46 protein-coding genes and 2 pseudogenes are annotated in these 52089 nt (G+C 65.4%); 21 read left to right on the top strand and 27 right to left on the bottom strand.

The annotated features are described in order from the left end of the window. Positions 1 to 956 (top strand): DNA polymerase IV (locus ACRDU5_RS18635; RefSeq protein ID WP_526616200.1); only part of this gene is annotated, 956 nt, incomplete at its 5' end. On the opposite strand, the gene ACRDU5_RS18630 is transcribed toward ACRDU5_RS18635, so the two are convergent. Continuing rightward, on the bottom strand, positions 950 to 1816 hold the full coding sequence (locus ACRDU5_RS18630) for an SDR family oxidoreductase (RefSeq protein ID WP_526616199.1): 867 nt from the start codon (positions 1814 to 1816) through the stop codon (positions 950 to 952). The genes ACRDU5_RS18635 and ACRDU5_RS18630 overlap by 7 nt on opposite strands. Positions 1817 to 1826: 10 nt before the next feature. Then, positions 1827 to 2456, bottom strand: coding sequence for a TetR/AcrR family transcriptional regulator (locus ACRDU5_RS18625; protein WP_526616198.1), 630 nt, complete (start codon positions 2454 to 2456; stop codon positions 1827 to 1829). A 117-nt stretch (positions 2457 to 2573) separates the two neighbouring features. On the opposite strand from ACRDU5_RS18625, the gene ACRDU5_RS18620 reads away from it, so the two are divergent. Beyond that, positions 2574 to 4055 (top strand): cytochrome P450, encoded by a 1482-nt coding sequence (locus ACRDU5_RS18620; protein WP_526616197.1) that lies wholly within the window; start codon positions 2574 to 2576, stop codon positions 4053 to 4055. Between the two features lie 7 nt (positions 4056 to 4062). Here the strand turns inward: ACRDU5_RS18620 and ACRDU5_RS18615 are convergent, their stop codons facing one another. Next, positions 4063 to 5130: a phosphotransferase family protein gene (locus ACRDU5_RS18615; protein ID WP_526616196.1), complete on the bottom strand. Its 1068-nt coding sequence runs from the start codon at positions 5128 to 5130 to the stop codon at positions 4063 to 4065. A 12-nt stretch (positions 5131 to 5142) separates the two neighbouring features. Then, complete coding sequence (locus ACRDU5_RS18610; protein ID WP_526616205.1) at positions 5143 to 5913, bottom strand: methyltransferase domain-containing protein; 771 nt, start codon at positions 5911 to 5913, stop codon at positions 5143 to 5145. 185 nt (positions 5914 to 6098) lie between these two features. Between ACRDU5_RS18610 and ACRDU5_RS18605 the strand changes: the two genes are divergently transcribed. Together ACRDU5_RS18605 and ACRDU5_RS18600 are read left to right on the top strand one after the other, a co-directional pair. Beyond that, positions 6099 to 6773 carry a winged helix-turn-helix transcriptional regulator gene (locus ACRDU5_RS18605; RefSeq protein WP_526616195.1) on the top strand — a complete coding sequence of 225 codons (675 nt, stop codon included), beginning with the start codon at positions 6099 to 6101 and terminating at the stop codon, positions 6771 to 6773. A gap of 28 nt (positions 6774 to 6801) precedes the next feature. Further along, positions 6802 to 8187, top strand: coding sequence for an MFS transporter (locus ACRDU5_RS18600; protein ID WP_526616193.1), 1386 nt, complete (start codon positions 6802 to 6804; stop codon positions 8185 to 8187). Positions 8188 to 8212: 25 nt separating this feature from the next. Here the strand turns inward: ACRDU5_RS18600 and ACRDU5_RS18595 are convergent, their stop codons facing one another. Continuing rightward, the gene (locus tag ACRDU5_RS18595; RefSeq protein ID WP_526616192.1) at positions 8213 to 8980 is read right to left on the bottom strand and encodes an SDR family NAD(P)-dependent oxidoreductase; all 768 of its coding nucleotides are present in this window, start codon (positions 8978 to 8980) and stop codon (positions 8213 to 8215) included. Positions 8981 to 9079: 99 nt separating this feature from the next. Between ACRDU5_RS18595 and ACRDU5_RS18590 the strand changes: the two genes are divergently transcribed. Continuing rightward, positions 9080 to 10600, top strand: a complete 1521-nt coding sequence (locus ACRDU5_RS18590) for a molybdopterin-dependent oxidoreductase (RefSeq protein WP_526616190.1) — start codon at positions 9080 to 9082, stop codon at positions 10598 to 10600. A gap of 5 nt (positions 10601 to 10605) precedes the next feature. Here ACRDU5_RS18590 and ACRDU5_RS18585 read toward each other — a convergent pair whose 3' ends face one another. Then, a complete protein-coding gene (locus ACRDU5_RS18585) occupies positions 10606 to 10836 on the bottom strand; it encodes a hypothetical protein (protein WP_526616189.1) in 231 nt (76 codons plus the stop codon). A 49-nt stretch (positions 10837 to 10885) separates the two neighbouring features. Between ACRDU5_RS18585 and ACRDU5_RS18580 the strand changes: the two genes are divergently transcribed. After that, positions 10886 to 12421: an ATP-dependent DNA ligase gene (locus tag ACRDU5_RS18580; RefSeq protein ID WP_526616188.1), complete on the top strand. Its 1536-nt coding sequence runs from the start codon at positions 10886 to 10888 to the stop codon at positions 12419 to 12421. A gap of 3 nt (positions 12422 to 12424) precedes the next feature. Here the strand turns inward: ACRDU5_RS18580 and ACRDU5_RS18575 are convergent, their stop codons facing one another. The 6 genes from ACRDU5_RS18575 to ACRDU5_RS18550 all read right to left on the bottom strand — a co-directional run bounded on the left by ACRDU5_RS18575 (position 12425) and on the right by ACRDU5_RS18550 (position 19060). After that, positions 12425 to 13315, bottom strand: coding sequence for a carbohydrate ABC transporter permease (locus ACRDU5_RS18575; RefSeq protein ID WP_526616187.1), 891 nt, complete (start codon positions 13313 to 13315; stop codon positions 12425 to 12427). Beyond that, positions 13312 to 14202, bottom strand: a complete 891-nt coding sequence (locus ACRDU5_RS18570; RefSeq protein WP_526616185.1) for a carbohydrate ABC transporter permease — start codon at positions 14200 to 14202, stop codon at positions 13312 to 13314. The genes ACRDU5_RS18575 and ACRDU5_RS18570 overlap by 4 nt, the downstream gene beginning before the upstream one ends. 2 nt (positions 14203 to 14204) lie before the next feature. Continuing rightward, positions 14205 to 15245: an ABC transporter ATP-binding protein gene (locus tag ACRDU5_RS18565; RefSeq protein ID WP_526616184.1), complete on the bottom strand. Its 1041-nt coding sequence runs from the start codon at positions 15243 to 15245 to the stop codon at positions 14205 to 14207. Between the two features lie 9 nt (positions 15246 to 15254). Continuing rightward, a complete protein-coding gene (locus ACRDU5_RS18560; protein WP_526616183.1) occupies positions 15255 to 16667 on the bottom strand; it encodes an ABC transporter substrate-binding protein in 1413 nt (470 codons plus the stop codon). Between the two features lie 105 nt (positions 16668 to 16772). Further along, positions 16773 to 18011, bottom strand: a complete 1239-nt coding sequence (locus tag ACRDU5_RS18555) for a cytochrome P450 (protein WP_526616181.1) — start codon at positions 18009 to 18011, stop codon at positions 16773 to 16775. Beyond that, the gene (locus ACRDU5_RS18550) at positions 18008 to 19060 is read right to left on the bottom strand and encodes an LLM class F420-dependent oxidoreductase (protein ID WP_526616180.1); all 1053 of its coding nucleotides are present in this window, start codon (positions 19058 to 19060) and stop codon (positions 18008 to 18010) included. Before ACRDU5_RS18550 ends, ACRDU5_RS18555 begins: the two co-directional genes overlap by 4 nt. 84 nt (positions 19061 to 19144) lie before the next feature. Between ACRDU5_RS18550 and ACRDU5_RS18545 the strand changes: the two genes are divergently transcribed. Further along, entirely contained in the window at positions 19145 to 20641 is a 1497-nt protein-coding gene (locus ACRDU5_RS18545; RefSeq protein ID WP_526616179.1) for an acyl-CoA carboxylase subunit beta, read from the top strand. Positions 20642 to 20643: 2 nt separating this feature from the next. Here the strand turns inward: ACRDU5_RS18545 and ACRDU5_RS18540 are convergent. The 3 genes and pseudogenes from ACRDU5_RS18540 to ACRDU5_RS18530 form a co-directional block, all read right to left on the bottom strand. After that, positions 20644 to 21568 (bottom strand): annotated as a pseudogene (locus ACRDU5_RS18540) (alpha/beta hydrolase). Beyond that, the gene (locus ACRDU5_RS18535; protein WP_526616204.1) at positions 21565 to 23187 is read right to left on the bottom strand and encodes a flavin-containing monooxygenase; all 1623 of its coding nucleotides are present in this window, start codon (positions 23185 to 23187) and stop codon (positions 21565 to 21567) included. Before ACRDU5_RS18535 ends, ACRDU5_RS18540 begins: the two are co-directional and overlap by 4 nt. A 109-nt stretch (positions 23188 to 23296) precedes the next feature. Beyond that, complete coding sequence (locus tag ACRDU5_RS18530; protein WP_526616177.1) at positions 23297 to 24229, bottom strand: acyl-ACP desaturase; 933 nt, start codon at positions 24227 to 24229, stop codon at positions 23297 to 23299. Positions 24230 to 24563: 334 nt separating this feature from the next. On the opposite strand from ACRDU5_RS18530, the gene ACRDU5_RS18525 reads away from it, so the two are divergent. From ACRDU5_RS18525 to mig, 3 genes are read left to right on the top strand one after another with little or no spacing between them, the layout of a single operon-like run. Continuing rightward, entirely contained in the window at positions 24564 to 25232 is a 669-nt protein-coding gene (locus tag ACRDU5_RS18525) for a hypothetical protein (protein WP_526616176.1), read from the top strand. Further along, complete coding sequence (locus tag ACRDU5_RS18520) at positions 25229 to 25849, top strand: cysteine hydrolase family protein (RefSeq protein WP_526616175.1); 621 nt, start codon at positions 25229 to 25231, stop codon at positions 25847 to 25849. Before ACRDU5_RS18525 ends, ACRDU5_RS18520 begins: the two co-directional genes overlap by 4 nt. Positions 25850 to 25857: 8 nt before the next feature. Then, positions 25858 to 27516 carry a medium-chain acyl-CoA ligase Mig gene (gene mig, locus ACRDU5_RS18515; protein WP_526616174.1) on the top strand — a complete coding sequence of 553 codons (1659 nt, stop codon included), beginning with the start codon at positions 25858 to 25860 and terminating at the stop codon, positions 27514 to 27516. On the opposite strand, the gene ACRDU5_RS18510 is transcribed toward mig, so the two are convergent. Further along, a complete protein-coding gene (locus ACRDU5_RS18510; protein ID WP_526616173.1) occupies positions 27500 to 28963 on the bottom strand; it encodes a coniferyl aldehyde dehydrogenase in 1464 nt (487 codons plus the stop codon). The genes mig and ACRDU5_RS18510 overlap by 17 nt on opposite strands. An 81-nt stretch (positions 28964 to 29044) precedes the next feature. On the opposite strand from ACRDU5_RS18510, the gene ACRDU5_RS18505 reads away from it, so the two are divergent. Genes ACRDU5_RS18505 through ACRDU5_RS18480 form a run of 6 tightly spaced genes read left to right on the top strand, consistent with a single transcriptional unit; the run spans position 29045 to position 36519 of the window. Then, entirely contained in the window at positions 29045 to 30259 is a 1215-nt protein-coding gene (locus tag ACRDU5_RS18505) for a cytochrome P450 (RefSeq protein WP_526616172.1), read from the top strand. Positions 30260 to 30265: 6 nt separating this feature from the next. After that, complete coding sequence (locus ACRDU5_RS18500; RefSeq protein ID WP_526616171.1) at positions 30266 to 30967, top strand: TetR/AcrR family transcriptional regulator; 702 nt, start codon at positions 30266 to 30268, stop codon at positions 30965 to 30967. Between the two features lie 13 nt (positions 30968 to 30980). Next, entirely contained in the window at positions 30981 to 32195 is a 1215-nt protein-coding gene (locus ACRDU5_RS18495; protein ID WP_526616203.1) for a CaiB/BaiF CoA transferase family protein, read from the top strand. A 28-nt stretch (positions 32196 to 32223) separates the two neighbouring features. Next, the gene (locus ACRDU5_RS18490; protein ID WP_526616170.1) at positions 32224 to 33369 is read left to right on the top strand and encodes a thiolase family protein; all 1146 of its coding nucleotides are present in this window, start codon (positions 32224 to 32226) and stop codon (positions 33367 to 33369) included. A 40-nt stretch (positions 33370 to 33409) separates the two neighbouring features. Further along, a complete protein-coding gene (locus tag ACRDU5_RS18485) occupies positions 33410 to 34156 on the top strand; it encodes a beta-phosphoglucomutase family hydrolase (RefSeq protein ID WP_526616168.1) in 747 nt (248 codons plus the stop codon). Next, the gene (locus tag ACRDU5_RS18480; RefSeq protein WP_526616167.1) at positions 34153 to 36519 is read left to right on the top strand and encodes a glycosyl hydrolase family 65 domain-containing protein; all 2367 of its coding nucleotides are present in this window, start codon (positions 34153 to 34155) and stop codon (positions 36517 to 36519) included. Before ACRDU5_RS18485 ends, ACRDU5_RS18480 begins: the two co-directional genes overlap by 4 nt. Before the next feature lie 4 nt (positions 36520 to 36523). Here ACRDU5_RS18480 and ACRDU5_RS18475 read toward each other — a convergent pair whose 3' ends face one another. From ACRDU5_RS18475 to ACRDU5_RS18440, 8 genes are all read right to left on the bottom strand, one after another. Then, positions 36524 to 37720 (bottom strand): acyl-CoA dehydrogenase family protein, encoded by a 1197-nt coding sequence (locus ACRDU5_RS18475; RefSeq protein WP_526616166.1) that lies wholly within the window; start codon positions 37718 to 37720, stop codon positions 36524 to 36526. Continuing rightward, positions 37720 to 38775, bottom strand: coding sequence for an acyl-CoA dehydrogenase family protein (locus ACRDU5_RS18470; RefSeq protein WP_526616165.1), 1056 nt, complete (start codon positions 38773 to 38775; stop codon positions 37720 to 37722). The genes ACRDU5_RS18475 and ACRDU5_RS18470 overlap by 1 nt, the downstream gene beginning before the upstream one ends. Positions 38776 to 38777: 2 nt before the next feature. Beyond that, the gene (locus ACRDU5_RS18465) at positions 38778 to 39617 is read right to left on the bottom strand and encodes an amidohydrolase family protein (RefSeq protein WP_526616164.1); all 840 of its coding nucleotides are present in this window, start codon (positions 39615 to 39617) and stop codon (positions 38778 to 38780) included. Continuing rightward, entirely contained in the window at positions 39614 to 41230 is a 1617-nt protein-coding gene (locus ACRDU5_RS18460) for an AMP-binding protein (RefSeq protein WP_526616163.1), read from the bottom strand. Before ACRDU5_RS18460 ends, ACRDU5_RS18465 begins: the two co-directional genes overlap by 4 nt. 12 nt (positions 41231 to 41242) lie before the next feature. After that, on the bottom strand, positions 41243 to 42442 hold the full coding sequence (locus ACRDU5_RS18455; protein WP_526616162.1) for an amidohydrolase family protein: 1200 nt from the start codon (positions 42440 to 42442) through the stop codon (positions 41243 to 41245). Between the two features lie 30 nt (positions 42443 to 42472). Further along, positions 42473 to 43300, bottom strand: a complete 828-nt coding sequence (locus ACRDU5_RS18450; protein WP_526616160.1) for an enoyl-CoA hydratase — start codon at positions 43298 to 43300, stop codon at positions 42473 to 42475. Between the two features lie 68 nt (positions 43301 to 43368). Continuing rightward, on the bottom strand, positions 43369 to 44334 hold the full coding sequence (locus ACRDU5_RS18445; RefSeq protein WP_526616201.1) for a dihydrodipicolinate synthase family protein: 966 nt from the start codon (positions 44332 to 44334) through the stop codon (positions 43369 to 43371). A gap of 62 nt (positions 44335 to 44396) precedes the next feature. Further along, positions 44397 to 45194, bottom strand: a complete 798-nt coding sequence (locus ACRDU5_RS18440) for an SDR family NAD(P)-dependent oxidoreductase (protein ID WP_526616159.1) — start codon at positions 45192 to 45194, stop codon at positions 44397 to 44399. Between the two features lie 78 nt (positions 45195 to 45272). Between ACRDU5_RS18440 and ACRDU5_RS18435 the strand changes: the two genes are divergently transcribed. Beyond that, positions 45273 to 46016: a TetR/AcrR family transcriptional regulator gene (locus ACRDU5_RS18435; RefSeq protein ID WP_526616158.1), complete on the top strand. Its 744-nt coding sequence runs from the start codon at positions 45273 to 45275 to the stop codon at positions 46014 to 46016. On the opposite strand, the gene ACRDU5_RS18430 is transcribed toward ACRDU5_RS18435, so the two are convergent. From ACRDU5_RS18430 to ACRDU5_RS18420, 3 genes are all read right to left on the bottom strand, one after another. Then, a complete protein-coding gene (locus tag ACRDU5_RS18430; protein WP_526616157.1) occupies positions 46013 to 47188 on the bottom strand; it encodes a thiolase family protein in 1176 nt (391 codons plus the stop codon). The genes ACRDU5_RS18435 and ACRDU5_RS18430 overlap by 4 nt on opposite strands. 79 nt (positions 47189 to 47267) lie before the next feature. Next, positions 47268 to 48140, bottom strand: coding sequence for an enoyl-CoA hydratase/isomerase family protein (locus ACRDU5_RS18425; RefSeq protein ID WP_526616155.1), 873 nt, complete (start codon positions 48138 to 48140; stop codon positions 47268 to 47270). Beyond that, complete coding sequence (locus tag ACRDU5_RS18420) at positions 48137 to 48790, bottom strand: hotdog family protein (protein ID WP_526616154.1); 654 nt, start codon at positions 48788 to 48790, stop codon at positions 48137 to 48139. Before ACRDU5_RS18420 ends, ACRDU5_RS18425 begins: the two co-directional genes overlap by 4 nt. Before the next feature lie 76 nt (positions 48791 to 48866). Here ACRDU5_RS18420 and ACRDU5_RS18415 point away from each other — a divergent pair. The 4 genes and pseudogenes from ACRDU5_RS18415 to ACRDU5_RS18400 all read left to right on the top strand — a co-directional run. After that, positions 48867 to 49127, top strand: a pseudogene (locus ACRDU5_RS18415) (Clp protease/crotonase-like domain-containing protein); the annotation flags it as partial. 81 nt (positions 49128 to 49208) lie between these two features. Then, positions 49209 to 50021, top strand: a complete 813-nt coding sequence (locus ACRDU5_RS18410; RefSeq protein ID WP_526616153.1) for an enoyl-CoA hydratase/isomerase family protein — start codon at positions 49209 to 49211, stop codon at positions 50019 to 50021. After that, positions 50018 to 50800, top strand: coding sequence for an enoyl-CoA hydratase/isomerase family protein (locus tag ACRDU5_RS18405; protein WP_526616151.1), 783 nt, complete (start codon positions 50018 to 50020; stop codon positions 50798 to 50800). Before ACRDU5_RS18410 ends, ACRDU5_RS18405 begins: the two co-directional genes overlap by 4 nt. After that, positions 50800 to 52089: class I adenylate-forming enzyme family protein (locus ACRDU5_RS18400; RefSeq protein ID WP_526616150.1), on the top strand; the 1290-nt coding region annotated here is incomplete at its 3' end. The genes ACRDU5_RS18405 and ACRDU5_RS18400, both read left to right, overlap by 1 nt.

Here is a 52089-nt window from a genome sequence, read left to right as displayed (position 1 = left end):
TCGGCGGCAACGGCGATCCCATGGAGCCGCGCAAGGTCGTCACGTGCGCGTCATATCCGGCACGCGAGTTCGGTGTGCACGCCGGCATGCCGCTGCGGACCGCGGCGCGCAAGTGCCCGGACGCGACCTTCCTGCCGTTGGATACGGCCGCCTACGACGTGGCCTCCGACGAGGTGATGAGCCTGCTGCGCGATCTCGGCCACCTAGTGGAGGTGTGGGGCTGGGATGAGGCGTACGTCGGCGCTGACCTCGAGGATTCCGACAACCCGATCCGCCTGGCCGAACGGATCAGGGAAGTCATCGACGCGGAAACAAACCTTTCGTGTTCGGTCGGCATCAGCGACAACAAGCAGCGCGCCAAGGTGGCCACCGGGTTCGGCAAGCCGGCCGGCATCTATCAGCTGACCGACGCCAATTGGATGGCGGTGATGGGCGACCGCGACGTCAACGCGTTGTGGGGAGTGGGCCCGAAGACCGCCAAAAAGCTTGCCGGACTGGGCATTACCACGGTCGCCGACCTCGCCGCGACCGATGCCACGCTGCTCACCTCGACGTTCGGGCCGACCACCGGTTTGTGGATCCTGCTGCTGGCCAAGGGCGGTGGCGATACCAACGTCAGCGCCGAGCCGTGGGTGCCGCGCTCGCGCAGTCACGTCGTCACCTTCCCCCGCGACCTGACCGATCGTGCCGAAATCGACTCGGCCGTGGTCGAACTCGCCCGCCAGACGCTTGCCGAGATCGTGGACCAGGGTCGAGTGGTAACCCGGGTGGCCGTAACGGTGCGCACCAAGACGTTCTTCACCCGAACCAAGATCCGCAAGCTCCCGTCGGTGACCACTGATTCCGATGTCATCACCCAGACGGCCTTGGACCTCCTCCATCTCTTCGAACTCGACCGGCCGATCCGGCTGCTCGGCGTGCGACTGGAATTGGCGCCACCAGAAGGCGGCTACTGATCGATGCTCTTCGCCGGCCGCAGCGCACGGGAGAACAACACGTTGACCTGTCGCATCGCGAGGCTGTAGGGCCACCAGGCAACCCGTTTGAACGCATAGAGCGCGCGGATGTCCGGCGACGTGTAGATCAGGAACCGGTTGCGGCGCACACCGCGCAGGATCTTGTCGGCGACGTGCTCCGGCGACACCGCGTGACCGCTGAACCGGTCGGTCCATCGCTGCACGTTGGGGTCCTCGCGGTCCACCCCGGCAATCTGAACCGTTTGCACCAGCGGGGTTTTCACCGGCCCAGGTACCACAACCGACACTCCGATGCCGTACCGGGCCAAGTCGAAGCGCAGCACCTCCGAGAGTCCGCGCAGACCGTACTTGCTTGCGCTGTAAGCGGCATGCCACGGTAGCGCCACCAAGCCGGCGGCCGATGACACGTTGACCAGGTGGCCACCGCTGCGGGCGGCGAGCATGGGCGGCACGAACGTCTCGATCACGTGGATCGGTCCCATCAGGTTGATGGCGATCATCGACTTCCAGTGATCGTGGGTGAGCTGGTCGACCGTCCCCCAAGCGGACACCCCGGCGATGTTCATCACCACATCCATTGCCGGATGGTTGGCGTGGATGTGCTCGGCGAAGGCGGCCACCTCGTCGTAGTCAGAAATGTCGAGAACGCGATGCTCGGCTACCTGCGCGCCGAGGGCGCGCGCATCGGCGACTGCCTTCTCCAGCCCCTCGGCGTCCCGGTCGGTCAGGTACAACTCGGCGCCCTGGGCGGCCAGCTTCAGCGCGGTCGCGCGTCCGATGCCGCTGGCGGCCCCGGTGAGAAAGCAACGCTTACCGCTAAAGCCGCTCGTCTGCGCCATGGCGGTGACCTTACCGTCGGGTATCGCCGCCCCAGAGCGCGCATAGCCACAACCGCTCGACGATCTCGACGGCCCGCGCCGGATCTTCACCCCGGCCCACGAACGCGCTGTCGTGGGTCAGCGTCATCGCCGTGGTCGCCGCCAGCGTGCGCACCAACCCGCGCAGGTCCTTGGAGATCGGTTGCGCATCGGCGTCCTGCTCGAGCAGCGTCACGATCTTCTCCTCGACGCTGTCGTAGAAGTCGTCCATCATCTCGCGGATCTGCGTGTCGGTATTGCGCGCGACCGCGCAGGCCGTCATCACCGGGTCGTTGCTGGCGTACACGGCAGCGGCGCTGCCCACCATTCGCTTCGCGAAGTCCGACGGCGTCTCGCCGGGCTCGCGCGGCGCGAAGTGGTGCGTCAGCTTGTCGAGCTCTTCGCTCGCGTCGCCGAGGATCACCGCCAGCACGGCGTACTTGGAGTCGAAGTAGAAGTAGAAGCCGGACCGGGCGACGCCGGCCCGCTCGCTGATGGTGCTGACGGACAGATCGGCGAAGGACCTCTCTTCGAGGAGCTCGCGGACCGCGGCGACGATCGCGTCTCGCTGCCGATCACCTCGGCTGCGACGAATCTCTGGTGACGCGGATTCGGCGGCCATGGCGGTAGACCTTTTCATCACGAGTCGTCGGGACAAAACTTGACAGGCGTCAAGTGAGACTATCAGGATAGAGGCCCGAGTGACGTCAAACACAGCCTCATCAGCTCAGGAGCATTGATGGCGACCATCAGCACCAAGGACTATCTGCTCGACCGGGCAAAGCGCCGGTTCACGCCGTCGGTCACCAACTTTCCCGGCATGGGCCTAGTCGAGAAGCGTCTGCTCAATACGGCCTTCCCCGAGATCACCCTGGACGGTCCCCCGCCGGGCAGCGACCTCAAGGCAGTGATCGGCGACAAGGGCCTGCCGATCATCGGACACCTGATCGAGCTGTTCCGCGGCGGACCCGACTATCTGCTGCACATGTACCGCAAGCGCGGGCCCGTCCAGTACTCGTACTCGCCGGCGCTGCAGGCGGTCGCGGCCCTCGGCCCCGACGCCGCCCAGGTGGTCTACTCCAACCGCAACAAGGACTTCTCGCAGCAGGGCTGGGTGCCGGTGATCGGGCCGTTCTTCCATCGCGGTCTGATGCTGCTCGATTTCGACGAGCACATGTTCCACCGGCGGATCATGCAGGAGGCGTTTGTCCGCTCCCGGCTGGCCGGCTACACCGAGCAGGTCGACAAGGTCGTCTCGCAGGTGATCGCCAACGACTGGGTGGCCAACGACGCCCGCTTCCTGCTCTATCCAGCGATGAAGGAGCTCACCCTCGACATCGCCTCGATGGTGTTCATGGGCCACGAGCCCGGCAGCGACCACGAACTGGTGACCAAGGTGAATAAGGCGTTCACCACGACGACCCGCGCGGGCAATGCGGTCATCCGTACCAGCGTTCCGCCGTTCACCTGGTGGCGCGGCCTGCAGGCGCGCAAGCTACTCGAGAATTACTTCGCCGAGCGGGTCAAGGAGCGCCGCGGCAAGGATGGCTCCGACCTGCTGACCGTGTTGTGCCAGACCGAGGACGAGGACGGCAACAGTTTCTCCGATGACGACATCGTCAACCACATGATCTTCCTGATGATGGCCGCCCACGACACGTCGACATCGACCGCGACCACGATGTCCTACTACCTGGCCGCCAACCCGGAGTGGCAGAACCGGTGCCGCGACGAGTCCGACCGGCTCGGCGACGGCCCGCTGGACATCGACTCGCTGGAGAAGCTGGAAACGCTCGATCTTGTGATGAACGAGTCGATCCGGATGGTCACGCCCGTGCAGTGGGCGATGCGGCAGACGGTGCGGGATACCGACCTGCTGGGTTACTACCTACCCAAGGGCACCAACGTGATCGCCTACCCCGGCATGAACCACCGGCTGCCGGAGATCTGGACCGACCCGGAGAAGTTCGATCCGGACCGGTTCGACGAACCGCGTAGCGAGCACAAGCGGCACCGGTACGCCTACACCCCGTTCGGCGGCGGCGCGCACAAGTGCATCGGCATGGTTTTCGGCCAGCTCGAGGTGAAGACGATCATGCACCGGCTGCTCCGCAAGTACCGGCTCAAGCTACCCCGGCCGGGTTATCAAGCAAAGTGGGACTACGGCGGCATGCCGGTGCCGATGGACGGCATGCCGATCGTGCTGCGGCCCCTGCGCTAACCTACGGTTAGGTCAGCTCAAATGGGCTGTCGCCCTTGGCGACCCGAGTCCCCATATCGATCAGATTCTGGGCGTTCGCATGTAGGCGCTCGCCGGCGTCTCTGCTCGCCTGCCCGATCAGGTAGCGAGACCAGGTGCCCTCGATGACGATGCCGAGCTTGAAGCACGCCATCGCGATATACCAATCCAGCCTCGATGTCTTGCGACCCCCGGCGGCCCAGTAAGCCTCAAGCAGTTCACTCCGGCTTGCCAGTCCGCCGAGCGCAGCCAGCTCCGCCCCCGCCGTGATCGCATCGGTTTCCAGCGGCCAACAGATCAACATCCAACCGAGATCGAGTAGCGGGTCGCCGACGGTGCACATCTCCCAGTCGACGAACGCCGCCAACTCCGGCCTGTCCCGGCGAAGCAGAACATTGCTCAGATGCGGATCGCCGTGCAGGATTCCCGGCTCGCCGTCCGGCGGGCGGGTGGACTGCAACCACTCCGCGAGGTCGGTGACTGCCAGCGATTCGGGCTCATATTTGTCGTGCCGATAGCTTTCCAGCAGCCGGAGAAACTGCGGAACCTGGCGCTCCAGAAAGGATCCCGGCCGCTTGAGCGCCGCGAGCGGTTTGCCCTCCCATGCGACGTTGCCCAGCAGCGCGAGGCTCGCGGCGTAGGACAGACCGACCTGGTGTCGCATGCCGGCGTCGCGGACATACGCCTCGGAGATCTCGCTGCCCGGGTTGAAGCCGTCGACCTCTTCCATCAGGTAGAACACCACTCCGAGCACGTCGAGGTCGTCGCAACCGGCGATGAAGCCGGGGTGCGGCACCGTGGTGCCGGCGAGTGTGCGCAGCGCCGCGATCTCCCGCAGCATCGTCTTGTCACTGGTCGGCCGCGGGTGCAGGGGTGGGCGCCTGAGCACCATGGGACGCCCGTCGACATGCAACCGCACCACGATGTTCTGGGTACCGCCGGTCAGCGGCTCGACATCGGTGACGGTCGACCCGATGCCCTCTTGTCGCACCCAGCGCTGCACGGCAGCCTGGTCGGCGTCGCTCAGTGTCGGCAGCTGCTGCGCGTCGTCGGGCATACCGACATGGTGTCAGGCCTTGCGCGCCGTCAACAGCAGGTACTCCCACTGCATGGTGTCCGAGTCGCTCAGGAAGCCGTCGCCGATCCGCTCGATGTCGGCGTCCAGCGCGGCGATCCGGTCGGCATCGGCCTCGATATTGCGGTACGCCGCGATCGTCGGCCCGTAGACGTTCTTGAAGTAGTCCCGAAACTCCGCGCCGGTGCCGAAGTGGTCGACAGTCAGCGTGCGGCGCTCGGTTTCCACATCGGTGACTCGATCGCCGAGCAGTGAGCGAACGTGGTCCTCCCGACCCCACAGCGGTGGCGGCTGCGCACCCGGCGGCGGGGGCGGCATGTACGGCTTCATGGTCATGAAAAGCTGACCGATATGACCCTCCGGTGTCCAGCTGAGCAGACCAATCCGGCCGCCCGGTTTGCACACCCGGATCAGCTCGCCCGAGGAACGCTCGTGAAACGGTGCGAACATCACGCCGATGCACGACATCACGACGTCGAATTCATTGTCGCCGAACGGTAATGCGTGGGCGTCGGCTTCACGCCATTCGAGTTCGACACCTCGTTCCGCGGCAGTGGCAGCGCCGGCCTGCAACAGCTCGGGGCACAGGTCGCTGGCGACGACGGTGGCCCCGGCCTGCGCGGCCGGGATGGCGGCGTTGCCGGTCCCGGCGGCCACATCCAGCACCCGGTCGCCGGGGCCGACGCGGCTGGCTTCCACCAACACCGGACCGAGTGGGGCCACCAGTTCGCTGGCGAGTTTGGGGTAGTCGCCGGTCGCCCACATGGCGCGATGTTTAGCGATCACCGCCTGATCGACGGTTGTTGATTCAGCTGTCACGTTGTTCTCCTCCGTTGGTGCCGCGTTGCGAAAATCGTCCGCCCTGCCGTCTCCGCTATCTAGTAGCAAATCTGTACCAGTACTGGTTCTATATCTGTACTGGAATGGGCCGACAGACGGAGGTGCTGAGGATGTCCGGATACGGCCAGTTCTGCCCGGTGGCCAAGGCCATGGAGCTACTCGACGAGCGGTGGACCATGCTGGTCGTGCGCGAACTGCTGCTCGGCAGTTCACACTTCAACGAACTGCGTCGAGGCGTGCCGAAGATGTCGCCGGCGCTGCTGTCGAAGCGACTGAAGTCGTTGACCCGGGCCGGCGTGGTGGAACGCGCCGAGATCGATGGCCGGACAACGTATTCGTTGACCCCATGCGGCAAGGAACTTGCCGATGTCGTCGACGCCCTGGGCGCCTGGGGCGTGCGGTGGATCGGCGAGCTGGGTGACGACGACCTGGATCCGCACCTGCTGATGTGGGATATGCGCCGGACCGTCCCGGTCGAGGCGTGGCCGCGGGGACGCACCACGGTGGCGTTTCAGCTCAGCGACGTGGCGCCGAAGGCGTCACGCTGGTGGATGGTGGTGGCCGACGGCGAGGCCGACGTGTGCGACTTCGATCCGGGCTACCAAGTGGCGGGCACGGTCGAAACCAGTCTGCGCACGCTCACCCGCATCTGGCGCGGCGACCTGGGGTGGTCGCACGCGCTGCTCGACGGCAGCGTCGCGGTGTCGGGGCCGTCCGACGTCCGTCGCGCCATCCCGTCGTGGATCGGTCAGAGTTCGGCGGCGGCGGTGCCGCGGCCGGCCTGAGCCGCGTCCACCGGAGGAGAGAACATCCATGAGCACGACAGAGGCCGACCTGGTCGACGGCGTTCCGCGTAGACGCATCGTCGTGGCGTCGATGGTCGGCACCACGATCGAGTTCTACGATTTCTACATCTATGCGACCGCCGCCGTGGCGGTGTTCCCGCACCTCTTCTTTCCCAAAGGGAATCCAACGGCTGCGTTGTTGGCGTCGCTGGCCACTTTCGGGTTGGCGTTCGTGGCCCGACCGCTGGGGTCGATCCTGTTCGGTCACTTCGGCGATCGAATCGGCCGCAAGACCACCCTGATCGGCTCGCTGCTGACGATGGGCATCGCGACATTCGTGATCGGCCTGCTGCCCACCTACCATCAGGTCGGCGTGCTGGCGCCGGCGCTGCTGGCGCTCCTGCGGTTCAGCCAGGGCCTCGCGCTCGGTGGCGAGTGGAGCGGCGCGGCGCTGTTGGCCACCGAAACCGCCAAACCCGGCAAGCGTGGGTGGGCCGCAATGTGGCCACAGTTGGGCGCGCCGTTCGGATTCTTGCTTGCCAACGGGATGTTCTTAGCGTTGGTCTTCTGGCTCGGCCACAACAACACCGACCCCGACCTGGACGGTGCGTTTCTCATCTGGGGTTGGCGAGTACCGTTCCTGCTGAGCGTAGTCATGGTGGCGATCGGACTGTATGTACGGCTGCGGCTGACCGAAACGCCGGTGTTCGTTCGAGCGCTGGAGCGCGGAGAACGCGTCCGCGCACCGCTGGCAGAAGTGTTCCGGACGAATTGGCGTCAGCTGATCACCGGCGCATTCGTGATGCTTGCGACCTACACACTCTTCTACATCGTGACGACATGGGCGCTGAGTTATGGCACCGGCAAGCGCCCGCCGAACGGTACGGGCCTGGGCTTCCGCTACGTCGACTTCCTGCAATTGCAGCTGATAACGATTTTGTTCTTCGCGGCGACGATACCCGTGGCCGGCATTCTGGCCGACCGGTTCGGCCGCCGACGAACGCTGCTGGTGATCACCGCGGTGATCATGGCCTACGGTGCCGCATTCGGACCGATGCTGGAACCCGACCGGGCGTCCACTGCCACGGTGCTCGGCTTCTTGGCCATTGGAATGACAATCATGGGCTTGACATTCGGCCCGATGAGCGCGGTGTTGCCGGAACTCTTCCCGACGAATGTGCGCTACACAGGGTCCGGAATCGCCTACAACTCTGCGAGCATCCTCGGTGCCGCTGTCGCACCGTTCATTGCTACGTGGCTTTCCACCACTTACAGGGTCGCCTGGGTGGGTCTGTATCTATTCATCGCTGCGACACTGAGTTTCGTGGCACTGCTGGTCATGCGTGAGACCAAGGACGTCTCGCTGGACACTCGCGTCGACGAACATGTCGGCGACGCGCTCCACCCCGGCTGACGTCGACAGCGTGACGCCGCGGTGCCTACTTAGGCGCGAACCGCTGGCCGGCATCCAGCCGGATGCACTGACCGTTGAGCATCGGGTTCTCCACGATCGCGAGCGCCAGCTTGGCGTACTCCTCCGGCCGGCCGAGGCGACGCGGGAACGCGGCGTCCTTGGTCAGGTTGGCGGCCATGTCCTCCGGGATGCCGGCGGTCAGCCCCGTCGCGAACAGGCTCGGGGCAATGGCCAGCACCCGGATTCCGAGGCTGCCGAGGTCGCGGGCCATCGTCAGGGACATCCCCGCGATGGCGGCCTTGGACGCCGTGTAGGCGACCTGGCCGATCTGTCCTTCGAACGCCGCGATCGATGACGTGTTGATGATGACGCCGCGCTCCTCGCCCTCGTCATCCACCGGCTCGTTCTTGCTCATGTGCGCCGCCGCCAGCCGACTGATGTTGAAGGTGCCGACGGTGTTGAGGTCCTGCACCTGACGGAAGATGTCGAGGTCGTGTGGTCCGTTCTTGGTCATGGTGCGCATGGCCGAGCCGCCACCCGCTGTGGTGACCGCGATGTGCAGTCCGCCGAGCCCGTCCACCGCCTGCGCAAGCACCTGCTCGGTGCCGGCGAAGTCCATGACGTCGACGGGATGAAACGCACCGCCGATTTCGTCGGCCACCTTCTGCCCGTCGCTGTTCGGCCGGTCCAGCACCGCGACACTCGCACCCCGCTTGGTCAGCGCTTCGGCGGTCGCCTTCCCGAAGCCCGACGCCCCGCCGACGATGACGGCCTTCTTCCCCGCGATCTCCATCTAGCTCCCTCTCAACACTGTGGTCGAACCGTCAAGCAACATATCTCATTGCGCATTCGGTAAGCCTTTCGGGCCGTCTCAGACGAGTACCTTGGCGACATGACCGCACGCGGTAGGCCACTGGCCGGTATTGCCGCTGCCGCGGTGGCGCTCGGCGTGACCCAGCTGCTGGCCGCTTTCGTCGGTCCCGGGGCCGACGCCCGTACCGCCGTCGGGTCGGCCGTCATCGACCTGACTCCCGGGCCGGTCAAGGAGTGGGCGATCCAGACGTTCGGCATGGCCGACAAATTGGTGCTGTCGGTTCTGGTGCTGGTGGTGATCGCGGTGATCGCCGCACTCACCGCGACATGGGAGACGCGCCGTGTCCCGGTGGGCAGCGCCGCGATCGTCGCGGCCGGGATCGCCGGTTGCGTGGCGGTGCTGTCGCGCGCCGGTGCGACAACCGCCGACATCGTGCCGACAGTGGTGGGTACCGCATGCGGAGTTGCGGTGCTGCGCCTGCTCATTTTTGTACGATTCACCGACGAACAGGATGAGCCCGACACTGTCGACCGCGGCCGGCGGTTGTCCTTGGTGACGTTGGGATTCCTCGGCGCCGGCGCGCTCACCGGCGTGGCCGGCGTCGTGCTGTCCCGCCTGATGACGTCGGTGGCCGGTGACCGCGAGGCGTTCGCGTTGCCGGCGGTGGACGTCGGCGCGACGCCGGTGCCGCCGACGGTGCAGCCCAAAGGTGTTGCGCTGCCATCATTCATCACCAGCAATACCGACTTCTACCGGATCGACACCGCGTTGAGCGTCCCACAGCTGAGCCGCACCGATTGGCAGCTGAATATTCACGGCATGGTGGACCGCGAGATAACCTACCGCTTCGAGGATCTGGAGCGGTTCGACGTCGTGGAGAAGGTCGTGACCCTGACCTGCGTGTCCAACCCCGTCGGCGGAGATCTCATTGGGAACGCCAGCTGGACGGGCTACCGGGTACGGGATGTGTTGGCGGGCGCGGGTATTCATCGTGACGCCGATATGGTGTTGTCCACGTCGATCGACGGGTTTACGGTCGGCACTCCCGTCGACGCGCTCACCGACGGTCGCGACGCGCTGCTGGCCATCGGAATGAACGGCGAGCCGCTGCCCACCCAACACGGCTACCCCGCGCGGCTGGTCGTGCCCGGCCTGTACGGCTACGTGTCGGCCACCAAGTGGGTCGTCGACCTCGAAGTGACGCGTTTCGACCGGGCACAGGCGTATTGGACACGGCTGGGCTGGTCAGCACGCGGGCCGATCAAGACCGAATCGCGCATCGACGTGCCGCGCAGCGGCCAGAACGTCGCCCGTGGGCCGGTGACGTTCGGCGGTGTCGCCTGGGCGCAGAACCGCGGCGTGCGCGCCGTCGAGGTGCGTATCGATGACGGCGACTGGCAGCCGGCACAGCTGGGTGCGAGCTATTCCAACGACACCTGGCGGCTGTGGAGCTTCCCGTGGCGGGCCGAAAGCCCGGGCGCGCACACGATCACGGTGCGCGCGACCGACAACACCGGGGAAGTTCAGACATCCGAGCAGGCCGACCCGGTTCCCGACGGCGCCACCGGCTGGCACACGGTTTCGTTCGCCGTGCAGTGATGGGGTTAGGACTGCGGCGGAGGCGCCGGGGGAATCGGGGTGCACAACCCGGTCTGGGTATTCAGAAACTTGCCGGGCAGGCAGAACGGGGCGCAACCGTTGGTGACGCCGACCTCCCCGGGCGGGCACGCCGAGCTGGCGGCCGGTGAGGTGACCGTGATGGCCGCCATCGGGGCAGCGGCCAGTGCCGCCACGAACAGCGCCGCAGTCACAAGCCTTCGCAATGGGTGCGTCATGGGCATTCAGTCTAGGCGCGATGTCTGACCTCCGTGCAACGGTTGAAGCGTGCTGCTGATCGACATCGCGAGGGCATCGACCGAGGTCGGCGCCGCGTCGGCGCGGCTGGCCAAGATCGCCCGGATCGCCGAACTGCTCGCGCGGGCCGGTGAACGGGGCGACGAGAGGCTGGTCGCCGTTGTCGTGTCATGGCTTTCCGGTGAGTTGCCGCAGCGGCAGATCGGCGTGGGGTGGGCCGCGTTGCGCTCGCTGCCGGCGCCCGCACCGCAGCCGACGCTCACCGTCGCGGCCGTCGACGCCGCGTTCACCGAGATCGGCATGGTCGCGGGCAAGGGCTCACAGGCCCGGCGGGCGGGACTGGTCGCGGAGCTGTTCGCCGCGGCGACCGAGGCCGAGCAGACCTTTCTGCGCCGGCTGCTGGGCGGCGAACTGCGGCAGGGCGCCCTGGCGGGGGTGATGGCAGACGCGGTCGCCAGGGCCGCCGGGGTGCCCGCCACGACGGTGCGGCGCGCGGCGATGCTCGGCGGCGACCTGCCCGCCGTCGCGGCTGCGGCACTGACCGGCGGAGAATCGGCGCTCGCGGACTTCACGCTCCGGGTGGGACGGCCGGTCGGACCGATGCTGGCCCAAACCGCGCCCGGCGTCGGCGAAGCACTCGAACGCCTTGGCGGTGAAGGCGTTTTCGAGGCCAAGCTGGACGGTGCCCGGGTACAGATCCACCGCACGGGCGACGACGTGTCGATCTACACCCGCAGCCTCGACGACGTCACCGGGCGCTTGCCCGAGGTGGTCGAGGCGACACTCGCGCTTCCGGTCACCGATCTCATCGCCGACGGCGAGGCGATCGCGCTACGTGCCGACGGACGCCCGCACCGGTTCCAGGTCACCGCGTCGCGCTTCGGGCGAGCGGCCGCCGGTGCCGCACAGCCCCTTTCGGTGTTCTTCTTCGACATCCTGCATCTCGACGGCGCCGATCTGCTCGACGAACCCACCGCGAACCGGCTGTCGGCCCTGGACGCGATCGTTCCGGCAATTCAGCGGGTCGACCGGCTGGTCACATCGGACGCCGAGGCGGCGCAGCGGTTCTTGGAGGTGACGCTGGCCGCCGGGCACGAGGGCGTGATGGCGAAGTCGCCGACGGCGCCATACGAGGCGGGCCGACGTGGCGCCGGCTGGTTGAAGGTGAAGCCGGTGCATACCCTCGACCTCGTCGTGCTGGCCGTCGAGTGGGGGTCGGGCCGGCGCACCGGCAAGCTGTCCAACATTCACCTCGGCGCACGCGACCCCGCGACCGGCGAATTCGTCATGCTCGGAAAGACTTTCAAGGGGATGACGGACGCGATGCTTCAGTGGCAAACCGCTCGATTCACCGAACTGGCGGACGGGCCGACCGATGAGTGGGTCGTTAAGCTGCGGCCCGAGCAGGTTGTCGAGATCGCGTTCGACGGCGTGCAGACCTCGTCGCGCTATCCCGGCGGCATGGCGCTGCGCTTCGCGCGGGTGCTGCGCTACCGGGACGACAAGAGCCCCGCCGAAGCCGACACCATCGACATGGTGCGGGCGCTCTACGAGCGCGGCGGATAACCATCAACCCTTGACGGCGCCCTGGGTGAAACCGGCGATGAACCGGTCCAGGAAAAGGTTGAATACCAGCGCGATCGGCACCGCGACCAGCACAGTGGCCGCCTGCAATGACTGCCAGAACAACACGTCGCCACGGACGAGTTCGGTTGGTATGCCGGTCGAGATGACCTTCTCGTCGCTCGGCGAGATGAAGGCGAGCGCGTAGATGAACTCACTTGCGGTGAGCGTGAAGGCGAACACGATCACCGCAACTATGCCGGGAAATAGCAGCGGCACGACGACCCGGACGAGTGCCCCGACCCGGCTGTAGCCGTCGATCATCGCCTGCTCCTCGATGTCGGGTGGGATCGACTTCAGGAAGCCGATCAGCAGCCATACCGACACCGGCACCGTGATCGTCGGGTAGACCAGCACCAGCGACCAGGTCGAGTCCTGAAGCCCGAGCGCCACGACCACCCGCGACATCGATAGGAACAGCAGGCTGGCGGGAATCAAATAGACGAAGAAGATCGCGATGCCCATCCAGCTCGACCACGGACCGGCCAGGCGCGCCAGGCTGTACGCCGCGGGCAGGCTCAACGCGAGGGTGATCGCCACGACCACGGCGCCCACCCACAGCGTGTTCCAGGCGAACGTCGGAAACGGGGTTTCGGCGAGCAGCATGCGCAGGTGGTCGATCGTCGGGCGCACGTTGTAGACGAACGGATTATTGTCGGGCCGGTACAGGTCCTGGTCGTGTTTGAACACGGTGATCACCGACCAGACGAAGGGTCCGGCACCGATCAGCGCGAATAGAATTGCGGTGAAATACAACGAGACTCGCCGCGCCGCCGCTTGGCGGGCGAACCGTTTGCGGTCGGTATCTGTGACGTGCAGTGTGGCAGTTCCGCTCACGACACCTCCAGTCGTCGTACCACCCGCAGGATGCCGATCGCGGCGGCGAGCAGCAGCGGAAACAGGAACAGCGCGATCGCCGCGCCCTGCCCGATGTCGCTGCCGGCGATGCCGCGGTAGAACGCCCAACTGGTCAGCACCTGCGTGGCGTTGTTCGGTCCACCCGCAGTGAGCACGTAGACCACCGCCATGTCGGTAAACGTGAAGATCGCGCCGAACAGCCCTGCGATCGCGATCACCGGCGCGGCCAGCGGGATGGTGATCTCGAACATCCGCCGCCAGTACCCGGCCCCGTCCACCTCGGCCTGCTCACTGATCTCCCTGGGGATCGCCAGCAGGCCGGCCATCGTAATCACCGCGGCCAACGGAACCAGTCGCCAGACGTGCACGGCGATGACCGACGCCATCGCCAGCGTCGGCTGGCCCAGCCAGTACACATTGGCATCGATGAGTCCCAACTGCCGGAGCACCCAGTCGATCGGCGAGAACACCGAGTCCAGCAACCACTTCCACGACAACGTGGACAGCGCCACCGGCGTCGTCCAGGGCAGCAGTACGAGAAATCGGACCACCCACTTGCCCCGGAAGTCGGCGATCAGGATGTTCGCCAGGATCTTTCCGAACACGACGATCAACGTCATCGAGATCGCGGTGAAGACCAGCGTATTGCGCATCGACTGCCAGAACACCGGATCGTCGAAGATCGCCCGGAAGTTGCGCAGGCCGACCCAGTCGATGCTGGGGTCGCCGGCGGTCACGTCGGAGAAGCTGAAGGCGATCGCCATCAGGAACGGGATCCCGACCAGGGCCACGATGAAAATCACCGCGGGCAGCAGGAAGATCCACGTCAGCAGCCCATCCCGGTCGGCGAGCTTGATGTCCGACATCGCTAGTGTCCCAACCGGATCGGCTCGGTGCGCAGCCCCGATTCCGCGTCGAAGAACCGCATTCGCTGTGCCGGTACAGCGAATGCGTGGGTTTCGCCGACCGCAATCTGGGTGGGGACGGTGGCGGGCAGCCGCGCGATGACCCGCGACGATTCGTCGCCGACCGACACCGTGCCGTAAATGTGCCGATCTCCCGACAGGTACTCCATACGCTCGACCTGGAGCGTGAACTCGGCGCGGTCGGGATCCGAGAAGTTCTCCACCGGCAGCAGGTGCTCGGGCCGAAACCCCAGGAGGACATTCCCCCGCGGCACCAAGTTCATCGGCGGTGCGCCGATGAACGTCGCGACGAAGGTGTCGGCTGGATCGTCGTAGACCTCGCTCGGCTTGCCGATCTGGCGGACCTGGCCGGCAGACATGACAGCGATGCGATCGCCGAGGCCCATCGCTTCGACCTGGTCGTGCGTCACGTAGATCGTCGTGGTACCGATCTCCTGCTGAAAGCGTTTCAGGTCGTCGCGAGCGCTGGCGCGTAGCTTGGCGTCGAGGTTGGACAACGGCTCATCGAGTAGAAAGACCGTGGGTTCGCGAACCAGCGCACGCGCCAACGCCACCCGCTGGCGTTCGCCACCGGACAGCTGGCGGGGCCTGCGGGACAACAAATGTGGGATGGCGAGCAGATCTGCGGCCCAGCGCGCTCGCTCCTCCCGCGCGGCCTTGTCCATGCCGATCGCACGCAGCGGAAAGACGATGTTTGCCTGCACGGTCTTGTGCGGGTAGAGCGCGTAGCTCTGGAACACCATGGCGATCTTTCGTGCGCGCGGCGGCAGACCGGTCACGACGTGGCCGTCGATCAGCACATCGCCAGACGTCGGCTGCTCGAGCCCCGCTATGGTGCGCAACAAGGTGGTCTTGCCGCATCCCGACGGGCCGAGCAAGACTAGGTATTCACCTTCATTGGTGGCCAGATCGATGCCGTCTAGCGCGGGCGCCTGGCCATCGTCGAACACCTTGCGTAGACCTCGGACCTCGACGATTGCCATGGGTGATTCTCAGCCGCCACCGATCAGTCCCTCGTTGCGCCACTTGTCGAAGATCGGCCTGATCTGTGCTTCGGCGTCGGCAACGGCCTGCTGCGGGTTCATTTCGCCGCGCGCGGCTTTCGCGAACATGTTCGGGATGATGAAGGTCGCGTAGACCTCTCCCTCTGCGGTGCTGGCCGGCCCCGGATATCCGACGTTGGTGCTCCAGTCCGTCGCATTCTTCAGCATGGAGAGCTTGTTGGCGGGCTCGGCGCCGTAGGGATCGTTGTCCAGCCACGCGTCGAGGTTGGGCACCGAGTCCGGGAAGGCGGGGAAGTCGTACAGCTTGGAGTTCCAGGTGACCTGCGCGCTGTTGTCGGTGTAGTAGAGCAGGAACTCCTTGGCCGCGTCCGGATTCGCCGCGTGGTCGGGAATGATCCAGTTGTACATGACGTGGCTGGCGACCCGGGCGTCGCGCGGTCCGCGCAGCGCCGGGGTGAAGAACGTGTCATTGGCGATGACGGGGTTGCTCTCCTGCGAGGTGCGCCAGGCCGAGATGGAATTGAGGATGTAGGACAGCTCGCCGGCGACCAATCCCTGGTTGTTGGATGCGGCGTCCCAGGCGAACACCTCCGGCGTCATGGCCCGCTGGTAGAGGTCGGTCATGTACGCCACTGCGTTAACGGCATCTGGCGAGTTGATCACGACGTTCTCGTTCGCGTCCTGGATCGAGGCGCCGAAGGACCACAGCAGCGCACGGCCGGCCATGTTGGAGTCGATCTCCTGGGACATGCCGATCCCGACTGGGACGCCCTGGAGGTTCTTGATCTCCGTTCCGCCGGCGAGCAGCTCTTCGTAGGTGGACGGCCCGTTCGGCAGACCGACCGGTTCCCACATGCTGCCGCGGTAGTCGCCGGGGTCGGGAACCCACGCGGGTGTGTACGCAAACCATTTGTTCGTGGTCGGGTTGTAGCTGGACTTGCGGCACAGGTCGAGTTGCTCGCCGTGCCGCCTGCCGGCCTCATCGACCACGTCGGCGAGGTCCAGGCAGCTGCGCTCGAACTGCGGCACCGGAGCGATGTGCAGGATCAGATCGTGCCCCTGCCCGGCCTGGATCTCGGCATTGGTGCGTGGGACGAGTTCGGCGTAGTTGATGTGGTCGACGGTGACGTTCACGCCGACCTTGCTGCCCCACTCCTTGGCCCACGGATCGAACCATGTGTCGTGGGCCGGGACGAAGTGGCTCCACATCAGAATGCTCAGGTTGCCGGAAAGCGGCGATGCGGGTGGGATGAACTGCGTGCTCGGTTCCCCGGTTGCGGGCGCCGTCGGAGCCTCGTGCGGTTCCTCTCCGCACGACGCAACGGCCGTACCGGCGAGCACCAGCCCCGACGTTTGTAGAAACCTCCGCCTATTGAGGCCGTACATCGCAGTCCTGATCATTCGCTGGAGCCTCCGTTCGGCGGTGTGGGTGTGTGCCGCGTCACACTGTAGTCCGGCTGCATTGTCGTCGTCGACGATGCGAACCGGTGCGAGGAACTCGGGCGACTAAGGCTTCACCGCGTAACGGACCGGCAGGTGTTTGAGCCCGCCGACGAAGATGGTCGCGATGTGCTGAGGATCGCCGCTCAGCTCGATCGATTCCAGTCGCGGCAGCAGCTCGGTGAAGAAGCTGGTGACCTCCATCCGCGCCAACGCCGCGCCGAGGCAGAAGTGCACGCCATAGCCAAACGCGTTGTGCTTGTTGGTTTCACGGCCGACATCGAACCGAAACGGATCGTCGAAGACGTCTTCGTCGCGATTGGCCGATGCATACGACAGCAGCACCGCCTCCCCCGCGGCGATCCGGACACCGCGAACCGTGGTGTCTTCGCGCGCGGTGCGCATGAACTCCTTGACCGGAGTGACCCAGCGGATCATCTCCTCGGTGGCCAACGGCATCAGATCCAAGTCGGCGCGCAACCGTTCTCGTTGGTCCGGGTTCTCGATCAGCGCCTGCAGACCACCGGAGATCACGGCGCTGGTGGTGTCATGACCGGCTGTGGCGATGATGAGGTAGTACGACACCGTGTCGATGTCGGACAGTGGCTCGCCGTCGATCTTGGCATTGGCGATGGCCGATGCCAGATCTTCGGTCGGGTTCGCACGCCGCGATGCCGTCAGCGTGTTGAAGTACTCGAACATCTCGAGAAGCACGCTCATCTGTTCCTCTTTCGAGGTGCCGCGCTGAAACTCCGAATCGTCACTGCCGAACAGTTCCTGGGTGTATTTCAGCATTCGAGGGAAGTCGGATTCGGGCAGGCCGAGCATCGACATGATCACGTACAGCGGATAATTCACCGCGACTTCTTGCACGAAGTCACATTCCGGGCCGACCGCCACCATGTGGTCGACATACCGATTCGCGAGCTCATCGATGCGGATCTTGAGCGCCCGCATGGCTTTCGGGCGGAACCAGTCAGCCCCGATGGCCCGCACCGCGCGATGCTCGGGATCATCCATGTGGATCAGGGTGCTGACACCGATGGCGGCCTGTTGCTCATCACCCTCCACGGTCACCAGTACCGGGCGCGGCGAGTTGGTGAACAATGTGTTGGCACGCTCGATATCCATGATGTCAGCGTGCTTGGTGATCGCCCAGAACGGCCGATAGTCCGGAACATCCACCCACGCGACCGGGGCGTTGGCTCGTAGATGAGCGAACGCGGCATGAAGTTTCGCCTCGTCGGCGTACGCCTGGGGATCTGCGAACACCTTGGCTGCCTCATCCATAATCCGTGTGCTCATGGGCCGCTCCTCACAGATGCATTTGGCCGGCGCAGTTCCTGCAGCACGGCGCTGACGGTGTCCTCGCTCACCGAGGACGGAAAGCCCACCAGCACACGATCAATCAAGCCGGCGCAGCGATCACGGATCTTGCTCGCCACCTCGTCTAGAGGCGCGACGACCGCGAACGCGTCGAGGACCTCGTCGTCGATCAGGTTGCCCATGGCGTCCCACTCCCCCTGCAGGCTCAGACGGTGCAGCTCGTCATGCAACTCCCCCCAGCCGTGCAGGTCGAGAACCTTGCGGTACGCGGGAGTTGAACCGTAGAACGCGATCTGCTTGCGCGTGCCGGCGGCGCTGGCAGCCAGCTGATCCTCGTTGTCGCCCGTCACCACGAAGATCGGAGCGGACAGCTGGAACTCGCTTCGCTTGCGACCCGAGCGGTCCATACCCCGAAGCAACGCCGGCGTCGTCACCTCTTCGAAGTAGCGCTTCGTCGTAAAGGCGTGTGCGAGCATGCCGTCGGCGACCTCGCCGCACATCTCGGTCATCGCGTCGCCGACCGCGGCGACGAAGACCTTCGGGAAGGCGTACGGCTGCGGGTCGGGGGTGAACATCGGCGTCATGATCTTGTGGGTGTAGAAGTCGCCCTCGAAACGTAGCTTCGTGCCGGCCCGCCAACACGACCAGATCTCGCGCAGCGCCAGCACGAACTCGCGCATCCGCGGCACCGGCCGGCTCCACGGCATGCTGAACCGCTTCTCGATGTGCGGCTTGATCTGCGAGCCCAGACCCAGGATGAAGCGGCCCTGCGAATACTCCTGCAGATCCCACCCGACGTTGGCGACGGTCATCGGATTCCGCGCGAACGCCACGGCGATGCTCGTCCCGAGCTCGATGGTCGTTGTGTGTTCGGCGGCCAGCACCAGCGGCAGGAAGGGGTCGTGGTTGATCTCGGCTGTCCAGCAGCAGTCGTATCCCCGTCGTTCCAGCGTGCGCGCCGACTTCGCCACGTTGGCGAGCTGGCTGGAGACGGCCCCGTCGACCTTGAGGCCGCCGCGGTCACCCATACGTGAGGACGCTACAGTAAGCAATTCAGTATGGTCAACGTGAACATCGTGGTGCGACGATCGGCTTTCGACGTTAGGAAGCGAATGACGAACGAGCAGGATTGGAAGGAGACGCTCGAAGACCTCGATCTTCGGCGTCGGCGCTCCCGGGCGATGGGCGGGCCGGAGCGGCTCGCCAAGCACCACGGCACGGGCAAGCTGGACGCCCGCGCCCGGCTCGAGCACCTTCTCGACCCTGGTTCGTTCCGCGAATTCGGCACGCTTGTCGGCGGCGATATCGCGGCCGACGGGATCGTCGCCGGCTCCGGGCTGATCGACGGGTCACCGGTGATGGTGGGCGCGGAGGACTTCACCACCCTGGCCGGCAGCATCGGGCCGGGCGGCAACTCGAAGCGCTACCGACTGGCCGAGTTGGCGCTGCGCGACAGAATCCCGCTGGTGATGCTGCTGGAAGGGGCCGGCTTTCGGCCCTCCGGCGAGCATTACGGGCGCTCACCCACCGATCTGCTGGCTCAGGCGCAATGCTCGGGCCGGGTGCCGACGATCTCGGCGGTTCTCGGTCCGTCCGCCGGGCACGGCGCTCTGGTCGCGCCGGTATGCGACTGGACCATCATGAGCCGTCAGGGCGCGATATTCACCGCGGGTCCGCCCGTCGTGAAAGAGTCCACGGGCGAAGAGATTTCGAAGGAGGATCTCGGCGGACCGAACGTCGCCCTCGCAAGCGGCGTCATCCACAACCTGGCCGACGACGACGCAGCCGTCCTGGACGACGTCCGCCGCTACCTGTCGTACTTTCCGCTCAGCGCGTGGTCCTATCCGACGTCACGGGATCCCGACGAGAACAGCGAACCGCGGCTGACACCCGAACTGCTCGACATCGTTTCCCGCGACAACCGGCGCGTCTACGACATGCGCGCGGTGCTCGATGTGGTGTTCGACCGGCCCGACTGGTTCGAGGTACAGCCGAAGTTCGGGCCGGCAATCATCTGCGGCCTCGCCCATCTCGGCGGACACCCCGTCGCCGTTGTCGCCAATCAACCGAAGGTGCTGGCCGGGTCGATCGACGCCGCCGCCGCCGACAAGGCGGCTCACTTCATCACGGTGGCAGACTCCTTCCATCTGCCAATCGTTTTCCTGGCCGACAACCCGGGGATGCTGCCCGGCAGTCGCTCCGAGAAGACCGGTGTGCTGCGCAGCGGCGCACGCATGTTCGCCGCTCAGACCGCGGCGACGACGCTGAAGCTGCACGTGACGCTGCGAAAGGCGTACGGCTTCGGCTCCATGGTCATGTCCCTGCTGGGGTTCGACAACCAGGGCGCAACGTTCGCGTACCCGGGCGCGACGATGGGAGCAATGAGTGCGGCCGCCCTGAGCCGGGCCTCGCACGCCGACGAAGACGCCGAAGCGAAACTTCGAAAGGCGGAGGTCCAGGCGTCTTTTCGATCGGCGGGTCACCTCGGCTTCGACGATCTGATTCATCCCGAGGAGACCCGCAACGCGCTATTGGGCGCCTTGCAGCGCGGCGTGTACAGCAGGCAGGCGGTCGCCGAGCCGGTCAGCCGCACGGTGATAACGCCCTGACATCACTTCGACACCGCGGCGAGGAATCGCTCCGAGGTCGCCTGCACACGTCGGGAGAACAGGTGTCCCGCGTGGCTTCCGTCGTGCCAGTACAGTTGCCCGCCCCATCGCTCATGGAGCGTAAGGGCGGGCTCGCGCATCGCCATTCGGTCGTGCCAGGCGCCGACGATGAGCCGACGATGCGGCGGCGGCCACGGCTCGACCACCACGTGATCGACCACCGAGTTCAGCGTCGCCACAATCTCGGATTGCAGAAGATCCTTGGTGTCCCGCACCGACGGTCCCCATCGTCCGACGTGCTGAGCGATCATTGCGTTGAGCCCGAGGATCGGCGTGTACACCGCCACCGCGTCCACGTTTTCCAGATGCGACACCATTGCTGCCACCGGACTGCCCATCGATACCCCGGATACCGCAATAGTGGTGGACTGAGGTTTCAGCCAGCGCACAACGGCCCGGACTTCCGAGATGGCACGCATCATTCCTGCGACGTTGTTCAGCGGGTCCATGTTCGGATAGGGCGGCCACGCGGTGCGACGGATACCGTGGCCGGGCTGAACCGGCAAGGCGATATTGAAACCCAGCTCGTTCTGAATGCGCCGAGCGCGTGAGAACAGCAGATCGAGCGGTTGGCCCACCTTTCACCCGCAGGGGTTCTGGTTCGGCATGGGCGCCTGCGACACGAAGCTCCGACAATTCCTCGGCCGCTGCCGCGCAGGACGCCACCGATCGCTCCAGCCTCGGCGGTGGAGCGGTCAGCGTCATGCCCGTCAGGGCCAACTCGTCGCCAAACACCTCACCCAAGAGCCGAATACCACGCGGGGACAATGGCTTCCAGTCTCCGGACTGGGCGAGTGCCCCTTGAGCTCGCGGCAACACGCCCGCGAAATCCCGGCCGATCCGCCACAGGTGTTCGGATGTTCTCAATACGCGAGCTTGAACCCCGGGTATCCGGCGTCGGCGATCTCATCGCACCGCCGGCGATATTCCGGAAGCCCAGCGGTATAGCCCATATACATCCGTTTCTTGCCGGGGACATTGCCGCCGTTGTACCAGGAGTTGCAACTCGGGTGCATCAGCACGGTCGACGCGACCAGCGATGTGGTGTGCTCCATCCATTCGCGCTGCGCGTCTGGCAGTGCCTCGATGGTGCGGGAGTCATGTCTACGGAGGTACGAGATGCAGTCGGTGATCCACTCCACCTGCTGCTCGAGGGCGGCGACGAAGTTCGTTGCTACCGAGGTGCTTCCGGGCGCCTGAACGATGAAGAGGTTGGGGAACCCGGCCACCGCCAGCCCGAGATAGCAGAACGGGCCCTCGGTGGTCCAGAAGTCCCGCAGCGACATGGCGTTTCGACCCCGAATGTCAATGCGGGTGAGCGCGCCCGTCATGGCGTCAAAGCCGGTGGCGTAGATGATCACGTCTAGCGGGTAGGACCCGTGCTCGGTTCGAATGCCCCACGCCCTCACCCCAGAAATCGGGTCCTTGCGCAGGTCGACCAACGTCACGTTGTCGCGGTTGAAGGTCTCGTAGTAGCCCTGGTCGATGATCGGGCGCTTGCACCCGAAGGGATGGCTCGGCGTCAGCGCCGCGGCGGTCTCGGCGTCGTCGACGATCCGGGCGACGGCCTCGCCGTAGAGTTCGGCCGCCATCTGGTTGGCCTCGATGTCAAAGAAGACGTCACCCCAGTTCAGGGCTCCGATAACGCCCTTCTCCTCGATGGCGCGCAATTGCTCCGCACGCGAGGCCGACTTGAGCGGCGGGCTCTTGATCATCTCGAGCATCACGGAGAAGGCACTCAGTCGCGCGGCGCCCACCGGGTGTTGCCGCTGCGCGGCGCGGATCTGGTCGTAGTTGGACTTCATCTCGTCGAGCTCCCCGGGCTCGAATGCCCGCACCCGCCACGGCAGGGTGTAGGCCGGCGAGCGCTGGAACACCGTGAGGTGGCGAACTTGTTCGGCCACAACCGGAATCACTTGCACGCCGGTCGAGCCGGTGCCGATGACCCCGACTCGCTTACCGGTGAGGTCGACGCCCTCCCTGGGCCAGCGGCTGGTGAACAGCGAGATGCCCGCGAAGGTGTCCATCCCCGCGATGTCCGGTTCGAGCGGCGCCGACAGGATGCCGGAGGCGGCGATCACAAACGGGGCGGTGAACGATTCCCCGGCCGCCGTCTCGACGTCCCAAGCGGCGGCAGCCTCGTCGAACGTCATCGCGACGGCCTTGGTGTTGAATCTAATGTCGCGGCGCAGGTCCAGCCGGTCGGCAACGAAGTTGATATAGGCCTCGATCTCGGGCTGGGCGGGCATCGTCTCCGTCCACACCCACTCCTGCTGGATCTCGTCGGAGAAGCTGTAGGAGTACTCGATGCTCTCGATGTCGCACCGCGCACCCGGGTACCGGTTGAACAACCATGTCCCACCGACGTTGTCGGCCTGTTCCAGAATGACGGCGCGTATCCCGAGCTCGCGCAGCCGATGCAGTGCGTAGAGGCCGGAGAACCCGGCACCGATAACGATCGCGTCGAAGCCGGCAGAACTGGGCATGGTCACAGGTAGCACCTCACGTTCCCTGCTACGACAGATACTGTAACTATTACAGTATAAGGGCCGAGCCGTGGGGTGATTTCAACGAGGCGCGCAGCGAGGTCAGCAGTCAGCGACCGGAAGGCGCGCCTACGCCGGCCAGTCGTTCTTGGCGACGTTGCTCATAGTGAGAGGCCTTGGCGTCGACCAGATCGAGAAACGCCGTCAGATCGTCTCGCGCGCGAGCTCCTTCACGGTCGAAGTCGTCACGCTCGAACACCCTCCAGAACCGCAACACCGGACGCACGACATCATCCAAATGCGAACGCAGGTCGTAGATGCCGGCCTTAGCGATCGTCAGAGCATTTTCCGCGAATCCAGGCATGGTACTTCCGGGCATCTGGAAGTTGATCACTTCGCGAGCGATCGCCTGCATTGTTGCGTTCGGCGCGATATCAAGCGCAGCGTCCACCAGGTTCCGATAGAAGACCATGTGCAGGTTCTCGTCGGTCGCTACTCGGGTAAGGAGTTGTTCGGCGACAGGACATCCAGATGCTCGCCCGGTGTTGCGGTGGCTGATCCGAGTCGCCAGTTCCTGAAAAGACACGTAAGCCAATGCCTCCAACATCGATTTGTCGCCCGAGTCGTAGCCGGCCGCCATGTGCACCATGCGACCCTGCTCAAGGGCTACGGGATCGACGCCGCGGGTGACGACTAGATAATCGCGTATCGCAATGCTGTGACGCCCCTCTTCGGCCGTCCACTGACCGATCCACTGTCCCCAGGCACCATCAGGCCCGAAACGCAGAGCGATTTCGCGATGGTAGGACGGCAGGTTGTCCTCGGTCAGAAGGTTCACGATCATCGCCGCTTTGGACACCTCGTCGAGGTGGGAATCCTCTGGAGTCCAGTCCTGACCACCCAAGAAAGCGAAGTCACGCCCACGGCTCCACGGAATGTAGTCGTGCGGATTCCAGGGCTTCGCCGTCACAAGGTGTCGGTTCAGGTTGGCCTCGACCACTGGTTCCAGCTCTGTGAGTACCGCCTCTTGGGTTGTCGTCATCGAGACTCTCCCGGCTTTCAGTCCCTTACCTACGGCTGCGTAACCTACGCTACCGTAGGTTTAGCGAAAATCAAGTGCCGATTGGCGGTTGGGGCGGGTTTCGCCTACGGGGGAGGCTCGCATGTTCAGCGCCGCCGCGAACTCGAATTGACTGACTGACAGCCTGTTTTGCGTCGGCTGTAACGCCATGGCGGCGGATCGGGCGATGTCGTCACATACGGCGAAGGCATGCCGGCAAGTTAGTCCTCGCCACCGCTGCGGCCTCGGATCTTGCCGTCTGCGGAAAACTATACTGTAATGGATTTAGTATCCATCTACTCGGGAGGCTCCGCTCGTGAAGGTCCCGTTCACCTGGAAGGTCACCGGTTGGTTCATGGTCGGCTGGTCGGCCGAGTTTCCCTCCAGTGAGGTGCGCCCGCTGCGGTACTTCGGCGAGGACCTGGTCGCCTACCGCGACGAGTCGGGCGAACTCCACGTGCTGTCGGGACACTGCTTCCCGACCGAACCGGATGCGTATTACCGTCCGTACCCGGAGTTTTCGCGCCGCACCGAGCACGAACCGGTGCACCCGCAGATCGTCGCCGAGAACGGTCCGGACAGCGCACACTTCCACTACGTGCACGGTGCCCGCAGCGACGATCCCGACAAGATGGTGCTGTACATCCACAGCCACTTCTCCGGGCTCGGTTTCGCGATCAGTGCGTTCGAGGGATCGTCGAACCACCGGCTGATCTTCGCCTGCACGCCGGTCGAAGAACGGTACTCCGACATGTTCTATTCGATCTGGTGGCCGCGTCTCCCCGGCGAAACCTCCGAGGTTCCGCCCGACTCGGTGCGCGAGCAGGTAGAGCGCCAGTTCCTCGGAACGGTGTGGGAGGACCTGGACATCTGGCGCTACCAGGAGTACGTCGAGCACCCCGCGCTGTCCAGGGTGGACGCCAAACCCTATATGGCCATGCGCAAATGGGCCTCGCAGTTCTATGAGGTGCCCGCGTCGGTATGAGCGTCGATCTCGCCGCGCTCACGGCACCCGGCCACACCGCGATCGTCACCCAGGAGCTCCAGGGCGCGGTCGTCGGACCCAACGCGGGCCTGGCCGTCCTCGCCAACGAGGCCCGCCGCGAAGCGTTGCCGAACATCCAACGGCTGCTACCGGTGGCGCGCGACGTGGGTGTGCACGTGGTGCACTGCCTGGCGCAGCGTCGGCCCGACGGGCTCGGATCCAACCACAACGCCAAGATCTTCGCGATGGGCACGACCGAAGTCGACATCAGTCCGGGCAGCCCGGGCGCGACACTGCTGCCCGAATTCGGTCCCGCCCCAGACGATGTCGTGCTAACCAGGTGGCACGGCGTCGGGCCGATGGGCGGCACGGACCTGGACGCGATCCTGCGGAACCTCGGTATATCGACCATCGTGGCCGTCGGCGTCTCGGTGAACATCGCGATCACCAACCTCGTGATGGATGCCGTCAACGCCGCGTACCGCGTCGTCGTACCCCGCGACGCCGTCGCGGGCATCCCGACCGACTACGCTTCTGCGATCATCGACAACACCCTGTCGCTGCTGGCGACGGTCACGACAACAGACGAACTGCTCGAGGTCTGGAAGCAGTCATGAGAGGCACGATGTCCGACTCCGCACCACAGTTCACCGTTCCGGCCGCCGCCGACGTGGCGGTCAGCGCCATCGGCGATCGAGAACTGATCATCCAGGGCGACCGGCGCTACACCTACGCACAAGTTGTCGAGCGCTCCAACCGGCTCGCCGCCTACCTGCACTCCCGCGGCTTGGGGTGTCATACGGAGCGATCAGAGCTCGGCGGTCACGAAGTCGGCCAGGATCTGCTCGGCATCTACGCCTACAACGGCCCCGAGTACGTCGAGGCGATGCTCGGCGCCTGGCGGGCCCGGGTGGCGCCGTTCAACGTCAACTACCGGTACGTCAAGGACGAGCTGCAATACCTGCTCGCGGATTCGGGCGCCACCGCACTGCTGTATCACGCAACGTTCGCGCCGCGCGTTGGCGAGGTGCTGCCCGAGCTTCCGAAGCTGCGCGTACTCATCCAGATCGCCGACGAGTCCGGCAATGACCTGGTCCACGGTGCGGTGGATTACGAGTCGATCGTCGCATCGGGTGACGCAGTGCTGCCGCCGAATGAGCCGTCGCCCGATGACCTGTATGTGCTCTACACCGGCGGCACGACCGGCATGCCAAAGGGTGTGCTGTGGCGCCAGCACGACATCTTCATGACATCGTTCGGCGGCCGCAGTCTGTACACCGGCGAGCTCGCCCACTCCTACGACGACATCGCCAAGCGCGTTGCGGACGCGCCGGAGTCCAGGCTGATGATCCTGCCCCCGCTGATGCACGGCGCGGCACAGTGGGCGGTGATGACGGCGATGACCACCGGCCAGTCGGTGGTGTTCTCCACGGTCACCAGCCGGTTCGACGCGGACGAGGTGGTCCGCACGATCGAGCGGGAGAAGGTGATGGCGGTGACCGTCGTCGGCGACGCGATGGCGCGACCGCTCGCAGCGGCCATCGAAGGGGGCGCGGCCGACTTGTCGTCGCTGGCGGTGGTGGCCAATGGCGGGGCACTGCTGACCCCGACGGCGAAACAACGTCTCATCGAGGCCAAACCCGGCTTGATCGTGGTCGACGGCGTGGGCTCCTCGGAGACCGGCGCTCAGATGACACACATGTCGGCGTCGGGCGCGGTGTCGACCGGCAAGTTCAACGCCGGTCCGGACACCTTCGTGGCGGCCGAGGACCTCAACGCGATCCTGGAACCCGGCCACGACGGGATCGGCTGGCTCGCGCAACGCGGCTATGTACCGCTGGGTTACAAGGGGGACGCGGCCAAGACGGCGGCGACGTTCCCGGTCATCGACGGCGTGCGCTACTCGGTGCCGGGCGATCGCGCGCGCCACCTCGCGGACGGCTCCATCGAACTGCTCGGCCGTGACTCGGTGTCCATCAACTCCGGCGGCGAGAAGATCTTCGCCGAGGAGGTCGAGACGGCGGTCGCTTCGCACCCGGCGGTCGCCGACGTCGTCGTCTCGGGCCGGCCCAGCGAGCGATGGGGGCAGGAGGTCGTCGCGATCGTCGCGCTCGCCGACGGCGCAAGCGCCGATGCCGAGGAACTGATCGACCACGCCGCCGGCTCCCTTGCTCGGTACAAATTGCCGAAAGCGGTGGTGTTCCGGCCGGTCATCGAGCGCAGCCCGGCGGGCAAGGCCGACTATCGGTGGGCCCGCGAACAGGCGGTCAGCGGCGGCGCCTGAGGCGACGGCTGGTTCGGTTGCGCGCCATCTTCAACCCGACAGCGGTGATGGCCCGCATCGATCCGCTGAACGGCGGCGCGGCCCGTCCGGTGATGCTGAACGGCAGATCGGTGCCGACCACCGTGCGGTAATGGCTGAAGGCATCGAACCCGGCCTTGCCGTGGTAGGCGCCCATGCCGCTGCGGCCGACCCCGCCGAACGGTGCGGCAGACGGAATCATCTGGGCCGCAAAATCATTGCGCGCGACTCCCCCGCTGCGGGTGTTGCGGACAAAGGTGCGGAAGTCGGCGTTGTCGGGGCCATACCAGTACGCCACCAGCGGGGCGGGTCGCTGGTTGATGTAGCCGATGGCGTCGGTCAATTGCGAGTACGGCCTGACCACCAGCACCGGACCGAAGATCTCCTCGTTGGCAATTCGCATCCGCTCGTCGACATCGCGCACGATCGTGGGTGCGATCTTGCGGGAAGCGCGGTCGGGCAGTGATTCACCGTCCGGAGCGACGGCCTCGACGCTGGCGCCGTTGAACCGCGCATCGTCGATCAGTCCGACGACTCGGTCGAAGTTGGCCTGGTTCACCGACGAGCAATAGTCCTCATTGGCGATGATCGAGGGAAACATCCCGCGCAAGGTCCCCCTCGCGACATCGACGAAGTCCTCCACGCGGTCGTCGGGCACGAAAACATAGTCCGGACAGACACAGACCTGCCCTCCGTTGATCATTCGACCCGCAGCGATTCGGGTTGCCGACTGGGCAATGTCCGCGTCGCGGGACACCACGACCGGATTCTTGCCGCCGAGTTCCAGCGTCACCGGCACCAGGTTGGCCGCCGCCGCCTGCTGCACCAGGGCGCCGACCGAGGGCGAACCGGTGAAGAAAAGGTGATCGAAGGGCAGCCTCGAGAAGGCGGCCGCGATGTCCGGCCCGCCGGTCACGACGTCGAGCTCGGTCGAGTCGAAATACTTCGGTGCTGTCGCCTTCATCAGCTCCGCCGTCCCGGGCGTGACCTCCGACATCTTGATCATCACCCGATTGCCGGCGGCGAACGCCGCCGAGGCGGGCAGCACGACGAGGTTGAGCGGAAAGTTCCACGGGCCAATGATTCCGATGACACCCAGCGGGGATGGCTGCACCTCGGCCCTCAGGCCGAACAGCCGCGCGGCACGCATCAACCTCGTAGCCCGCATCCACTGCGGCACATGGGATCTGGTGTGCTCGATGACCGAAATCATGCCGAGGATTTCGGTGAACAACGAGCCGGCCTTGGGCCGAGTGCCGAAATCGGCCGCCATCGCCTCGACGAAGTCGTCGGTGTTGTCCAGCACCAGCGCGAGTAATCGGTCGATGCGGTTGCGCCGGACGGCGGCACTCGGCGGTCCCTCGTCGGAGAATGATCGGCGTTGGCTGTCCAGGATTGCGCGTAGCTCGGCCGGTTGGGGTTCGGTCACGCGGTCCACTCGTCCACAATATAGTATACTGTAATCTTTACAGTAGTATTGTGAGTCCATTCGAAGATGCTGGAGTGAGCCTTGGACAGCCAAGTTCAGGACATCGCCGCGACGGCCGAGAAGCGCTTCGACCCTCTTCGCGATCCGTATCCGATGTTCGCCCGGCGGCGCCGGGAATCCGGCGTGTTCCGGGGTTCCGTCATGGACTGGTCCAAGACACCCGACTCCCTGCGACCCGAGCACCTCTACGCCGCAGTGTCGTACGACGCGGTCAACAGGGTGTTCCGGGACAGCCGGGTGTTCAATTCGGCGATCTACGACTCCACCATCGGGTTGTTCATCGGCCCGACCATTCTGGCGATGGAGGGCAAGAAGCATCGCGAACATCGCAACCTTGTCTCCGCCGCCTTCAAGTCCAAGACGCTGGCGCGGTGGGAACCGACCATCGTTCGTCCCGTCGTCAACGCGTTGATCGACGAATTCATCGACGCCGGCGAGGCCGACCTGGTGCAGAACTTCACCTTCGAATTTCCGACCCGCGTCATCTCGAAGCTGTTGGGCCTGCCCGAGGAAGACCTGCCGTGGTTCCGCAGGCGCGCCGTGGAGTTGATCAGTTACACCGTCAAGTACAAGCGTGCGTTCGAGGCTTCAGCGGCGCTGAAGGACTACTTCCTCAGTCAGATCGACAAGCGCAGAGCCGAACCCACCGAGGACATCATCTGCGATCTGGTCAACGCGGAGATCGACGGCGAGAAGCTCAGCGACGAAGCAATCTATTCCTTCCTGCGGCTGCTACTGCCCGCCGGTTTGGAAACGACATACCGCTCGTCGGGCAACCTGCTGTTCCTCTTGCTCACCCATGCCGACCAGTTCCGGGCGGTCCAGCAAGACCGCGAACTCATCGCACCGGCCATCGAGGAGGGGTTGCGGTTCGAGACGCCATTGACCACCGTGCAGCGGTTCGCGACAGAAGCCTGCGAACTCGAAGGCGTCGAGCTTCCCGCGGAATCGGTGATCGACGTGTGCATCGGATCGGCGAACCGCGACGAGAATCGTTGGGAACGGCCAGAGGAGTTCGACATCTTCCGAAAACGCATCCCGCACATCACGTTCGCCGCGGGTGAGCACACCTGCATGGGCCTTCACCTTGCCCGGATGGAGACCCGCGTCGCACTCGAGTGCCTTCTCGATCGGTTGACCGACATCAAACTGATCACCGATGACGACCCCCACATCCACGGCCAGCCCTTCCGCTCACCCAAGGCGCTTGCGGTGACGTTCGACGCCGTGGGGTGATCCACCATGGCCAGATCCACACCCACTGAGACGCGCCGACGACGCGAACGCGGCTCCATCAGCGTCGACGAAATCCTGAGCGGTGCCTTCGAGGTCGCTGCCGAAGTCTCGATGGACAACCTGAGCATGCCGCTGCTGGCCAAACATCTCGGCGTCGGTGTCACAAGCATTTACTGGTACTTCCGGAAGAAGGACGACCTGCTCAACGCGATGACCGATCGCGCGCTACACACCTACGACTTCACCGTGGAGTCGATCGACGCCGACAACTGGCGTAAGTCGTTACACAACCACGCCCACAAGATGCGGCAGACATTCCGGGACAATCCGGTTCTCTGCGACCTCATCCTGATCCGCGGCACCTACGGGATGCAGGCCGCGCACAACGCTCTGAGGAAGATCGAGCAGCCGGTCGCGGCCCTGGTCCAGGCGGGGCTCATCCCGGACGACGCATTCGACACCTACGCGGCGATCGCCGTGCACGTCCGCGGCTCGGTTGTGCTGGAACGCCTGCAGGACAAGATGACCGGTGTTCGGCCGCCGTCCGGCAACCGGGGCAGGCTGATCGACCGCGAAACCATGCCGCTCATCGCCGAGGTCGCCGACAAGGGTCACCGCATCGGTGTCGCCGACGACATCAACTTCGACTACATCCTCGACTGCATACTCGATCACGCGCAGAGTTTGATCAAGCAACAGGAGGACTGAGTTGATCAAGGTGATGGAGGGCGTGCGGGTCCTCGAGGTTGCGCAGTTCACGTTCGTTCCCGCGGCCGGGGCGATACTGGCTGACTGGGGTGCCGACGTCATCAAGGTGGAACACCCGGTGCGCGGTGACACTCAGCGCGGCTTCATCAACATGGGCGGGTTCGCGATGGACTCCAATCGGCATCCGCTGATCGAACATCCCAATCGGGGCAAACGCAGCGTCGGCATCGACGTGTCGAAGCCAGACGGCCAGGAAGTGCTTTATGAAATCGCCAAGACCGCCGACGTCTTCCTGACCAATTACATGCCCGCACAACGGCAGAAGAACAAGTTCGACGTCGAACACATCCGCGCGGTGAATCCCAAGATCATCTATGCGCGCGGCAGTGCCTACGGCGACAAGGGGCCGGAGCGCGACGTCGGCGGCTACGACGGCACCGCCTTCTGGACGCGCAGCGGCGTGGGGCACGCATTGACACCCGAGGAGCTGGGCGGTGCCTTGTCTCAGGGCATCCCCGCGTTCGGAGACTCCATCGGCGGGATGAACATCGCTGGCGGGATCTCGGCCGCGCTGTTTCATCGCGAGCGCACCGGCGAGGCGACGGAGCTCGACGTATCGCTGCTGAGCACGGCCTGGTGGGCGGCGGGTGCGAGCGTCACCCACGGCATGGAGTCGGGCGAGACGATGCGCTCTCTCATGCCGGATTCCATAGGGCCGACGGTGAACCCGTTCATGGCCAACTACCTGACCTCGGACGGCGGCACCATCAACCTGTGCATCGTCAGCCCGACCGGCTACATCCGGGATGCGTTCGAGCATCTGGGACTTCCGGAGTTGGCCGACGACCCGCGCTTCGCCGATGTGCTCCCGCTCATCGAGAACGCCGAGGCGGCCGCCCAGCTGATCGCGGCAGCGATCCGCGGCAAGCCGTTCGAGTTTTGGCGCCAGCATCTGAAGACGATGAGGGGTCAGTGGGCGCCGTTCCAGAGCCTGGTCGAGCTCGGCACCGACGAACAGGCGATCGCCAACGACATGATCGTCGAGGTGGAGGCCGGCGACGGCGGTGCGCCGTTCAAGGTTGTCCGGGGGCCTGTCCAGTTCAACCACGAGCCACTCGAAACTACCCGCGCCCCGCAGTCGTCCGAGCACACCGAGATCGTGCTGATGGAACTCGGGATGGACTGGGACAGAATCGCCGAGCTCAAGGACTCCGGCGCCATCGCCTAGACATCGGTAATTGGGAGGAACTGACGACATGAATGACGTTGCCATCATCGGCGTGGGCCTGCATCCGTTCGGGCGGTTCGAGGGCAAGTCCGCGATGGAGATGGGCGTCGACGCCATCTTCGCCGCGGTCGCCGACGCCGGTGTGGAATGGAACGACGTCCAATTCGCCACCGGGGGCAGCTGGACGGTGGCCAACCCGGACGCGATCGTCAGCATGGTCGGGCTGTCCGGCATCCCGTTCACCAACGTCTTCAATGCGTGCGCCACCGCCGCCAGCGCCGCGAAGGCGTGCGCGGACGGCATCCGGTTGGGCGACTACGACATCGGCATCGCCGTCGGCCTCGACAAGCATCCACGAGGCGCGTTCACCGAGGACCCCGCCCTGGTGGGGATGCCGAGCTGGTATGCCGAGAACGGTCAGTACCTCACCACCAAGTTCTTCGGGATGAAGGCCAACCGCTACCTGCACGACCACGGCATCTCGCAAGGGACACTCGCCAAGGTGGCCGCCAAGAACTTCCGCAACGGCGCGCTGAACCCGAATGCGTTCCGGCGCAGGCCGATCCCCGAAGAGGAGATCCTCAACTCGACCATGCTGAACTACCCGTTGACGCAGTACATGTTCTGCGCGCCCGACGAGGGCGCCGCGGCCGCCGTGATGTGCCGTGCCGACATCGCACACCGCTACACCAGCAAGCCGGTGTACCTGCGTGCGGTCGAAGTCCGCACCCGCCGCTACGGCGCCTACGAGGTGAATACCACCTTCGCCCCCGTCGATGAGGATGTGTCCCCCACCGTGTACGCGTCACGCGCCGCGTTCGACAAGGCCGGCATGGCACCCGACGACGTCGACGTCATTCAGTTGCAGGACACCGACGCCGGCGCCGAGATCATCCACATGGCCGAGTGCGGCTTCTGTCCCGACGGTGAGCAGGAGAAGCTGCTGGCCGACGGTGCCACCGAGATCAACGGCTCGATGCCGATCAACACCGACGGAGGGCTCATCGCCAACGGCGAGCCGATCGGCGCGTCGGGACTGCGGCAGATCCACGAGTTGGTGCGCCAATTGCGCGGCGAGGCCGGCGATCGTCAGGTGCCCGGGCAGCCCAAGACCGGGTTCGCCCAGCTGTACGGCGCGCCGGGCACCGCCGCGGCGACGGTCCTAACGACCTGATTTCCGCCGAAGTGGGTATGCATACGGGCGGAAGGAGGTCATGGTGCTCGGTTTGCCCTCTGACGTGCGGGCCTGTTTGTTCGACCTCGACGGGGTTCTCACCGATACCGCGAGCGTCCATCGCGTGGCCTGGAAGTCCATGTTCGACGACTATCTGCGCAACCGTGCGGCGGACCACGGCGAGCCGTTCACGCCGTTCGACGCGGCCAGCGACTATCAGACGTATGTCGACGGCAAGAAACGCGAGGATGGTGTGCGCTCGTTTCTCGCCAGCCGCGGCATCACGCTGCCCGACGGCGACCCCGACGACCATGCGAGCGCCGAGACGGTGCGGGGCTTGGGCAACCGCAAGAACGCGGCGTTCCTGACCGAGCTGCACGAGCACGGGGTCACGGTGTTCGAGGGTTCGCAGCGATATCTGGCAGCGGTGGCCGAGGCGGGTTTGGCGACCGCCGTGGTGTCGTCGTCGGTCAACACCGCTGAGGTGCTCGAGGTGACCGGCCTCGATCGGTACGTGCAGCGCCGCGTCGACGGCGTCACGTTGCGCGAGGAAGGCATTCGCGGCAAGCCGGCGCCTGACTCGTTTCTGCGGGCCGCGGAACTCCTCGGGGTGGCGCCCGATCACGCCGCCGTGTTCGAGGACGCTCTGGCGGGCGTGCAGGCCGGCCGGGCCGGTCACTTCGGCATCGTCGTTGGCGTCGATCGCGTTGGTCACGCCACAGAGTTGCAGCGCAACGGCGCCGACATCGTGGTGACCGATCTCGCCGATCTGCTGGTGGCGCAATGATCTCCGACGGCGCGTTTCCGGTCGAACCGTGGCAGCTGCGCGAGACCTCGCTCAACCTGGATCAGCTTGCGCAGTCCGAATCGTTGTTCGCGTTGTCCAACGGGCACATCGGCCTGCGCGGCAATCTCGACGAAGGCGAACCGTATGGGCTGCCGGGTACCTACCTGAATGCGTTTTACGAGGTGCGGCCGTTGCCGTACGCCGAGGCCGGCTTCGGTTACCCCGAGGATGGCCAGACGCTGGTCGACGTGACCAACGGCAAAATCGTGCGGTTGCTCGTCGACGATGAGCCGTTCGACGTGCGTTATGGCGAGCTGTTGGAGCACGAGCGGGTGCTGGACCTGCGCGCCGGCACGTTGACGCGCCGGGCGATGTGGCGCTCCCCCGCCAACCGACCGATACGGATGCAATCGACTCGGCTGGCGTCTCTGGTGCAGCGCGGTGTGGCTGCCATCGAATACGTCGTCGAAGCAGTCGATGAATTCGTCCGGGTCACAGTGCAATCCGAACTCGTCGCCAACGAGGACGCCCCACCGGCCTCGGCTGATCCCCGGGCCTCGGCCGTGCTGAGCCACCCGCTGGTGGCCATCGCACACGAGCACACCGATACCGGGGCGACACTGCAGCACCAGACCCGGGGCAGCAAGCTCATGATGGCCGCGGCGATGGACCACGACATCGATGTGCCCGGCCGAGTCGAAGTCAGCACCGATGCACGCGCGGATCTCGCGCGCACCACGGTGATCTGCGGTCTGCGGCCGGGCCAGCGACTGCGGATCGTCAAGTACCTCGGCTACGGGTGGTCGAGCCTGCGATCCCGCCCCGCCCTGCGGGACCAGGTCGCGGGCGCGATCACCGGGGCGCGCTACTGCGGATGGCAAGGCTTGTTGGACGCCCAACGCGACTTCCTCGATGACTTCTGGGACGGCGCCGACGTGGAGGTCGACGGCGACGCCGATTGTCAGCAGGCGGTGCGGTTCGGGCTATTCCACGTGCTGCAGGCAAGCGCACGCGCCGAGCGACGCGCGATCCCCGGCAAGGGACTCACCGGCACCGGCTATGACGGCCACGCCTTCTGGGACACCGAGGGATTCGTGCTGCCGGTGCTGACGTATACGCACGCACACGCCGCCGCCGACGCGTTGCGCTGGCGTGCCTCCACGCTGCAACTCGCTCGCGAGCGCGCCGCTGAATTGGATTTGGAAGGCGCCTGCTTTCCTTGGCGCACCATCCGCGGACAGGAGTGCTCGGCATACTGGCCGGCCGGAACCGGCGCCTGGCATGTCAACGCCGACATCGCCATGGCGTTCGAGCGCTACCGCGTCGTTACCGGCGACGAATCGCTGGAACAAGAGTGCGGCCTGGCAGTTCTGGTAGACACCGCGCGAATGTGGCAGTCGTTGGGACATCACGACCGCAACGGGGTATGGCACCTCGACGGTGTCACCGGGCCCGACGAATACACCGCCGTGGTGCGCGACAACGTGTTCACCAACCTGATGGCGGCCCACAACCTTCGCACCGCGGCCGCGGCATGTACCCGTCATCCCGAGGCCGCCCGCGCCATGGGGGTTAGCACCGAAGAGATGGCCGCCTGGCGCGACGCCGCCGACGCCGCCCACATTCCCTACGACGAAGAGCTGGGCGTGCATCAGCAGTGCGAGGGATTCACCACGCTGCGGGAGTGGAACTTCACCGAGAACACCAGCTATCCGCTGCTTTTGCACGAGCCCTACGTGAGGCTCTACCCGTCGCAGGTCATCAAGCAGGCCGACCTGGTGCTCGCGATGCAGTGGCAAAGTCATGCCTTCTCCGCCGAGCAGAAGGCCCGCAACGTCGACTACTACGAGCGCCGCACGGTGCGCGACTCGTCGCTGTCGGCGTGCACTCAGGCGGTGATGTGCGCCGAGGTCGGCCATCTCGAACTGGCGCACGACTATACCTACGAGGCCGCGCTCATCGACCTAAGGGATCTGCACCAGAACACCCGCAACGGCCTGCACATGGCGTCGCTGGCCGGAGCCTGGACCGCACTTGTCGCCGGTTTCGGCGGCCTTCGCGACGACGAGGGCGTGCTGGCGCTGAATCCCCAGCTGCCCGACGGCATCTCGTGTTTACGATTCCGACTGCGCTGGCGGGGTTTACGGCTCACGGTTGACGTCCGCCATTCCGAAGCCACCTACACCCTTCGTGGTGGCTCGGATGCCGAGCTGACGATTCGCCACTGCGGTGAGGACATCAGCCTCGATACGCAGTCGCCGCGCACCGTACCGCTCAAACCATGCACTCCACAGCTACCCGCCCCACAGCCGCCGCCGGGCCGGGCGCCGATCCGTCGACGACGGGGCCGGGTCAACTCTTAGTGCGTCATGAGGCCTTCTTCGCCACCGGCGGCGAGTAGTTCGGCTTCCCGAGCCCGAGGACGTACTGCGCGATCATGTTGCGGAACACCTCGAGGGTTCCGCCGTAGATGCCGACCAACGGCGCGAACCGGTAAATGTATTCGGCCGCACCGTCGTCGGCGGCGCCGTCGGTACCGATCGGCAGCGTCGCTGCCGTACCCAGGATGTCCATCAGGTCCGGCGAGATGTCGCGCATCGTCTGTGCGAGAGCCACCCGGCCAAAGATGCTGGGAGCCGAGAGCGCGGCCTCCATCCGGGCGACGCTGCGGCCCAGTCGGTACGCCACCGACGCGTCGTCAATCAAGCGGCGACCGTTGGGATCCTTCTCGGTGACCTTCGCGGCGGATTTGTCGACGGCGTCGGCCATGAAAGCGGCCTGATGCATCATGATCGACACGTCTTGCAGCCCGTCCGGGGCGGCGTCCACCGCGCCGTGCTCGACGTTGAGCGGTTCACGCACCACCGTCCAACCGTCGTTTACCTCGCCCAGCCGGTACTTGTCGTCGACGCGTACGTCGCTGTAGTAGACGATGTTGGTGCGGTCGCCGTCGACGGTGCGGATGCCCTGGATCTCGATGCCCGGCACATCCAGCGGGACCAGGAACATGGTGAGGCTCTTGTGCTTCGGCGCATCGGGATCGGTGTTGGTGATCAGGAATACATACTGGCAGTTGTGCGCGCCGGTGGTGAACATCTTGGAGCCGTTGATGATCCAGCCGTGGCCGTCGCGCACTGCGCGCGTCTTGCAGGTCGCGACGTCCGAGCCGCCCTCGGGTTCGGTGTAGCCCAGGCACAGCCGGACGTGGCCACTGAACACGCGCGGCATCACTTCGGCTTTCAATTCGGGTGAGCCGAACCTCTCCACCGACCGGGCGATCATCGCGGTGGTTCCCGCAGTCACCCACGGCACATGCGCCCGTCGCTTCTCGAGTTGCCAGATACGCCGCTTGACCCGATCGAAGCCGCCTTCGGATTCCGGCTTCCAGTCACGGGCCAGGTAGCCGGCGGTCCCCATCGCCAGATGCACGGCCTCGTCGAAGTTGTCGCCGGTTTCCCGATCGCGACGTTTGACCTCCTCGGTCACGATGGTTTTGAGAAACGCTCGCGACTCCTCGAGGAATGCCTTGTCGTCGTCGGATAGCTCGACGCGTGAGAAGTCCATCAGTTCGCTCCTTCGCGCGCCGCGACGATCTCGGCGATGTACTTGGCGCTGGCGCCGGGGTCGCCGCCGGCCAGTGCCCAGCCGCGCGCGCGCAGCAGGTACGCGGAGGCCGCCGCTTCAGCGGACACGCCGAGCCCGCCTTGGATGTGCACCGCCATCGTCGCCGCCTTGGCCGCCTCCTCGGCCATGAACACGAACACCGATGGCGCCAACTCCGGCCGCTCAGCGGGTTCGTTGTCGAGGAACCACGCTGCCCGCCGGGCCAGGTTGCGGCCGCCCTGAACAACGATCGCGATGTTGGCCAGCGGATGTGAGATGGCCTGCAGCGTGGAGATGGGCACGCCGAGGGTGTAACGCGTCTTGGCGAACTCGGCGGCGATGTTCATCGTCTCCTCGACGAGACCCACCAGAGCGGCGCCGGTCAGTAGCCTCCATTCGTCCAGTGCGCGTTGGTATTCCGCGAGCGCATCGGGGCCGCTGGCCAGGACCGTTCGGCTGCCGGCGGCGGCCGGGTCGACCCACGCCATCGGCAACCGGCCGATGTTGTCGACCTTGGCGGGACGGGTGTCGAAACTCAGCCGCACGATCTCTTGGCCATCGCGGACGATGATGTGGTCGGCGACCGACCCGGTGGGGATCAACCTGACCCCCGACACGCTGTCGTGTTGCGGATCGAGGGCGACGAGCCGCCTGCCAGCAACAACATCGGAGCCGATGTCGGCCGAGTCCAGCGCTTTCAGTCGGGCGAGCAATCGCGCGGCGCAGACATGGTCGATCCACGGAACGGGTGCCAGGGAGCGGCCGACCTCCTCGGCCACCAGCGTCAAGTCGACGAGCGTCGCCCCGTCCCCACCGCAGGACTCCGGTAGGGCCATCGTCGTGGCACCCATCGAGCACAGCCGCTCCCAAAGGCTCTTGTCGAACCCGGACGCCTCGGCGGCCCGAACGGTTTCGATCGAACAGTGCGTCTTGAAGAACTGCTTGTACGCCTCCTGGACGGCCTGGTGATCCTCGGCGAGGCTGTAGTCCAATCTGCGTAGTTCGTACCGGTCCATCGTCAGCTCTCCTGTTCCCTGCCTCCGAAGAAGAATTCGTGTGCGTTGTTGTGCAGATAGTTGTCGAGCACTTCTGCCGGCAGGTCCAGCGATAGTGCTTCGGGAACAACTCGCCGCATTCTCAGCACCGGCCAGTCCGACGCGTATATCACCCGGTCCGGTCCACGTGTCCGCATGAAGTGCAGCAGGGATTCCGGCAGTCGCTTGGGCGACCACGCCGAGGTCATCAAGCGCAGGTTCTGGTACTTGATCATCAACCGGATCGCGATGTCCCACCACGGGTCGGCGCCGTGGATCATGCACAGCTTCAGTTCGGGGAAGCGGACACACACTCGGTCGAGATGAATTGGGTTCTGCACCTCACCGGGAATCGGCGGTCCGGGGATACCGGTGTTGATACACAGCGGTAGCTCCATCTCGGCGCACTTGGTGTACAGCGGGTAGTAGACCGCGTCGCTGGGCGGATACTGGCCATCGCCCCAGAAGCTGGGTCCTACAACGGTATACGCAACTGGCAGGCTGTTGACGACGGCGGTCAGCTTCCGCAGCGAGGGCATTGGGCGTAGCAGGTTGACGCCGCCCATCGCCAGGGCGAACCGGTCCGGCTTCGCCTCAACGAACTTGCGTGCGGTCGTCGACGGCTCGGCAAGGTTGTCCATCAGGACGGCCTTGCGTACGCCTTGCTCGTCCATTTCGTCGATCAGCTCGGACAGGTCGACCGGTGCGAACATCGACTCCGGGCCCTTGAAATAGTCGTCACGCACCTTGAGCATCCAGGTTGGCTGCTGATCGGTCTCGCCGAAGTGCACGTTGATGAGGCAATCAATCACGTCCCGAGTCATGTCATCACCCGCTGGGCCGCAGTGCTTTTCGCCCACCGGTAGTCCGCCTTGCCGTTGCCAAGGCGATGGACGTGTTCGACGAAGATGTATTCCTTCGGTGCTTTGAATCGCGCCAGTTGCGACGTGCAATGCGCATGCAGCGGCTCGTGGGAGGTTTCGGCGCCATTACGCAATGCCACCAGAGCGACAAGTTCTTCACCCCAGCGCTCGCTCGGCCGTCCAACCACCAACGCGTCGGCGATCGCCGGGTGCGCGCGCAGAACTTCCTCGACTTCCTCCACGAACACTTTCTCGCCACCGGTGTTGACGACGAGCGAATCGCGGCCGAACAGTCGCAGAGTGCCGTCCGGCTCGACGCTGGCGCGGTCACCCGAGATCACCACCCGCTGGCCGTGCACCTCGGGAAACGTCTTTCTGGTGGCCTCGGCATCATTGAAGTAGCCCAGCGGGATCCGCCCCGTGCGGGCGGCCCAGCCGACCTCTTGATCGCCCGGCTTCAGGAATCGGCTGTAATCCTCGGAGAGGACCCGTCCGCCCTCCCTGAGCTGAAAGGTGTCGGTCCGGTTATCCCGCTGGCTGTGCCCGAATCCCATGTTGCCGGTCTCCGAGGAGCCGTAGCCGTTGATCAGGGTGATATGGGGCAGTGATTCCAACAGCGCGCGTTGATATTTCGGATTGGTGGCGGCACCGCCGGTGCCGATGGCACTCAGCGCCGACAAGTCGTAATCACCGCGTTGGAGTTCTTCGACCAGCGGTGCGGCGTACGCGTCGCCGACCATCGTCATCAGGCCGACCTTCTCGCGTTCGGCGGTTTCCCACACCGACCGCGGGTCGAGCTTGTTGCCGGTGTCGTACATGACCACCGGAATACCGTGCATGATCGCCGAGAATGCGGTCCACATCCCGGCGGCGTGCATCAGCGGTGACACCGCGAACCAAGGTGCGCCTGTCGCGCGCACCTTGTCCTGGATCTCCGCCGCGGATTCGTGGTCGGCGCCCACCATTGACGACACGTAAATGTCGGACTGCCGCCACAGCACGCCCTTCGGCCGTCCCGTGGTGCCGCCCGTGCATATCATCAACAAGTCGTCGGGCGACGGCGTAACGTTCTGGTCGATATCCCCTTGTGTCAAAGCGTCACCCAGCGAAACCGCGCCAGGTAGTTCGGACGCCGCGCTTCCGTCATCGATCGACACCAGCAGGTCGGCGCTGGGAAACGGCAGCACGTCGGCGAACTTCGCGCCCAGCGACCGGTGGTAGATCACCGCCCGCGGTTGGATGTAGTCGAGCAGCTCACCGATCTCGTGGGGCGTGTAGTGATAGTTGACGTTGACCGGCACCGCACGCGCCTTGAGGCACCCGATCACCATGTGGGGGTATAGGTCGTTGTGCATGATCAGCGCGACACGGTCCTGACCGCACTCCCAGCGCTCGAGGGCATTTCGCTCGCGATGCGCCCCCAATCCCCTGGCGGCCAGAAAGTTCGCCAGCCGACGGGTCCGGTCTGCCGACTCGCCGAACGTGCTTCGCCGGTTCCCGCATACGGTCATCGTGCGGTCCGGAATGACGTCGGCGATGGCGTCGAGCACCGCCCCTATGGTCCATTCGCTCATGGGTTTGGCCGACTAAGCCGGCGATCCCACCTTGACACCCAGCAAATCCAAGGCGTTGTCGCGCATGATCTTTCGGCTGTCCGCGTCGCTGAATCCGGTGAGTTCCTCGGTGAAGTCCACCGGCGTTTCAAGGCCTTCGCCGTGCGGCCAGTCCGACCCGAACAGGATCTTGTCGATACCGATGGTCTCGGCCAGCTCCGGCAAGTCGTCCTCGTAGTACGGCGCAATCCACACGTTGTTCTTGAGTTGTTCCACCGGGTCCTCGGGGAAATGGCGGGGCGCGGTGTTGGCCGCCTTCTTGAGCCGCTTGATCAGCCGGTGCACGAAGTACGAGCCGTTCTCGATGCTGACCGCCTTCAGTTTCGGATGGCGGGTGAACACCCCGTGCACGATCATCGAGGCCATCGTGTCGTGGATCGCGCGGTCGTCGAGGAGTACTTGGTCCAGCGGATCCTTGGCACCGAATCCCTCGAAGGTCGACTTGCCGCCCCACATCGCCGCAATATGCAGATAGCCGCTGTCGCTCAGGTGGAAGCCCACCGGCACGCCCGCTTCGGCCAACCGGGCCCACACCGGGTCGTGGCTGGGATCGCCCAGCGACCGCGGTTTGACCACACCGGGCACCGGAGCGGGCCGCACCAGCACGAGTTTGGCGCCGCGCGCCAACACGAACTCGACCTCTTCAAGAGCCTGCTCGGGGTCGGCCAGCGAGATGATCGGCGCCGCGACGATCCGGCCGTCGGGTCGGTCGAAACCCCAGTCCTCGTCCAGCCACAGGTTGAACGCATGCACCGACGCCATCGTCGCCTCGATGTCGTGTTTCAGCGCTTCCTCGACACCGCACGCGAAGGTCGGCAGCATGAACACCGTCTCGATGCCCTGAGTGTCCATCACCGTGACGCGGGCGTCGCGGTTCTGATACTCGGGGTGCTCGGCCAACCGCTCGACCTTCATCAGCGATGCCGGGTCGACGCCCTCGGGGATCTCGCCGCGGAACAGCAGATCCAGGCAGCCGGGGACGATGATCGGGTCGAAGGTGGGGTTGGGGATGAAGTGGTTGACCCGGTCCCCGATCACGGCCGAGGTGCGCTTGCCATCGCTGACCATCTGCACACCACGGCGCTTGAACGCCTTGTCTAGATGCCGGGTGAAGGAGTCGAGCGGCTCGTAGTAATGGTTGTCGACGTCAATCGGCTTGTAGTCCAATGCCATTGCCTCTGTCCTTTCCGGTGCGGCAATTCGTCACTCGCTCGGCGGCGGGAAGTTGGGCGGACGCTTCTCGAAGAACGCGGTGATGCCTTCGATGAAGTCTGGGCGCAACATCGACGCATGCATGAGCTTTTCCGCAAGATCGCTGGTCTCGAAGACATCCCGCATCGCGTCGCCGTACACCTGCTGTTTGATCACCGCCAGCGAGCTGGGTGCACAGTTGGCGGCGATGTCCTCGGCGTACGCGATGGCGCGCGGCAGCAGGTCCTCGGGCGCGACGACCTCCTTGACCAGGCCGAGTTCGGCTGCCTCCTCGGCATAGAACACCCGACCACTCAACAGCAGGTCGAGTGCGGCGCCCCAACCGACGACTCTGGGCAGGATCCACGAGATGCCGTACTCGGCGATCAGGCCGCGCCGGGCGAACGACGTGGTGAATTTGGCGCCCGCCGCCGCGAAGCGGACATCGCACATCAGCGCCTGAGTCAACCCGATGCCTGCGCACGCTCCGTTGATCGCGGCGATAACCGGCTTACCCAATGTCGTCACGAAATGCGGATGCCGATCGCCGACCAACTTGGCCACATCGGTGTCGCCGTCGGTGCTGGTGTTCTCGATCGAGGACAGGTCGCCCATGTCCGCCCCGGCACAAAACGCCCGCCCGCTTCCCGTCAACACAATGGCGCGCACGGACGGATCGGCCTCGGCCGTGTCGAGATGCGAGTAGAACGCCGCGGCCAGGCCACCGCCGAACGCGTTCATCCGCTCGGGCCGGTTGAGGGTCAGCACGGCCACGCCGCTGCCGCGGTGCTGGTACGTGACCGGCTCGGGAACGCTCACCCAGCGGACCTCCTCAGGCATCGGCTGGAGCTCGATGTATGCACATACTGTACACCTATCGGTAGTGCCTTCCGCAATCGGCCTGCGGCTCAGTCGTCGAGGAGCCCAAACCGGCGGTAAGCAGCGTCGATCTGGTCCCGCGCCGCGGCCGGCAGCTCCGCTTGCGGCGGCCGGGAATGGGGATACGCCCCGATCGGCAGGCCCAGCACCGACGCCGCGTACTTGAACGCGCCTCCCCAGTGCGTGAAGTAGTCCGGCCGGCCGGGATAGCACGTGAACCATGAACCCATATCGATGTCGAACTGGTCCATCCCCGACTCGCGGGCATAGTCCATCGCCTCGACCAGTTTGTCGTTGACGATCAGGTCCCAGTACTCCGAGAACACTCGCCGCTGCGGGGTTTCGAACAGATAGCCGGCGGTGCCGAGTTGTGCTGGACACACCACCCCGTCCCGCAGCCAGCCGGCGCGATACACCGTCTTGTCGCACTCCCAGACCGCCAGATCGGGAGCCAACTCGTGCAGCAACCGGCTGCTAGCCGGCCGGAACGCCCCCTCCTTGGTGGCGCAGACCGCGGGAATCTCCTGGTAGATCCGCGCACCCTCGGCGGGGGTCAACACGTAGCCGGACGACGGTGAGTTGAACATGCCGAGCGCGATGTCAGTGCGGTCGCCGATGTAGCGGAAGAAGTTCAGCACACCTTCGCCGCCGTGCGCCTCCATCATCGGAGTCTGGATGTACACGATGTCCGCGCCCGCGTCTTGCGCGTGCTGTGTCAGCTCGAGGCAGTCCTTCGCCGACATGGCCGCCGTGCACGCCTGCACGACGATGTCGGGGTTCGCCGCCCGTCCCTCCTCGATCGCCACCTCCAGCAAGCGTTTTCGCTCGTCGAGCGTCAGTGACCAGAACTCCGCGATGCCGCTCGTGCACCAGAGCATCGAGTGTCCCAGCTCGCCGACGCAGTAGCGAACCAGTGTCCGATACGCGTCCCAGTCGATGTCGTCGCCGTCCTTGCCGCAGAACGGTGTGTACAGGGAGTCGCCGATTCCGCGCAGCGCGCTTCGTGCCCACGAACGAGCTTCCTTGGTGTTGGCCACAATTCACTCCTCAGGTTGGGCTAGGTGAAGTCACTACCGCCGTCGACGTTGATGTTGGCGCCGGTCATGTAGGAGTTACGCCGAGAGGCCAGGAATGCGACGACAGGCCCGATCTCGTCCGGCAGTCCGGCGCGGGGCAGGTGCGCAGGGTGCCCGAAGTGCTTGTCGATGGCGGACATCAACGCGTAGGGATCGCTTCCGTCGACGCCAACGGATTCGGCCCAACCCTTCAGCGCCTCCGACGCGATGCTGCCCGGCGAAACCACATTCACCATGATCTCGTCCTTGGCCAGCAGCAGTGACAGGTTCTTGGAAATGCTGGTGACCATCGCCTTGGCCGCGGTGTAAGCGGGCAGGATGACACTCTGCCGCTGCGTCGAATGCGCCGAGAAGTTGACGATCCGCGCCCACTCCGCCTTCCGAAGCAGCGGAAGTGCCGAACGCACGCAGTGCACCATTCCCATCACGCCGTCATCGACGGCCTCCCGCCATTGGTCGTCGGTGAGGTCCTCGAAGGTCCCCACGCTGCCCGGCCCGGCCGCGTTGATGAGCACGTTGAGCTCGCCGTTCCACCGCTCGCTCAACTCGTCGAACACGCCCTGGACGGCTCCGGTGTCGGTGACGTCGGCCACCAACCCGAGCGCGTCGGGGCTCCCACGGGCCGACAGATCTTTGGCCGCCTTGTCGAGAACCGCCCGTGTGCGGCCGACGATGGCCACCCGGGCGCCGTCGTCGGCGAGGCAGCTAGCGGCCGCGAAGCCCATGCCGCGGCCACCGCCGACGACCACTGCGGTTGCGTCTTTCAGCCCCAGATCCATGCCAGAAAAGCTTACTATAGGGATTACAGTAGATTGGCGTAACCGATCCTGGTCATCGACCTGATGGAGGTGCCCTTCGTGGCAAAGCAGGCAACCGCCGAGAAGCGTCAAAGACGCGAGCGCGGGTCCATCAATCCCGACGACATCATCAATGGCGCATTCGAGCTCGCCGAGGAAGTGGGCATCGACAACCTGAGCATGCCGCTGCTCGGCAAGCACCTCGGCGTCGGAGTGACGAGCATCTACTGGTACTTCCGCAAGAAGGACGACCTCCTGAACGCGATGACGGACCGCGCGCTGCGCCAGTACGTTTTCGCGACTCCGTATGTGGAAGCCAAGGACTGGCGTCAGACGTTGCACAACCATGCGCGCACCATGCGAAAGACCTTCATGGGCAATCCGATTCTGTGCGACCTCATCTTGATTCGGTCGGCGCTCAGCCCACGGGCGGCACGCGCCGGCGTGCACGAGATGGAGAAGGCGATCGCCAGCTTGGCGGAGGCCGGGCTGTCACCGGAGGACGCCTTCGACACGTATTCCGCGGTGTCCGTTCATGTCCGCGGGTCGGTGGTGTTACAGCGTCTCCACGAGAAGAACCGGGCGGCAGCAGAGGACGGGCCGAGCGACTTCGAGGAAGGCATGGTCATCGATCCCGAGTCCGCACCGCTGCTCGCTCAAGTGACCGAGAAGGGTCACCGCATCGCCGCGGCCGACGAGAAGAACTTCGAGTACGGCTTGGAGTGCATCCTCGACCACGCCGAACGGCTTATCGATGCGGATGGTAAGCCGGCCAAGTCCACCCGCCAGGCCACCAAGCGTTAGACCTCTACGACGACCGCTCCGCCCTGGCCGCCGCCTGCGCACATGGCCGCGACGCCGATGCCGCCGCCGCGCCGCTGCAGCTCGTAGACCAGCGTGGTCACCATCCGCGCGCCCGACGCCGCAATGGGATGGCCGAGGCTGCAACCACTTCCGGAGAAGTTCACCAGTTCCTCGTCGATGCCGTACTCCCGGCACGCCGCGATCGGCACCGACGCGAACGCCTCGTTGATCTCCCACAGCGTGACGTCGGACGGCTTCAACCCGGCACGGTCCAGCACCTTGCCGATCACCTTCACCGCACCGAGTCCGCAATCGCGGGGCGCGACGCCCGCTGCGGCCCATGCCTTCACGGTCGCCATCTTCGTCAGCTTCTCCGCGTCGGCGTAGTCACCGTCGACGAGTGCGACCGCGGCCGCAGCGTCGTTGGTGCCGCTGCTGTTGCCCGCGGTGATCGAGAAACCTTCGATCTCGGGATGCAGCACCTTGAGCCCGGCCAGCTTCTCGACCGTGGTATCGCGGCGCGGATGCTCGTCGACGCTGAAGTCGATCACCGATCCGTCGAACTGCTGCACCTTCAGCGGGATGATCTCGTCGACGAACTTGCCGTCGTCGATCGCGGCGATGGCGCGCTGATGTGACCGCGCGGCCCAGGCGTCCATCTCTTCGCGGGTGATGCCGACGGCCTGCGCGGTGTTCCACCCGACGGTGATCGACATGTCGCGGCAGGGTGCATCCGGCGTCTCGACGTGGGTGGGTGGCATCCACCGTTCCTCGAACTTCAGCTCGGGGCCGGGGATGCGCCAGTTCACCTGCGGCGTCATCGACAGTGATTGCACGCCGCCGGCGACCAGCGCCCGCTCCATGCCGGAGCCGATCTGCGCGGCCGCGTTGCCGATCGCGGTCAAACTGCCCGCACAGTGCCGGTTCACCGACTGGCCGGGGACATCGTGCATGCCGGTGGCATCGGCCGCATACCGGGCGAGATCCCCACCGCCGTAGTGTGATTCGGCGAAGATGATGTCGTCGAACGCCGAGGGATCAACGCCGGATCGGCGCACGACCTCCGGCAGCACGGCGGTGATCAACGTCTCCGGAGGCGTGTTGACAAGCGTCCCTTTGAAGGATCGACCGATCGCTGTCCTGGCGGCAGCGACGATGACGGGTTCAGGCATGTTCCTCGACCTCGGGTTTGGCGTTAACGACTTTACAAAAGTAGCAGATACTGTATCGCTGTCGGCGGCTGCCCCAGGGTTACTCCGGATCGGGGACGTGGAAATGCTCGTCACGCAGCCGGAACGCCTCCTTGGTTCCGTGCTGCGCCCGCGTCTTGACGAAATTGAACTCCCCCGGCGCGAACTGCAGGTTCGTCCCGTAGGCGTGGAACAGGTAACTCGCCACTTCCTCGCCCTGGTAGGCCTGGCTCTGTTCGACGAGACGGAACGCCTCCTTGGCAATGACAACGCCATCGGCCGGCATCTTGGCCGCCTTCTCCGCCCAATACCGCGCCCGCGCCCGCGTCTTCTCCGGATCGCAGGTCTCGGTGAAGACACCCAGATGCTCGATCGCGCCGGCTTCGATGATGTCCCCGGTCAACAGGAGTCGACGGGCCAGCACCGGGCCCAGCCGGTGGAAGAACATGTGCAGGCTGCCCAGCGCCGGGCCGAGAAAGCGGGTTGCCGGCATGCCGAGCTTGGTGTCGCGGGCGATGACGGAAATGTCTGTCATCAACGCCATCTCGAAGCCACCGCCGAGCGCGTACCCACTGATCTCGCCGACCGTGACCTTCGGGAAGCCCATCAGGTTGTGGTAAAAGCCGAACGACTTGCGATCGACGGTCAACCGTCGACGCTGACTGGGGCGACTCTTCGCGCCATCACCACCCTCGCCGTACCAGCCGTACGCGTTGTTCATGTCCGCCCCGGTGCTGAACACACCGTCGGACCCGCGTAGCAGCACCACGGTGATGTCGTCGTCTTCGGCGACGCGATCCAGATATCGGGCGACGGCGTCGCGCATGCCGGCGTCGTAGGAATTGCGTTGCGTGGGATTGTTCAACGTGATCGTCGCGATGCGCTTGTCGCTATCCACCTCGAACAGAACGCGGTCGTCCGCGGAGCTCGTCATCGTCGGATCCTTCGCTTGCTGAAGTTGAACCCGGTGAGTTGGCCCGGGGAGAGGGCGAGGGTGTTTGCTTCGCCGACGCAGAGCACCTCGTCGTCGAGAATCAGACGCGCCGTCGACGTGACTCCCCGGTCATTCTGTGACCGGACGATGTCGAACTGCAGCTCGGTGAGGATGGGCGTCGGGCGGCGGAAGGTCACGGTCAGCGAACGCGTCTTGCCCGACAGCTGCGTGGCGCAATTCTGGTGCTGGGTAATGCAGTCGAAGAAGACGGCGAGGAATCCGCCGTGTACCAACCCCGGTGGTCCTTCGTACACCACGGGGAACGTGACGCTACCGGCGGCAGTCTGGGCATCGATGCGGTCGAACCGGTATTCCGGAAAGCAGGGGTTGAAGGACCCGATGTCGAATGCGTGCGACAGATACACCCGTTGGGTGTCGTCATCCGCGCCGATCCGTGGTGTGTTGTCCGGCGGGGCCGCAGCGGCCAGTTCATTCTCCCAGTCGGCCAACTGCGCAAGCATGCCGTCCACTGTCGGGTGTGCATGCTCCAAGGACAGCAGCAATCCGGCCAGCCGCCGGAGGGCGCCGGCGGCGGCAACGGTCTGCGCGAGAGGCTGCTCGCCGAATCGGGCCGTATCGCCATCCGCCATGAGTTCCCTTGCTACTTGTTCAGGTCAGTAATGGTATAGCCTACTGTATGGGTATCCATATAGGGCGAGGAAGTCGATGAACGCTGAGGGCGCGGTGATCGCGCAGCGTGATGGCGCAGTACTGCGGCTCACGCTCGATCGTCCGGCCAGCCGCAACTCGCTGAGCCATTCGCGCGCCATCCATATCGTCGGCGCCGGCGACGACTTCTGCGCGGGTGCGGACTGGGTCACCACGAACACCGGCGACCTTGCGCCGGCCGCCGACTTCACCGTGGCCGCCAACGATGCCCGGCTGGCGGGTCTGGCGCGGGCCAAGCGGATGCTGCTGCTCGGTGAAGGTCTGGCCGCATTCCGCGAACGCCGCACGCCGGAGTTCCACGGACGATGACCGACAAGCGAATCGACGAAGGGATACCCGATGGCTGCTAGGTCGTTCGCCACCATCAAATACGAGGTCGACGGGCACAAGGCCACGATCACGCTGAACCGTCCCGACGCCCTCAATGCGCTCAGCCCGCACATGATCACCGAACTGCGTGCCGCCTACGACGAAGCCGAAAACGACGTCAACGTCTGGATTCTCATCGTCACCGGCACCGGCCGCGCATTCTGCACCGGTGCGGACGCAAAGCAGATTCCCGAGGACGGCAAGGTCATCAACGAGCGGCCGTACCTGTCGACCTACGAACAATGGGAGGCGCCGCAGGAAGGCACTCCCCCGTTCCGGCGGATGGCCAAACCGGTGCTGGCGGCCATCAACGGAATCTGCTGCGGCGCCGGCTTGGACTGGGTCACCACTGGCGACGTCGTGATCGCGTCGGAGAAGGCAACCTTCTTCGATCCGCACGTGAGTATCGGGCTGGTGGCGGGACGTGAAATGGTGCGCCTGGCCCGGGTGCTGCCACGCTCGGTCGCGCTTCGGACGGCGTTGATGGGCAAGCATGAGCGGATGACCGCACAGCGGGCATACGAGCTGGGGATGATCACCGAAATCGTTGAGCACGACCATCTTCTCGAGCGAGCTCACGAGATCGCCGACATCATCAACTCGAATGCACCGCTCGCCGTGCGGGGTACCCGGCTGGCCATCATCAAGGGACTCGAACTGCCCATGCATGAGGCCGAGATGCTCGCCGAGTCCTTCCGCGAACGTAACCTGCACACCGAGGACTCCCTGGAGGGACCGAGGGCATTCGTCGAGAAGCGCGCACCGGACTGGCAGTGCCGATGACCTTTGAAACGATTCTGCTCGACGTCGATGCGGCCGATCACGTCGCCACCATCACGCTGAATCGGCCCGATTCGCTCAACGCCTTCAACCGCACTATGTGCGAGGAGATCGCGGTGGCCTGGCGCACGGTCAAGCTCGACGAGTCGGTGAACGCCGTCGTCCTGCGCGCGGCGGGCAGTCGCGCGTTCAGCGCCGGCCTCGATGTCAAGACGCCGTACGGTCAGCCGGACAACGTGTGGAACCACGAGGATCCGGGCGAATCGCTCAGCCCGAAGTGGCAGAAGATGTGGAAACCCGTGGTGTGCGCCGTTCAGGGCATGTGCACCGCCGGTGCCTTCTACTTCATCAACGAGTCCGATGTGGTCATCTGCTCGGACGATGCGACGTTCTTCGACTCCCATGTCAGCGCCGGCCTGGTGTGCGCGTTGGAGCCGATCGGGCTGATGCGCCGCATCGGGCTGGGCGAGACGCTGCGGATCGCGCTGATGGGCAACGACGAACGCGTCGGCGCGGACACCGCGCTTCGGATCGGACTCGTTTCGGAAGTGGTCGCCACCGACCAGCTTTGGGTCCGTGCCCACGAGATCGCGGCGACGATCGCCGGCAAGCCACCATCGGCGACACAGGGCACCGTGAAGGCGATCTGGGAATCGCTCGACAAACCCTACCGTGCCGCACTGGAGCAGGGGTTGATCTACACCCGGCTGGGAAATCCGATCGGCAAGGCCGAGCTCGCGAGCCAGGGAAGCGTCGCCGACACCGAACCACGGATCCGCTGATGAGCGATCACCCGCTGCGCCGGCGCATCTCCGATGTGCTCGATCTGGCGCCCGATGAGTCCGCGATCGAGTATGAGGACCAATGGTTCTCGTGGCGGCAGGTCGGCATGCTGGCCCGTCAGATCGCGTCGCTGGTCAACGATCGACCGCAGGTCGGGATCTTGCTGCGCAACCGGCCGGCGCACGTGGCTGCGTTGCTCGGGGTGCTGCTGGCCGGCGGGTCCGTCGTCGTCATCAATCCGTCCCGCGGGGACGACCGCACCAAAGCGGATATCAAAGACCTTCGGCTGCCGGTGATCATCGGCGCATCCGACGACTTGAGCGACTTGGTCGGGCCGGCGCCCCGAACGACGATGATATCGATTTCGGCTTTGGATTCCGAGCCGGAGGTGCTAGCGACCGGCGAGGTTGTCGATACCGGCTGGCCCGGGGTCGCGGTGCGGATGTTGACCAGCGGAACGACCGGCCCGCCGGAGCGGGTGGATCTCACCTTCGACATGCTGGCGGTTAGCGTGATGGGCACCGAACCGGAGCGGTCGCCGGCGCCTAGCGAAGTCCGCAGCGGTGTCGCGATCGTCAACGCACCGCTGGTTCACATCGGCGGCGTGTTCCGGGTGCTGCAGTGCGTCACCGAGGCCAGACCCTTTGTGCTGCTTGAGCGATTCGATCTGGACCGCTGGAGCGAGGCGGTCCGTAAGCATCGGCCGAAGGCGGTGTCCTTGGTGCCCGCCGCTCTGCGCGCAGTGCTGCATTCCGATCTGACTCGGGGCGATCTGGAGAGCATCCGCGCGGTCACATCCGGCACCGCGCCACTGTCCGCAGAGGACGCCGACGCGTTCACCGAGAAGTTCGGCATACCGGTCCTGACGTCTTACGCCGCAACCGAATTCGGCGGAGGCGTGGCCGGCTGGACGCTCGCGGAGTATCGGAAGCATTGGCGCGCCAAACGGGGCAGCGTGGGCCGCGCCAACCCCGGGGCCCAACTGCGGGTGGTCGGGGACGACGGCACCCCGCTCCGCCCCGATCAGCCCGGTCTCCTCGAGGTCAAACCTGGCCAGCTGGGACCGTCCGCGGACTGGATCCGGACCACCGACATAGCGCGCATCGACACTGACGGATTCTTGTGGATTCTGGGGCGCGCCGATCAGGCGATCATCCGCGGTGGGTTCAAGGTGATGCCCGACGATGTCCGCAGCGCGCTCGAGGACCACCCGGCGGTACAAGGCGCGGCGGTCGTCGGCCGCAGCGATGGGCGCCTCGGCGAGACGCCGGTCGCCATGGTGGAACTG

The organism is Mycobacterium sp. (assembly GCF_050701515.1).
GTDB lineage: Bacteria > Actinomycetota > Actinomycetes > Mycobacteriales > Mycobacteriaceae > Mycobacterium.
The sequence above is the reverse complement of the archived record's forward strand: the minus strand, read 5'-3'. Positions and strand labels throughout refer to the sequence as shown.

What these genes read in the sequence shown, in the direction of transcription:
- ACRDU5_RS18430 (WP_526616157.1), bottom strand. Translation starts at nt 47,188, where the DNA reads ATGCCTGAACCCGTCATCGTCGCTGCCGCCAGGACAGCGATCGGTCGA.
- ACRDU5_RS18535 (WP_526616204.1), bottom strand. Translation starts at nt 23,187, where the DNA reads ATGCCCAGTTCTGCCGGCTTCGACGCGATCGTTATCGGTGCCGGGTTC.
- ACRDU5_RS18490 (WP_526616170.1), top strand. Translation starts at nt 32,224, where the DNA reads ATGAATGACGTTGCCATCATCGGCGTGGGCCTGCATCCGTTCGGGCGG.
- ACRDU5_RS18485 (WP_526616168.1), top strand. Translation starts at nt 33,410, where the DNA reads ATGGTGCTCGGTTTGCCCTCTGACGTGCGGGCCTGTTTGTTCGACCTC.
- ACRDU5_RS18440 (WP_526616159.1), bottom strand. Translation starts at nt 45,194, where the DNA reads ATGGATCTGGGGCTGAAAGACGCAACCGCAGTGGTCGTCGGCGGTGGC.
- ACRDU5_RS18605 (WP_526616195.1), top strand. Translation starts at nt 6,099, where the DNA reads ATGTCCGGATACGGCCAGTTCTGCCCGGTGGCCAAGGCCATGGAGCTA.
- ACRDU5_RS18465 (WP_526616164.1), bottom strand. Translation starts at nt 39,617, where the DNA reads ATGACTCGGGACGTGATTGATTGCCTCATCAACGTGCACTTCGGCGAG.
- ACRDU5_RS18560 (WP_526616183.1), bottom strand. Translation starts at nt 16,667, where the DNA reads ATGATCAGGACTGCGATGTACGGCCTCAATAGGCGGAGGTTTCTACAA.
- ACRDU5_RS18405 (WP_526616151.1), top strand. Translation starts at nt 50,018, where the DNA reads ATGACCTTTGAAACGATTCTGCTCGACGTCGATGCGGCCGATCACGTC.
- mig (WP_526616174.1), top strand. Translation starts at nt 25,858, where the DNA reads ATGTCCGACTCCGCACCACAGTTCACCGTTCCGGCCGCCGCCGACGTG.
- ACRDU5_RS18520 (WP_526616175.1), top strand. Translation starts at nt 25,229, where the DNA reads ATGAGCGTCGATCTCGCCGCGCTCACGGCACCCGGCCACACCGCGATC.
- ACRDU5_RS18410 (WP_526616153.1), top strand. Translation starts at nt 49,209, where the DNA reads ATGGCTGCTAGGTCGTTCGCCACCATCAAATACGAGGTCGACGGGCAC.
- ACRDU5_RS18475 (WP_526616166.1), bottom strand. Translation starts at nt 37,720, where the DNA reads ATGGACTTCTCACGCGTCGAGCTATCCGACGACGACAAGGCATTCCTC.
- ACRDU5_RS18595 (WP_526616192.1), bottom strand. Translation starts at nt 8,980, where the DNA reads ATGGAGATCGCGGGGAAGAAGGCCGTCATCGTCGGCGGGGCGTCGGGC.
- ACRDU5_RS18615 (WP_526616196.1), bottom strand. Translation starts at nt 5,130, where the DNA reads ATGCCCGACGACGCGCAGCAGCTGCCGACACTGAGCGACGCCGACCAG.
- ACRDU5_RS18455 (WP_526616162.1), bottom strand. Translation starts at nt 42,442, where the DNA reads ATGGCATTGGACTACAAGCCGATTGACGTCGACAACCATTACTACGAG.
- ACRDU5_RS18600 (WP_526616193.1), top strand. Translation starts at nt 6,802, where the DNA reads ATGAGCACGACAGAGGCCGACCTGGTCGACGGCGTTCCGCGTAGACGC.
- ACRDU5_RS18545 (WP_526616179.1), top strand. Translation starts at nt 19,145, where the DNA reads ATGACGAACGAGCAGGATTGGAAGGAGACGCTCGAAGACCTCGATCTT.
- ACRDU5_RS18625 (WP_526616198.1), bottom strand. Translation starts at nt 2,456, where the DNA reads ATGGCCGCCGAATCCGCGTCACCAGAGATTCGTCGCAGCCGAGGTGAT.
- ACRDU5_RS18450 (WP_526616160.1), bottom strand. Translation starts at nt 43,300, where the DNA reads ATGCCTGAGGAGGTCCGCTGGGTGAGCGTTCCCGAGCCGGTCACGTAC.
- ACRDU5_RS18570 (WP_526616185.1), bottom strand. Translation starts at nt 14,202, where the DNA reads ATGTCGGACATCAAGCTCGCCGACCGGGATGGGCTGCTGACGTGGATC.
- ACRDU5_RS18585 (WP_526616189.1), bottom strand. Translation starts at nt 10,836, where the DNA reads ATGACGCACCCATTGCGAAGGCTTGTGACTGCGGCGCTGTTCGTGGCG.
- ACRDU5_RS18610 (WP_526616205.1), bottom strand. Translation starts at nt 5,913, where the DNA reads ATGTGGGCGACCGGCGACTACCCCAAACTCGCCAGCGAACTGGTGGCC.
- ACRDU5_RS18500 (WP_526616171.1), top strand. Translation starts at nt 30,266, where the DNA reads ATGGCCAGATCCACACCCACTGAGACGCGCCGACGACGCGAACGCGGC.
- ACRDU5_RS18425 (WP_526616155.1), bottom strand. Translation starts at nt 48,140, where the DNA reads ATGACGAGCTCCGCGGACGACCGCGTTCTGTTCGAGGTGGATAGCGAC.
- ACRDU5_RS18550 (WP_526616180.1), bottom strand. Translation starts at nt 19,060, where the DNA reads ATGGGTGACCGCGGCGGCCTCAAGGTCGACGGGGCCGTCTCCAGCCAG.
- ACRDU5_RS18460 (WP_526616163.1), bottom strand. Translation starts at nt 41,230, where the DNA reads ATGAGCGAATGGACCATAGGGGCGGTGCTCGACGCCATCGCCGACGTC.
- ACRDU5_RS18565 (WP_526616184.1), bottom strand. Translation starts at nt 15,245, where the DNA reads ATGGCAATCGTCGAGGTCCGAGGTCTACGCAAGGTGTTCGACGATGGC.
- ACRDU5_RS18590 (WP_526616190.1), top strand. Translation starts at nt 9,080, where the DNA reads ATGACCGCACGCGGTAGGCCACTGGCCGGTATTGCCGCTGCCGCGGTG.
- ACRDU5_RS18420 (WP_526616154.1), bottom strand. Translation starts at nt 48,790, where the DNA reads ATGGCGGATGGCGATACGGCCCGATTCGGCGAGCAGCCTCTCGCGCAG.
- ACRDU5_RS18495 (WP_526616203.1), top strand. Translation starts at nt 30,981, where the DNA reads ATGGAGGGCGTGCGGGTCCTCGAGGTTGCGCAGTTCACGTTCGTTCCC.
- ACRDU5_RS18530 (WP_526616177.1), bottom strand. Translation starts at nt 24,229, where the DNA reads ATGACGACAACCCAAGAGGCGGTACTCACAGAGCTGGAACCAGTGGTC.
- ACRDU5_RS18630 (WP_526616199.1), bottom strand. Translation starts at nt 1,816, where the DNA reads ATGGCGCAGACGAGCGGCTTTAGCGGTAAGCGTTGCTTTCTCACCGGG.
- ACRDU5_RS18480 (WP_526616167.1), top strand. Translation starts at nt 34,153, where the DNA reads ATGATCTCCGACGGCGCGTTTCCGGTCGAACCGTGGCAGCTGCGCGAG.
- ACRDU5_RS18620 (WP_526616197.1), top strand. Translation starts at nt 2,574, where the DNA reads ATGGCGACCATCAGCACCAAGGACTATCTGCTCGACCGGGCAAAGCGC.
- ACRDU5_RS18470 (WP_526616165.1), bottom strand. Translation starts at nt 38,775, where the DNA reads ATGGACCGGTACGAACTACGCAGATTGGACTACAGCCTCGCCGAGGAT.
- ACRDU5_RS18555 (WP_526616181.1), bottom strand. Translation starts at nt 18,011, where the DNA reads ATGAGCACACGGATTATGGATGAGGCAGCCAAGGTGTTCGCAGATCCC.